The sequence below is a fragment of the Bradyrhizobium sp. CCBAU 25338 genome, from assembly GCF_028128965.1.
Taxonomy (GTDB): domain Bacteria; phylum Pseudomonadota; class Alphaproteobacteria; order Rhizobiales; family Xanthobacteraceae; genus Bradyrhizobium; species Bradyrhizobium liaoningense.
This window is the reverse complement of sequence record NZ_LFKY01000027.1, coordinates 1-57,671: the sequence shown is the minus strand read 5'-3', so window position 1 is coordinate 57,671 and position 57,671 is coordinate 1. Positions and strand designations below refer to the sequence as shown.

48 protein-coding genes and 1 pseudogene (1 of these 49 running past the window's edge) are annotated in these 57,671 nt (G+C 65.4%); 29 read left to right on the top strand and 20 right to left on the bottom strand.

Annotation, left to right across the window (positions count from 1 at the left end; genetic code table 11):
* On the bottom strand, positions 1–1,208 hold the 5' portion of the coding sequence (locus ACM42_RS09525) for an FAD-dependent oxidoreductase (protein WP_271527676.1). The gene continues 406 nt to the left of window position 1, outside the view; the window shows 1,208 of its 1,614 coding nt (coding positions 1–1,208); the start codon lies at positions 1,206–1,208; the stop codon falls past the left edge of the window.
* A gap of 110 nt (positions 1,209–1,318) precedes the next feature.
* Between ACM42_RS09525 and ACM42_RS09520 the strand changes: the two genes are divergently transcribed.
* The gene (locus tag ACM42_RS09520; protein ID WP_028178783.1) at positions 1,319–1,852 is read left to right on the top strand and encodes a MarR family winged helix-turn-helix transcriptional regulator; all 534 of its coding nucleotides are present in this window, start codon (positions 1,319–1,321) and stop codon (positions 1,850–1,852) included.
* Positions 1,853–1,903: 51 nt separating this feature from the next.
* Here the strand turns inward: ACM42_RS09520 and ACM42_RS09515 are convergent, their stop codons facing one another.
* Positions 1,904–2,710 carry an N-acyl homoserine lactonase family protein gene (locus ACM42_RS09515; protein ID WP_271527675.1) on the bottom strand — a complete coding sequence of 269 codons (807 nt, stop codon included), beginning with the start codon at positions 2,708–2,710 and terminating at the stop codon, positions 1,904–1,906.
* A gap of 366 nt (positions 2,711–3,076) precedes the next feature.
* Here ACM42_RS09515 and ACM42_RS09510 point away from each other — a divergent pair, with 366 nt between their 5' ends.
* From ACM42_RS09510 to ACM42_RS09495, 4 genes are all read left to right on the top strand, one after another.
* A complete protein-coding gene (locus ACM42_RS09510; RefSeq protein WP_271527674.1) occupies positions 3,077–4,609 on the top strand; it encodes a caspase family protein in 1,533 nt (510 codons plus the stop codon).
* A gap of 143 nt (positions 4,610–4,752) precedes the next feature.
* The gene (locus tag ACM42_RS09505; protein ID WP_271527673.1) at positions 4,753–5,424 is read left to right on the top strand and encodes an OmpA family protein; all 672 of its coding nucleotides are present in this window, start codon (positions 4,753–4,755) and stop codon (positions 5,422–5,424) included.
* Between the two features lie 155 nt (positions 5,425–5,579).
* Positions 5,580–6,509 (top strand): efflux RND transporter periplasmic adaptor subunit, encoded by a 930-nt coding sequence (locus tag ACM42_RS09500; protein ID WP_271527672.1) that lies wholly within the window; start codon positions 5,580–5,582, stop codon positions 6,507–6,509.
* Positions 6,509–9,658 (top strand): efflux RND transporter permease subunit, encoded by a 3,150-nt coding sequence (locus ACM42_RS09495; RefSeq protein WP_271527671.1) that lies wholly within the window; start codon positions 6,509–6,511, stop codon positions 9,656–9,658. The genes ACM42_RS09500 and ACM42_RS09495 overlap by 1 nt, the downstream gene beginning before the upstream one ends.
* A 196-nt stretch (positions 9,659–9,854) precedes the next feature.
* Here ACM42_RS09495 and ACM42_RS09490 read toward each other — a convergent pair whose 3' ends face one another.
* Positions 9,855–10,529, bottom strand: coding sequence for a Crp/Fnr family transcriptional regulator (locus tag ACM42_RS09490; RefSeq protein ID WP_271527670.1), 675 nt, complete (start codon positions 10,527–10,529; stop codon positions 9,855–9,857).
* Positions 10,530–10,763: 234 nt separating this feature from the next.
* Between ACM42_RS09490 and ACM42_RS09485 the strand changes: the two genes are divergently transcribed.
* The 11 genes from ACM42_RS09485 to ACM42_RS09435 all read left to right on the top strand — a co-directional run bounded on the left by ACM42_RS09485 (position 10,764) and on the right by ACM42_RS09435 (position 23,419).
* Entirely contained in the window at positions 10,764–12,818 is a 2,055-nt protein-coding gene (locus ACM42_RS09485) for an AsmA family protein (protein ID WP_271527669.1), read from the top strand.
* Between the two features lie 230 nt (positions 12,819–13,048).
* Positions 13,049–15,496, top strand: coding sequence for an adenylate/guanylate cyclase domain-containing protein (locus ACM42_RS09480; RefSeq protein WP_271527668.1), 2,448 nt, complete (start codon positions 13,049–13,051; stop codon positions 15,494–15,496).
* Positions 15,497–15,706: 210 nt separating this feature from the next.
* Positions 15,707–16,573 carry a hypothetical protein gene (locus ACM42_RS09475; protein ID WP_271527667.1) on the top strand — a complete coding sequence of 289 codons (867 nt, stop codon included), beginning with the start codon at positions 15,707–15,709 and terminating at the stop codon, positions 16,571–16,573.
* A gap of 127 nt (positions 16,574–16,700) precedes the next feature.
* A complete protein-coding gene (locus ACM42_RS09470) occupies positions 16,701–17,408 on the top strand; it encodes a GntR family transcriptional regulator (protein ID WP_271527666.1) in 708 nt (235 codons plus the stop codon).
* 46 nt (positions 17,409–17,454) lie between these two features.
* Positions 17,455–18,417 carry an ABC transporter substrate-binding protein gene (locus ACM42_RS09465; protein WP_271527665.1) on the top strand — a complete coding sequence of 321 codons (963 nt, stop codon included), beginning with the start codon at positions 17,455–17,457 and terminating at the stop codon, positions 18,415–18,417.
* Positions 18,418–18,423: 6 nt separating this feature from the next.
* Positions 18,424–19,179, top strand: a complete 756-nt coding sequence (locus ACM42_RS09460) for an ABC transporter permease (protein WP_028178795.1) — start codon at positions 18,424–18,426, stop codon at positions 19,177–19,179.
* Entirely contained in the window at positions 19,158–19,964 is an 807-nt protein-coding gene (locus ACM42_RS09455; protein ID WP_271527664.1) for an ABC transporter ATP-binding protein, read from the top strand. The genes ACM42_RS09460 and ACM42_RS09455 overlap by 22 nt, the downstream gene beginning before the upstream one ends.
* 7 nt (positions 19,965–19,971) lie before the next feature.
* A complete protein-coding gene (locus ACM42_RS09450) occupies positions 19,972–20,781 on the top strand; it encodes an ABC transporter permease (RefSeq protein WP_028178796.1) in 810 nt (269 codons plus the stop codon).
* 9 nt (positions 20,782–20,790) lie between these two features.
* Positions 20,791–21,450 carry a polysaccharide deacetylase family protein gene (locus ACM42_RS09445; RefSeq protein ID WP_271527663.1) on the top strand — a complete coding sequence of 220 codons (660 nt, stop codon included), beginning with the start codon at positions 20,791–20,793 and terminating at the stop codon, positions 21,448–21,450.
* Positions 21,451–21,453: 3 nt separating this feature from the next.
* Entirely contained in the window at positions 21,454–22,323 is an 870-nt protein-coding gene (locus ACM42_RS09440; protein ID WP_271527662.1) for a fumarylacetoacetate hydrolase family protein, read from the top strand.
* 52 nt (positions 22,324–22,375) lie between these two features.
* Positions 22,376–23,419: a uroporphyrinogen decarboxylase family protein gene (locus tag ACM42_RS09435; RefSeq protein WP_271527661.1), complete on the top strand. Its 1,044-nt coding sequence runs from the start codon at positions 22,376–22,378 to the stop codon at positions 23,417–23,419.
* Between the two features lie 131 nt (positions 23,420–23,550).
* Here the strand turns inward: ACM42_RS09435 and ACM42_RS09430 are convergent, their stop codons facing one another.
* Both ACM42_RS09430 and ACM42_RS09425 read right to left on the bottom strand, forming a co-directional pair.
* The gene (locus ACM42_RS09430) at positions 23,551–24,807 is read right to left on the bottom strand and encodes a Spy/CpxP family protein refolding chaperone (RefSeq protein WP_271527687.1); all 1,257 of its coding nucleotides are present in this window, start codon (positions 24,805–24,807) and stop codon (positions 23,551–23,553) included.
* A gap of 247 nt (positions 24,808–25,054) precedes the next feature.
* Positions 25,055–26,092, bottom strand: a complete 1,038-nt coding sequence (locus ACM42_RS09425) for a LysM peptidoglycan-binding domain-containing protein (protein WP_271527660.1) — start codon at positions 26,090–26,092, stop codon at positions 25,055–25,057.
* Positions 26,093–26,274: 182 nt separating this feature from the next.
* Between ACM42_RS09425 and ACM42_RS09420 the strand changes: the two genes are divergently transcribed.
* Both ACM42_RS09420 and ACM42_RS09415 read left to right on the top strand, forming a co-directional pair.
* Complete coding sequence (locus ACM42_RS09420; RefSeq protein WP_271527659.1) at positions 26,275–26,967, top strand: hypothetical protein; 693 nt, start codon at positions 26,275–26,277, stop codon at positions 26,965–26,967.
* 94 nt (positions 26,968–27,061) lie between these two features.
* On the top strand, positions 27,062–29,725 hold the full coding sequence (locus ACM42_RS09415; RefSeq protein WP_271527658.1) for a bifunctional diguanylate cyclase/phosphodiesterase: 2,664 nt from the start codon (positions 27,062–27,064) through the stop codon (positions 29,723–29,725).
* 335 nt (positions 29,726–30,060) lie between these two features.
* Here ACM42_RS09415 and ACM42_RS09410 read toward each other — a convergent pair whose 3' ends face one another.
* The gene (locus ACM42_RS09410; protein WP_271527657.1) at positions 30,061–31,107 is read right to left on the bottom strand and encodes a class I SAM-dependent methyltransferase; all 1,047 of its coding nucleotides are present in this window, start codon (positions 31,105–31,107) and stop codon (positions 30,061–30,063) included.
* Between the two features lie 136 nt (positions 31,108–31,243).
* Here ACM42_RS09410 and ACM42_RS09405 point away from each other — a divergent pair, with 136 nt between their 5' ends.
* Positions 31,244–32,290: a GlxA family transcriptional regulator gene (locus tag ACM42_RS09405; protein ID WP_271527656.1), complete on the top strand. Its 1,047-nt coding sequence runs from the start codon at positions 31,244–31,246 to the stop codon at positions 32,288–32,290.
* Between the two features lie 107 nt (positions 32,291–32,397).
* On the opposite strand, the gene ACM42_RS09400 is transcribed toward ACM42_RS09405, so the two are convergent.
* Positions 32,398–32,520, bottom strand: a complete 123-nt coding sequence (locus tag ACM42_RS09400; RefSeq protein WP_256439331.1) for a hypothetical protein — start codon at positions 32,518–32,520, stop codon at positions 32,398–32,400.
* A gap of 109 nt (positions 32,521–32,629) precedes the next feature.
* Positions 32,630–32,806, bottom strand: a complete 177-nt coding sequence (locus ACM42_RS09395; RefSeq protein ID WP_271527655.1) for a hypothetical protein — start codon at positions 32,804–32,806, stop codon at positions 32,630–32,632.
* Between the two features lie 246 nt (positions 32,807–33,052).
* On the opposite strand from ACM42_RS09395, the gene ACM42_RS09390 reads away from it, so the two are divergent.
* Positions 33,053–34,207, top strand: coding sequence for a lactonase family protein (locus ACM42_RS09390; protein WP_271527654.1), 1,155 nt, complete (start codon positions 33,053–33,055; stop codon positions 34,205–34,207).
* Positions 34,208–34,448: 241 nt separating this feature from the next.
* On the opposite strand, the gene ACM42_RS09385 is transcribed toward ACM42_RS09390, so the two are convergent.
* Positions 34,449–35,060, bottom strand: a complete 612-nt coding sequence (locus ACM42_RS09385; RefSeq protein ID WP_271527653.1) for a PAS domain-containing protein — start codon at positions 35,058–35,060, stop codon at positions 34,449–34,451.
* 289 nt (positions 35,061–35,349) lie between these two features.
* Here ACM42_RS09385 and ACM42_RS09380 point away from each other — a divergent pair, with 289 nt between their 5' ends.
* Entirely contained in the window at positions 35,350–36,240 is an 891-nt protein-coding gene (locus ACM42_RS09380) for an efflux RND transporter periplasmic adaptor subunit (protein WP_271527652.1), read from the top strand.
* 164 nt (positions 36,241–36,404) lie between these two features.
* Here ACM42_RS09380 and ACM42_RS09375 read toward each other — a convergent pair whose 3' ends face one another.
* Positions 36,405–37,253 carry a caspase family protein gene (locus ACM42_RS09375; RefSeq protein ID WP_271527651.1) on the bottom strand — a complete coding sequence of 283 codons (849 nt, stop codon included), beginning with the start codon at positions 37,251–37,253 and terminating at the stop codon, positions 36,405–36,407.
* Between the two features lie 421 nt (positions 37,254–37,674).
* On the opposite strand from ACM42_RS09375, the gene ACM42_RS09370 reads away from it, so the two are divergent.
* The 3 genes from ACM42_RS09370 to ACM42_RS09360 all read left to right on the top strand — a co-directional run bounded on the left by ACM42_RS09370 (position 37,675) and on the right by ACM42_RS09360 (position 41,561).
* Positions 37,675–39,402 carry a hypothetical protein gene (locus tag ACM42_RS09370; RefSeq protein WP_271527650.1) on the top strand — a complete coding sequence of 576 codons (1,728 nt, stop codon included), beginning with the start codon at positions 37,675–37,677 and terminating at the stop codon, positions 39,400–39,402.
* 146 nt (positions 39,403–39,548) lie between these two features.
* Positions 39,549–40,271: a thermonuclease family protein gene (locus ACM42_RS09365; RefSeq protein ID WP_271527649.1), complete on the top strand. Its 723-nt coding sequence runs from the start codon at positions 39,549–39,551 to the stop codon at positions 40,269–40,271.
* A gap of 102 nt (positions 40,272–40,373) precedes the next feature.
* Positions 40,374–41,561, top strand: a complete 1,188-nt coding sequence (locus tag ACM42_RS09360; RefSeq protein WP_271527648.1) for a pyridoxal-phosphate-dependent aminotransferase family protein — start codon at positions 40,374–40,376, stop codon at positions 41,559–41,561.
* A 178-nt stretch (positions 41,562–41,739) separates the two neighbouring features.
* Here the strand turns inward: ACM42_RS09360 and ACM42_RS09355 are convergent, their stop codons facing one another.
* Together ACM42_RS09355 and ACM42_RS09350 are read right to left on the bottom strand one after the other, a co-directional pair.
* Positions 41,740–42,846, bottom strand: a complete 1,107-nt coding sequence (locus ACM42_RS09355) for a hypothetical protein (protein WP_271527647.1) — start codon at positions 42,844–42,846, stop codon at positions 41,740–41,742.
* Entirely contained in the window at positions 42,846–44,282 is a 1,437-nt protein-coding gene (locus tag ACM42_RS09350; protein ID WP_271527646.1) for an MBOAT family O-acyltransferase, read from the bottom strand. Before ACM42_RS09350 ends, ACM42_RS09355 begins: the two co-directional genes overlap by 1 nt.
* Positions 44,283–44,531: 249 nt before the next feature.
* On the opposite strand from ACM42_RS09350, the gene ACM42_RS09345 reads away from it, so the two are divergent.
* The gene (locus ACM42_RS09345; RefSeq protein WP_271527645.1) at positions 44,532–46,652 is read left to right on the top strand and encodes a S9 family peptidase; all 2,121 of its coding nucleotides are present in this window, start codon (positions 44,532–44,534) and stop codon (positions 46,650–46,652) included.
* Positions 46,653–46,848: 196 nt separating this feature from the next.
* Here ACM42_RS09345 and ACM42_RS09340 read toward each other — a convergent pair whose 3' ends face one another.
* Both ACM42_RS09340 and araD read right to left on the bottom strand, forming a co-directional pair.
* Positions 46,849–47,568 (bottom strand): ribonuclease activity regulator RraA, encoded by a 720-nt coding sequence (locus tag ACM42_RS09340; RefSeq protein ID WP_271527644.1) that lies wholly within the window; start codon positions 47,566–47,568, stop codon positions 46,849–46,851.
* 134 nt (positions 47,569–47,702) lie between these two features.
* Complete coding sequence (araD, locus tag ACM42_RS09335) at positions 47,703–49,442, bottom strand: L-arabinonate dehydratase (RefSeq protein WP_271527643.1); 1,740 nt, start codon at positions 49,440–49,442, stop codon at positions 47,703–47,705.
* A gap of 267 nt (positions 49,443–49,709) precedes the next feature.
* Between araD and ACM42_RS09330 the strand changes: the two are divergent.
* Both ACM42_RS09330 and ACM42_RS09325 read left to right on the top strand, forming a co-directional pair.
* Positions 49,710–49,808, top strand: a pseudogene (locus ACM42_RS09330) (response regulator); the annotation flags it as partial.
* A 73-nt stretch (positions 49,809–49,881) separates the two neighbouring features.
* Positions 49,882–53,400 (top strand): PAS domain S-box protein, encoded by a 3,519-nt coding sequence (locus tag ACM42_RS09325; protein ID WP_271527642.1) that lies wholly within the window; start codon positions 49,882–49,884, stop codon positions 53,398–53,400.
* A gap of 97 nt (positions 53,401–53,497) precedes the next feature.
* Here the strand turns inward: ACM42_RS09325 and ACM42_RS09320 are convergent, their stop codons facing one another.
* Positions 53,498–54,133: a response regulator transcription factor gene (locus ACM42_RS09320; protein WP_028181008.1), complete on the bottom strand. Its 636-nt coding sequence runs from the start codon at positions 54,131–54,133 to the stop codon at positions 53,498–53,500.
* A 149-nt stretch (positions 54,134–54,282) separates the two neighbouring features.
* On the opposite strand from ACM42_RS09320, the gene ACM42_RS09315 reads away from it, so the two are divergent.
* Positions 54,283–54,585 (top strand): hypothetical protein, encoded by a 303-nt coding sequence (locus tag ACM42_RS09315; protein WP_271527641.1) that lies wholly within the window; start codon positions 54,283–54,285, stop codon positions 54,583–54,585.
* Between the two features lie 155 nt (positions 54,586–54,740).
* Here the strand turns inward: ACM42_RS09315 and ACM42_RS09310 are convergent, their stop codons facing one another.
* The 5 genes from ACM42_RS09310 to ACM42_RS09290 form a co-directional block, all read right to left on the bottom strand.
* Positions 54,741–55,244, bottom strand: coding sequence for a response regulator (locus tag ACM42_RS09310; protein ID WP_271527640.1), 504 nt, complete (start codon positions 55,242–55,244; stop codon positions 54,741–54,743).
* A 141-nt stretch (positions 55,245–55,385) separates the two neighbouring features.
* Complete coding sequence (locus tag ACM42_RS09305; protein ID WP_028181011.1) at positions 55,386–55,703, bottom strand: hypothetical protein; 318 nt, start codon at positions 55,701–55,703, stop codon at positions 55,386–55,388.
* Between the two features lies 1 nt (position 55,704).
* Entirely contained in the window at positions 55,705–56,586 is an 882-nt protein-coding gene (locus ACM42_RS09300) for a CheR family methyltransferase (protein WP_271527639.1), read from the bottom strand.
* Positions 56,587–56,646: 60 nt separating this feature from the next.
* Positions 56,647–57,033, bottom strand: coding sequence for a response regulator (locus ACM42_RS09295; protein WP_028181013.1), 387 nt, complete (start codon positions 57,031–57,033; stop codon positions 56,647–56,649).
* Positions 57,034–57,065: 32 nt separating this feature from the next.
* Positions 57,066–57,527 (bottom strand): chemotaxis protein CheW, encoded by a 462-nt coding sequence (locus ACM42_RS09290; RefSeq protein WP_271527686.1) that lies wholly within the window; start codon positions 57,525–57,527, stop codon positions 57,066–57,068.
* Between ACM42_RS09290 and ACM42_RS09285 the strand changes: the two genes are divergently transcribed.
* A partial coding sequence (locus ACM42_RS09285) for a hypothetical protein (RefSeq protein ID WP_271527688.1) occupies positions 57,427–57,671 on the top strand: 245 nt, incomplete at its 3' end. The two genes, ACM42_RS09290 and ACM42_RS09285, sit on opposite strands and share 101 nt — an antisense overlap.

Below are 57,671 nucleotides of genomic sequence, written 5' to 3'. Positions count from 1 at the left end.
CCGCCATTGACCATGCGCTTGCCGAACTCCGTCTCCTTCGCCAGCGACAGCACCGCCTTGCGCAGCCGTGCCTCCTGATGTGAGTTCGGCGCCATGAAATCGGTCGAGCGGGTCGATTCGCGGATGTTCTCGTCGGCGGCTGCGCTACGCTCAATGTGATAGCTCTCGAGCAGGCTCGCGGGCGAGGTCCCGCGCAGCACCCGGTTGAGCTTCCAGGATAGGTTTTCGGCGTCTTCCAGCCCGGAATTGGCGCCGCGTGCGCCGAAGGGCGAGACCTGATGCGCGGAATCGCCGGCAAAGACCACGCGGCCATGGATGAAGCGGTCCATCCGCCGGCACTGGAATTTGTAGAGCGAGATCCACTCGAACGCGAACTTGTCGTGGCCGAGCATACGCGCGATCCGCGGCCGCACGTTCTCGGGCTTCTTCTCGACGACGGGATCAGCGTAGCGGTTGAGCTGGAGGTCGATGCGCCAGACATCGTCGGGCTGCCGGTGCAGCAGCGCCGAACGCCCGGCATGGAACGGCGGATCGAACCAGAACCAGCGCTCGGTCGGGAATTCCGCAGTCATCTTGACGTCGGCAATGAGGAACTGATCCTCGAATACCTGTCCGGCGAACTCTGCGCCGACCATCTGCCGCAGCGAGGAGCGCGCGCCGTCGCAGGCGATGACATATTGGGCGAGCACGCGGTACGCGCCCTCGGGCGTCTCGATCGTCAACGCGACGGAACCGTTGCGTTGCTCGAGCGCCGTCACCTTGTTGCGCCAGCGCAGGTCGATCTCAGGCAGATCGTCGATGCGATCGACCAGATAGGCCTCGGCGTAATATTGCTGGAGATTGATGAAGGCCGGCCGCTTGTGGCCGTCCTCCGGCAGAAGATTGAATTGGTAAAGTTGGGATTCGCCGTGGAAGATGCGGCCGACGCTCCACACCACGCCCTTGTCGACCATGCGGTCGCCGACGCCGAGCCGGTCCCAATATTCCAGCGAGCGCTTCGAGAAGCAGATCGCGCGGGAGCCCTCGCCGATGCGGTCGGCATCATCCAGAAGGACGACACGCTGGCCGCGCTGAGCAAGATCGATCGCGAGCGACAGCCCAACAGGGCCCGCACCGACCACCACGACCGCGTGCTCGGCCGGGCTCTGGCCGGAACGATCCTGATCGGGGTGGCGTCGATAGCCGAACTGGGATTTGGCCTGTGCCATGCACTAACCTCGGCTCTGGTCAGGAGAGGACTGATCTGCTAGATAGTCTCACGTGCAACTATTTTGGACCGGAGCCGGCCGGCCGTCAACTGGAATTCGGAGCGCTTTCCTTGGCAAGGACATCCAGCGACATCGCGCTGAAGGCGCGCGAGACTTCGGCGCGGCCAAAGCCACGGCTCGACCTGTTCAAGTTCGTGCCGTTCCGCCTCAACCGGCTCGCAGCGGAAGTCAGCTCCGCGCTTTCGGTCGAATATCAGGAACGGCATGGCCTCGACATTCCGGCCTGGCGCGTGATCGCCACGCTCGGCTTCCGCAACGATGCCTGCAGCGCGCAGTACATCGCGCAATGCACCCGCACGCACAAATCCACCATCAGCCGCGCGGTGACCACGCTGCTCAACGACGATCTGATTGAACGGGTCGAGAACGAGGCCGACCGCCGCGAATTCCGGCTGCAACTGACGAGGAAAGGCCGAGCGCTCTACGAAGAGCTCTTCCCGCAATTGCTGCGGCGGGAAGACGAGATCCTCGCTTGCCTTTCCGCGCAGGAGCGCAGGCAACTCTCGGCCCTGCTCGGCAAGATCGAGCAGAGCCTCGATCTGATCCAGACCAGCGAAGAGGCCGACGCCAAGCAGGCGTATTAGCCCCTCCGTCATTGCAGGCTCGCGCTGCGCGCGCCCCGGAATGACAACTTCCTATTTCGCGAAAGATCGCGTCGGCGGCAAATGCAGCGCCCAGGCGTCGACCTTCTCGCTGGCGCGCGGATAGATCTCCGTCACGATCGGATCATGTCCGGGAATGAACCTGTCGGGATGGCCGGCAAGGCGCTCGATCGTCTCCCAGCCCTGCGCCATGTCGCCGACATTGTAGACGATCGGGAACGGGCTCCTGCGCTGCAGATTGGCATAGTAATGCGCAGCATCGGATGCCAGCACCACCGGGCCGCGCGCGGTTGCGACCCTGACCACCTGCAAGCCGTCGGAATGGCCGCCGACGCGATGCACGGTTACGCCCGGAGCAACCTCGCCGTCACCCGAATAGAAGCTGACGCGCTCGCCATAGACGTGGCGCACCATCTGCGTGACGTGCTCGACCGAGAACGGATGTCGCAACAGGCCGTTGCACATGCAGCGGCCGGTCGCGTAAGCCATCTCGCGCTCCTGGAGATGGAAGCGCGCATTCGGGAAGCGGTCGAGATTGCCGGCATGGTCGTAATGCAGATGCGTCACGATGACGTCGCGAATCGCAGATGCGGTGATGCCGAAACGCTCCAGCGCATCGACCGGGTTGAGCGTCAGCTTGCGCGCCCGCGCGCTCGCCTCCTCGGCATTGAAGCCGGTGTCGACCAGAATGTCGCGGCCGTGCCCTCGGATCAGCCAGACGAAATAGTCGAGGTCCTGCGCCGCACTGTCATGTGGATCGGGTAGCAGGAAGTTCATGCTGGGGGTGCGCGGCGACATCGTCGCGTAGCGCAGGGCGTAGATTTCGTAGACGTTTCCCATGGTCTTGCTTTTCTGAGTCGGATCTTTTGGGACGATCGAGCACACCAAGCCATCGTCGGCAGGAAAGGTCAAACGGGGCGTTGCGTCGGGAGCCGGCCCTGCAATGTGAGACCAATCACATTTTTCGTCGCCATGGTTGCCCTAACATGCTGCCGATAGGATCGAACCAGGCCGCGCCGAGTACCGTCATGACAGCCCGTCTATCCCCTCGCGGCACGCCCATACGTTGCGGTCAATCGCTACGATAATGCCGAATCTCCAAGCGGTTGACGCCCCCCGTCCCCGGTTTGATAATGCAAGAAGCGTAAGTTAAGGTCGCCGCGGCGCAAGCTGGAACGGCGCCTTTTTGGCTGGACCGCGCTGATTATGAAAATTCGCTTCTTTTTTCTTCTGCCCTTGCTCGTCTCGCTTGTCCCGACTGCCCCATCCTTTGCGGCCGGCGACCGTTTTGCGCTGGTCATCGGCAACGCCAAATATCCGGATGCGGATGCTCCGCTGAAGGAACCGATCAACGACGCGCGCGACGTGGCCGATGAGCTCAAGCGGGACGGCTTCTCGGTCGAGATCGGCGAGAACCTGACCGGCGACGCGATGCGCCGCGCCTTCGACAAGCTCTACGGCAAGATCAAGCCGGGATCGGTGGCGCTGGTGTTCTTCAGCGGTTTCGGCATCCAGTCGGCGCGCCAAAGCTACTTGCTGCCGGTCGATGCGCAGATCTGGACGGAGTCCGACGTGCGCCGCGATGGTTTCAGCCTCGAGACCGTGCTCGGCGAGCTCAACAGCCGCGGCGCCGGCGTCAAGATCGCGCTGATCGATGCGTCCAGGCGCAATCCGTTCGAGCGCCGGTTCCGCAGCTTCTCGGCCGGCCTGACCCCGGTCATCGCGCCCAACGGCACGCTGGTGATGTATTCGGCGGCGCTGGCCTCGGTGGTCTCGGACGCCGGTGGCGACCACAGCCTGTTCGTCCAGGAGCTGTTGAAGGAGATCCGCGTTCCCGACCTGATGGCCGAAGAGACGCTGAACCGTACCAAGATGGGCGTCACCCGTGCCTCTCGCGGCGAGCAGGTGCCGTGGATTTCCTCGTCATTGGCCGAAGATTTCTCGTTCATTCCGGGCGCCGGCGGATCGCGTCCCGCAACGACGCCGCCGCCCGCGCCTCCCGCTGCGCCGGCCGTCATCGCCAACAACCCGCCGCCGGCACCACCCGCCCCGCCGACACCGCCTCCGCCGCCGAAGCCGGCCGACACTGCTGCGGCACCCACACCCCCTCCTGCGCCCGCACCGGCCCCGTCGCCGAAGCCGCAGATCGAGGCTGCCCTGCCGCCACCACCGCCGCCGGTGAAACCGATCGATCCCGGTCCTGCGCCGAGCACGGACAGCGGGCCGAGCGCCGCCGTCCTGGCTGACGATCCCACCATCAAGAGCCTGACCGCCAAGATCGCCGCCAATCCGGACGACGTGAACGCGCTGTACCGGCGCGGCCAGGTCTATGCCAGCAAGGGCGCCTACAACCTCGCGATCAAGGATTTCGACGACACCATCCGGATCAATTCGAAGGACGTCGAGGCGCTGAACAACCGCTGCTGGACCCGCACCGTGGTCGGTGACCTCCAGGGCGCGCTGAAGGATTGCAACGAGGCACTGCGGCTTCGGCCGAACTTCGTCGATGCACTGGACAGCCGGGGACTCGTGAACCTCAAGTCGGGAGCGGTGAAGAATGCCATCGCCGATTTCGACGCGGCCCTGAAGATCAACCCGCGCCTCACTTCATCGCTCTATGGACGGGGCCTTGCCAAGCAACGCAATGGCTCCGCCCAGGAAGGGGCGCTGGATATCGCCAATGCCAAGGCGATGGATCCGAACATCGTTCAGGAATTCGCAAGCTACGGAGTGCGTTGATATTTTTTTGAATTGAGGCAGTCGAAGCCTCGAACCTTGAACGGGCCAAGAAAGACTAATGGGCGGATGCCGCAAGAGGCCTTTTCTGGGCTTGTTGCTGGAATTTGGAAGCACGCGAGCCGGCTGAGCAGGAGGGACTGGCTATGAGATTGGCTGCAAAAGGACTTACCGCGATCCTGTCCATCATCATCGTCGGCGCCGCTCTGTCATTGCCGCGCTCAGCCGCGTACGCGGGCGATGACGGCAACAGCAAGAATGTGACCGAGGACGAGATCGTCCGCGCGCTCGCGCCGCCGGCCAAGAAGCCCCTGACCCGCGGCCTCTCGATTGGCCCGCAGACCGAATCCGCGCCGAACGCGGCGGAGACCAAGCTGATTCAGTCCGTGCGCGGCCGCTCGACACGCTCGCTGTCGTCGACCGAGCGCGAGGAAATCGCTTCAGTCGTCAAGGACAAGCCGAACATCGATCTCGAAATCACGTTCGACTACAACTCCGCCAACATCAGCGCCAAGTCGATGCCATCGGTGCAGGCACTCGGTCGGGCGCTGACCAGTCCCGACCTGAAGGGCTCGACCTTCGTGGTCGCCGGCCACACCGACGCTGCCGGCGGCGAAGCCTACAACCAGGACCTGTCGGAGCGTCGCGCCGATTCGATCAAGCGCTACCTCGTCGAGAAATACAACATCTCCGCGACCGATCTCGTCACCGTCGGCTACGGCAAGAGCAAGCTCAAGAATCCGAGCCAACCGCTGGCAGAGGTCAACCGCCGCGTGCAGGTCGTCAACATGGAAAACAAGACTACCGCGTCGAAGTGAGCCGGACGTAATCCTTTACAGTGAAAAGTCGTGATGTGGTGTAAGGTCTCGCTTCCAAAGCGCGTCCCGCAACCTTGCGGGACGCTTTATTTCAGGGAAACGCTCTGTCTGGGCCTCGCGCGGACGGCCGTGAGCCAGGCCAGGATGATCCGGCGATGAATCTGACCGAATATCTCAAGCCGGCCGGAACCGTGCTGTTCGTCGCCGTGCTCGGCGTCGGCTATTATCTGTTCGAGCATCGGCATCGCCCGGAAGCGAAGGAGACGCCGGGCGAGGCGCTCGTCATCGTGACGAAGTCGACCAACGCCTGCTTCTCCGACCTGGTGCGGGTGACGGGCTTCTTCGTGCCGCGCCGCGAGGCGGTGGTCGTTGCCGACCAGGAAGGCTCGAGAGTCACCGACCTCTTGGTCACCGAGGGCGCCGTTGTCGCCGACAACCAGGAGCTGGCGCGCCTGACTGCGCCGCCGCAGATCCCGGGCCAGCCGCAGCGACCCGGCCAACAAGGCCCGATCTCGTTGAGAGCACCTGCGCCGGGGCTCGTCACCGAGGTCCGCACCATCGTCGGCGCGCCGGCCTCGCCGCAAGCCGGTCCGATGTTCCGCATCGCCGTCAACAACGAGATCGAGCTCGACGCCCAGGTGCCGGCGGTGCACATGTCCAAGCTCAGTTCCGGCGCGACCGTGCGCATCAGCCGCGACGACGCGCCCGATTTGATCGGACGCGTCCGGCTGGTCGCGCCCGAAATCGACCGCACGACCCAGCTCGGGCGCGTCCGCATCAGCGTTACCAACAATCCATCACTCAAGGTCGGCGTGTTCGCCCGCGCCTCGATCGACGCCAAGCGCAGCTGCGGCGTCTCGATCCCCAAGACGGCGATCGATCATCTCATGGTGCAGGTCGTCAAAGGCAACATTGTCGAGACGCGCAAGGTGCGGGTCGGACTGTCGTCCGACAGCGCGACGGAAATCCTGGAAGGGCTCGAGGTCGGCGAAATCGTCGTGGCCGACGCCGGCTCTTCGCTCCATGATGGCGACCAGATCAAGACCATGTTCGCCGATGAACTCGATCGCACGCGGGTACGCTGATGGCTCTCAATATCTCGGCATGGTCGATTCGTCATCCGCTGCCGTCCGTCGTCTTTTCAATCATCCTCCTGGTTCTCGGCTGGACCTCCTTCACCAAGCTTGCAGTGACGCGGCTGCCCTCGGCCGACATCCCCGTGATCTCGGTTGCGGTCTCGCAGTTTGGCGCAGCGCCAGCCGAGCTCGAATCCCAGGTCACCAAGACGGTTGAAGACGCGGTCTCCGGCGTCGAGGGCGTCAGGCACATCACCTCCTCGATCACCGACGGCCTGTCGGTCACCACGATCCAGTTCGCGCTCGAGACCAACACCGACCGCGCGCTCAACGACGTCAAGGACGCGGTGACGCGCGTGCGCTCCAACCTGCCGCAGAACGTCACCGAGCCGCTGATCCAGCGCGTCGACGTCATCGGCCTGCCGATCGTCACCTATGCCGCGATCTCGCCCGGCAAGACGCCGGAGCAGCTCTCCTATTTCGTCGACGACGTGGTCAAGCGCGCGCTTCAGGGCGTGCGCGGCGTCGCGCAGGTCGAGCGCATCGGCGGTGTCGAGCGCGAGATCCTGGTCTCGCTCGATCCCGATCGCTTGCAGGCAATGGGCCTGACTGCCGTCAATGTCAGCCAGAGCCTGCGCGGCACCAATGTCGACGTCGCCGGCGGGCGCGCCGAGATCGGCAAGAACGACCAGGCGATCCGCACGCTCGCAGGCGCCAAGACGCTGGGCGATCTCGCCGGCACCATGATCCCGCTGTTCGGCGGCGGCGAGGTCCGGCTCGACGATCTCGGCACCGTCACCGACACCATCGCCGACCGCCGCACCTTCGCCCGCTTCAATGGCGAGCCGGTGGTCGCGCTCGGCATCAAGCGTTCCAAGGGCGCCAGCGACGTGAAGGTCGCCGAAGCCGTGCAGAAACGCATCGACGCGCTGAAAGCCGCCTATCCCGAGGTCGACCTGAAGCTGATCGACACCTCGGTCGAGTACACCAAGGGCAATTACCACGCGGCGATCTCGACCCTGTTCGAAGGCGCCATCCTCGCCGTCGTCATCGTGCTCCTGTTCCTGCGCGACCTGCGCGCGACCATCATCGCCGCGATCTCGCTGCCGCTGTCGATCTTCCCGGCGTTCTGGGCGATGGACCTGCTCGGCTTTTCGCTGAACCTCGTCAGCTTCCTCGCCATCACGCTGTCGACCGGCATTCTCGTCGACGATGCCATCGTCGAGATCGAGAACATCGTCCGGCACATGAACATGGGCAAGTCGCCCTACCGTGCCGCGTTGGAGGCCGCCGACGAGATCGGCCTCGCGGTCATCGCGATCTCGCTGACCATCATCGCGATCTTCGCACCGGCGAGCTTCATGTCGGGCATTGCCGGACAGTTCTTCAAGCAGTTCGGCATCACCGTCTCGGTGCAGGTGTTCTTCTCGCTGCTCGCGGCCCGCTTCGTCACCCCGGTTCTGGCAGCCTACTTCCTCAAGCACCATACGCATGTGGAACCGCCGCCCGGCCGGATATTGCGGTCCTATCATCGGATCGTGGCCTGGTCGGTGAAGCACCATTTCATCACGGTGCTGATCGGCCTCGGCGTCTTCGCCGCCTCGATCTGGAGCATCACGCTGCTGCCGCAGGGCTTTCTGCCGGCGCAGGACAGCGCCCGCTCGCTGCTCGCCCTCGAGCTGCCGCCGGGCACCCAGCTCGCCTACACCGAAAAGGTCACCGAGGACATCGTCGCGCGCCTGCGCAAGCGGCCCGAGGTCAAGAGCATCTTCGTCGACGGCGGGCGCGTCCCGCCGGGGACGCAGGAAGTCCGGCGCGCCGCCCTGATCATCAACTACACGCCCAAGAACAGCCGCGACATCACCCAGCGCGAGCTTGAATTCTCGATCAGCCAGGAGCTGGAGAACGTTCCTGATATCCGCTTCTGGTTCCTGGACGAGAACGGCCTGCGCGCGATCTCGCTGGTGGTGACCGGTGTCGACCCCAACATCGTCAACAACGTCGCGAGCGAGCTTGCGACGCAGATGAAACGCATCCCCACCATCGCCAATGTGATCTCGGAGACCTCGCTGGAGCGTCCCGAGCTGCGTATCGAACCGCGCGCCGATCTCGCCGCACGGCTCGGCGTGTCCACCGAAAGCCTGTCGCAGACCATCCGTGTCGCCACCATCGGTGACGTTGGCCCTGCGCTCGCCAAGTTCGACGTCGGCGATCGCCTGGTACCGATCCGGGTGCAGCTCGAGGATGCCGCGCGCGGCAATCTGAAGACGCTCGAACAGTTGCGCGTGCCGCTCGGCGAGCGCGGCGAGAAGGGCGGCGTGCCGCTCTCGGTCATCGCCGATGTCAAGCTAGATCAGGGTCCGACCAGCATCAACCGCTACGACCGCGAGCGGCAGGCAACCGTCGCGGCCGACCTCGTCGGCTCCGCCGCGCTCGGCGATGCCACCAAGAAGATCTACGACCTTCCGGTCATGAAGACCCTGCCGAAGGGCGTGAAGGTCTCGCCCTCCGGCGACGCCGAAAGCCTGAACGAATTGTCGGACGGCTTCGCGACCGCCATTACGGCGGGACTGATGATGGTCTACGCCGTGCTGGTGCTGCTGTTCGGCACCTTCCTGCAGCCGATCACCATCCTGTTCTCGCTGCCGCTCTCGATCGGCGGCGCCATCGCCGCCCTGCTCGTCACCGGCAAGCAGCTCACCACGCCGGTGTGGATCGGCATCCTGATGCTGATGGGTATCGTCACCAAGAACGCGATCATGCTGGTGGAATTCGCGATCGAAGCCATTCGCGCCGGCAAGCCGCGCGAGGAGGCCATGATCGACGCCGGCATGAAGCGCGCCCGGCCGATCGTCATGACCACGATCGCGATGGCCGCCGGCATGATACCGAGCGCGCTCGCAGTCGGCGCCGGCGGCGAGTTCCGCTCGCCGATGGCGCTCGCGGTGATCGGCGGCCTGATCTTCTCGACCATCCTGTCGCTGGTGTTCGTGCCCGCGATGTTCATGGTGATGGACGATTTCGGCGCCCTGATCTGGCGCTTCGCCAAGCGGCTGATCGTGCACAGCGAGGATGCGGAGACGGACGATCATCACGGAGCGGCACCAGCGGAGGCGCCCCGCGTACCGAAGAATATCGTGCACCCGGCGGCTGAGTAGGATCGCGCGACTCGAGCGACGACGTCGCCTGTTGGGTGCGATGATGAGTGCGCCGCGAGCACTGGACGTTGTCGCATCGCTCGCAAACCTCCGGGAGCACCGGCTGGCGCGGGGAAGCGTCGGCACGATTATCGAAGAACGCGACGACGGGCGACCCTACGCCGTCGCGCGATCAGGGTGCCGGAAGCCGCCTCCCCTACTCGTTCCGCGCGATCGCGGTCAGCTTGTTCATGTTCCGCAGCAATATCCGGCCGCGCTGGAGATCGAGGATCGCCTCCTTGCGCCAGGCCTGAAGCTGGCGATTGACGCTCTCGCGGGCGGCGCCGACGAAGACGCCGAGCTGCTCCTGCGAGATGTGGACCTCGGAGCCGAAATCGGCGGCGAGCGCGCAGAGCCGCCGGGCCAGGCGAACCGGCAGCGGCTGCAGCATGGATTCCTCCATGCGCTCGCTCTGCCAGCGGATGCGCTGGCACAGCAGTGCGATGATCTTGATCGCGACCTTTGGCTCGCGCTCGAGGAAACCGAGGAAATCTTCGCGCCGCAGCACGAACAATTCGCTGGTCTCTCCCGCGGTGGCGTCCGCCGTGCGGCTCTGGCCGTCCAGCACCGCGACCTCGCCGAATAGGTCGCCCGGCCCCATGAAATTCAGCGTCAGCCGGCTGCCGTCGGAGGCGCCGGTTTCGATGCGGACCTGGCCGCGGCGCACGCCGAACAGCGCGTCCCCGGGATCGCCCTTCTGGAACAGCACCTCGCCATTCCCCAAATGCTGGGTGTGACAGAGATTGGACAGCCGCTGGAGCTCGTCTGCGCCGAGATCGGCGAACATCGGGTTCATCTTCAGGATGACCGCAAATTCGGCCTGCTTGCTCATTTCAATGTCCTTGTGAACGTCCTGGTCACTGTTCCTGTCAAATCGCTTGAAACCATCAACTTCAGGATCGCGTAAAACCGCGCCGGAGAAGTGTGTCATAAGTCACATAACTTTGCAGCACCCCCCGACTATTTTTACGCGCTTGGAGCCGCTTCCCGTCCGGGGGTAAACTCAGGCGCAAAGGACGGGTCATCTGCGGATTCGACGCCGATCACCCGTCGTTGGAAAGTCGACATGAGAGCATTGAAATTCGCCGGCGGAGCTTTGGCCGCCGTCATCATCGTGATCGCGCTCCTGCTGATGGTGGGAATCCCCTCGGGCTTCCTGACCGCCACGATCGCCTCGCGCGTCGAGAGCGCGACCGGCTATCGCCTGTCGATCGACGGCACCACGAAGATCAGCCTGTGGCCGACGCTGAACGTCACCCTGAACGACCTCACGCTTGCCGACCCCAGGGATCGCAGCGGCATCACGCGCCTGACGGTCGACAGTGTGCAGGCCGACATGTCGCTCGCAAGCATATGGTCCGGCCGCCCTGAGATCGGCGAGCTCGTCGTCACCCATCCCGTGCTCTACCAGCCGCTGCTGCGTGAGCGCCTGCCGAGTGCCGGCGCCCCGTCGAAGCCGCTCGCGCTCGATACCAATGGCGCCACCGTCGACCGCATCAAGGTGATCGACGGCGAAGTTGCATTCTCGCGCCTGCGCGATCGTGTCGAGGGCCGCATCAGCGCCATCAACGCCGACGCGACCGTCGACCGCGACCGCAAGGTCAATATCACCGGCACCGCGCGCGTTGGCGATCATCCGACCAAGTTCGACATCAAGGCAGCGCCGCCGGCGTCGCCGGCCGAGCGGCCGACGGTTCCCGTGGATTTCGCCATCGACATGCCTGACGTGCTGAAGTCCCAGCTCACCGGTCACGCCGAGATGCGGCTCAATGGCGATGTCGTGATGATCAACGGCGTGAATGGCAAGCTCGGCGACGGCGCATTCAACGGCTGGGCCTCGGTCGACATTGCGAGCAAGCCTCTGGTCAAGGTCGACCTCGATTTCCAGCGGCTCGCGATGCCGCTGGCGAAATCGCCGCAGGGCACGGCCGGGCAGCCCTGGAGCGATGCGCCGATCAACGTGTCCGGGCTCAACTATGTCGACGCGCAGTTGCGGATTTCCGCGAACGAAGCCTTGATCGGCGATGCGCGCATCGCGCCGCTGGCGCTCGACGCCAAGCTCGCCGGCGGCGTGCTGAAGGCCGGCACCTCCAATCTCGGCGCCTATGGCGGCCAGGTCTCGGGCGAGGTGATCCTGGATGCGACCAGCGGTGCGCCGAGCTTTGCCATGCATTCCGATCTCGGCGGCGTGCGCGCGCTGCCGCTGCTCCAGGGCCTTGCCGAATTCGACCGCATCGACGGCAAGCTGCAGGCCAAGCTCGCTCTGCGCAGCGCAGGAAACAGTCAGCGCGCGCTGATGGCGAACATGCAGGGGACCGCCTTCGTCAATTTCCAGGACGGCGCGATCCGCGGCATCAACGTCGCTCAGATGATCCGCTCGCTGACGACGGGCATGCTGTCCGGCTGGCAGGCAAATCAGGACCCCGGCCAGGAACAGAGCACGGACCTGTCGCAGCTCTCGGCCTCCTTCCGCATCGACAAGGGTCAGGCGGTGACGACCGATCTCAATCTGATCGGACCGCTGGTGCGCGTGACCGGCGCCGGCACCATCGCGCTCGACACCAAGATGATGGGCTTTCGCGTCGAGCCGAAGCTCGTGATGACGACCGAAGGCCAGGGCCGCACCTCCGAGCCGGTCGGCTTCGGTATCCCCGTGATGATCCAGGGCAGCTGGTCGCAGCCGCGGATCTATCCCGACATGGCCGGCATGCTGGACAATCCGGACGCCGCCTATGCCAAGCTGCGCGAGATGGGCAAGGGCCTGTTCGGCCCCGACGGCGCCGGGCTCGGCAACATTCTGGGCAGCCTCGGGCTGGGTGGCACCCCCGCGCCCGGCGGCGGCAATGTGCCCGGCAATGCCAATCCGCAAGCCCAGCAGCCGGGGCAGAACAATCTGCTCGGCGGCCCGCTGGGGGAGGCGATCGGCAATCTGATCCAGCAGGGGCTTTCCAGTGGCGCAGCAACCGGCACCGGCCCCGGCCGCAGCCGCAGCGTACCGGCAACGCCTTCCACGCCGGCACCGCAGGCCTCGCCTGCCGCCCCCGCTCTGGAGGACCCGCCGCTGGCGCAGCAGGACAGTCAGCCAATGAACGACGTGCTGCGGCAGCTCTTCAATCGCTGACCGAAGGACTGTTGTGCCGGACGTCACGGGCAGATCCTTGCATCGGCTTCGACCCCTGCGGCTTGCTCCGAGCGGGATGAGGCTGCGGCAATTCCCCTCTTCCATCGGCCCGGAAGTCCGCAGGGAGTAACCACACCGGCCGGTCCGCCGGACCCGCCACGGCCCCATGGCCCAAATTGTGGTAGAACGGCCCGCAGCGCCGGCGTCGATGGCGGCGCGAGAGGATCGGGATGGCAGGAGCGAACGACAAGACACGATCTCTGCGCGGGGGCCTGTTCGCCAAATACGTCGTCTCCCTCGTCGGCCTCGTCGTGTTCGTCCTCGCCGTCAACGGGGCGATGGAGACCTGGATCTCCTACCGCGCCACCCGGACACAGCTGACCGACGGGATGGAGGACAAGGCCCAGGCAGCCGCCCGGCGGATCGAGCAGTCGATCTCCGAGCTCGATCGCCAGATCAGCTGGGTGACGCGGGCGAGCCAGGACACGCTGGAGAAGCGCCGCGCCGACTACGCCCAGCTGCTGCACCAGGTCTCCGACGTCAACCAGCTGTACCAGCTCAACGGCGATGGCCGCGAGGTGCTGCGCGTCTCCCGGCAGTCGACCACGACCGGCGGCAATGCCGACCTCTCCCGCGACATACGTTTCACCGACGCCGTCGCCCGCGGCGTCAGCTATGCGCCGGCCTGGTTCGCCGACCGGACGCCGCTGATGTCGATCTCGGTGGCGCATTCCGGCTTCAACGCCGGCGTCACCGTGGCCGAGATCGATCTCAGCTTCCTCTCCGACTTCCTGTCGGACGCCCAGGTCGGCAAGGCGGCCTTTGCCTATGTCGTCGATCCACGCGGCCGCGTGCTGGCGACGTCCTCGAAGGGGCCCGAAATCGGCAAGGACCTCTCCAGGCTGCCGCAGGTTGCGGCCGCGATCGCGCCCGGCCACGAGCCCGACACGTCCGGCACCGACTTCAACGGCCATGCGGTGATGAGCGCCGCGAGCATCGTGCCGAAGCTCGGCTGGAGCGTGCTGTTCGAGCAGCCGACGACGCAGGCCTTGATGCCGATCCGCGACCAGCTGGTGCGCATCGCGCTGCTGATCGGCATGGGCCTGATGGTCGCGATCCTGGCCGGTACGCTGCTGGCGCGCCGCATGATCATCCCGATCACGGCGCTGCGCGACGGCGCGCACAAGCTCGGCGAAGGCGATTTCAGCCACCGTATCGACGTGCACACCTCCGACGAGCTGGAGGACCTCGCCGGGCAGTTCAACCGCATGGCCGACCAGATCCAGGAGACCTATTCGAACCTGGAGACCAAGGTCGAGGAGCGCACCCGCGACCTCGCGCAGTCGATCCACGAGCTCAAGGTGCTGGAGGAGGTCGGCCGCGCGGTGGCCTCCTCGCTCGATCTCAACGCCGTGCTTGCGACCATCGCGGCCCGTGCGATCGAGATCACCCATGCCGACGCGGTGCTGATCTACGGCTTCGACGCCGAGGCGAGCCGCTTCAACCTGGTCGAGGCCAACGGCATCGACAAATCCGCCGATGGCGCGCATGTCACCATCGCGCAGGGCGAGAACATCCTGAGCGATGCCGCCGACAGCGGCGAGCCGATCGCGCTTGCCGAGCTCGGCGAGACCGCGGAGCAGCCGCTGCGCGAGGTCGCGCTCGCTGCCGGCTTCAACTCGGTGCTGGTGGTGCCGCTGATCGACCAGCAGGGCACGCTGGGCTCGCTGGTGGTGCTGCGGCGCGCCGGCGGCGAGTTCGCCGGCAGCGTCATCGGCCTGATGCGCACCTTTGCCAACCAGGCCGTGCTGGCGATGCGCAATGCGCGGCTGTTCAGCGAGGTCGACCACAAGAGCCACGCGCTGGAGGCGGCGAACAAAACCGTGCGCGCCCAGGCCGACAAGCTGCGCGAGCAGACCGAGCAGCTCAAGGACTGGAACAAGTCGCTGGAGGCGCGCGTCAGGACCCAGCTCGGCGAGATCGAGCGCATCCGCAAGCTCGAGCGTTTCCTGGCGCCGCAGGTGGCGCAGCTGATCGCCTCCTCCGACAGTCCCGAGGGGCTGCTCACCAGCCAGCGCCGCGAGGTCACGGTCGTGTTCTGCGACCTGCGCGGCTTCACCGCGTTCACGGAAGCGACCGAGCCGGAAGAGGCGATGAACGTGCTGCGCGAATATCACGCAGCGCTCGGCCAGCTGATCTTCAAGTACGAGGGCACGCTCGACAAATATGCCGGCGACGGCGTGATGATCCTTTTCAACGCGCCGATCCAGTTCGAGGACCACACCAGGCGCGCGGTGAAGATGGCGGTGGAGATGCGCGACACCATCGGCCCCTTGACCGAGCGCTGGCGCAACCGCGGGCACAGCCTCGGCTTCGGCATCGGCATTGCGCTCGGCTATGCCACGCTCGGCCAGGTCGGCTTCGAGCAGCGGCTGGAATATGCCGCGATCGGCAGCGTCACCAACCTCGCCTCCCGCCTCTGCGGCGAAGCCAGGCCCAACCAGATCGTGGTGAGCCGCCGCGTCTACGGCATGGTCGAGCCCTGGGTCGAGGCACGCGCCCTCGACGATCTCCAGCTCAAGGGCTTCAATCACCCCGTGCTGGCAATGGAGATTTTGAGCTGGCGCGAGGAGGTGGAGAACGCGGTGGATGCCGCGGCGGTGCGCATGCGAGGCTAGCCGCAAACAAAAAGTGCGAAAACAACCCCATGCACAGTAGACGGGGGTTGGAAAATCAATGGGTTAGCGGGGCCTTCACGCGGGTGCCGAAGCGTTTGACACGTCGCGCGAAACACCGCCGGGATGGTAGCATCCCCCGAACCACATCGGTCCTCCCCGCGACCAACCCTCGCCTCAACGGCGAGGCTGAATCCGGATGGGAGACGACCCGTGGCATTTGCCCTGCCTTCGCACGCTTATGATTTGCAGATGCTGGACCGGCCCGCCGACCGCGCGCGCGATCATGGCTGGGTCTATGGGGTGCCGCCGGGAATTACGAGCGAAGAGTGGCCGCTCGATCCCGTCACGGGCTATCCGCTGATGCACGGTTTCACGCTGCTGCTGCCGGAGGATTATCGCGTGCATGGCGAGGACATCGTCGCGGTGTCGTTCTTTGCCACGGCACCCGATCACAATGACGGCGGCGCGCCCGATGATCCCGAAGTCCGCGAAGCGGTGATGGCGCGCGCCTCGCATCCACGCCTGTCGCGCATGACCGACATCCTCGACTACGAATATGCCGCGCTGCTGCTGACGCGGGCCGAATACGAGGGTGCGTTCGCGACGCCGCCGGCACCGCTGACTCTGGCGACGGCCGAGCGGCCGCGCTGGCTCGACGTCGGCGGCGCGAGCGCCTTCTTCGAGGCTGCGCCGCCTTACGCGAGGAAGATGTTCGCCACTCCGCCGCGCGCGGATCTCAGCGAGAATCGCGCGATCGCGCTGACGCCGCGCGCGAACGACCCCAATGCCGGCAAGGGACCGCAGGACGAGCACGTTCGCGAAAATCCGCCGACCGGTTATCAGCCTTACTACTATTATGTCGGCGGCAGGCCGGGCCGCGACAATTTCCGCCTGCATGACTGGACCAGGGACCACGCCCACAATCATCTCGGTGGCACCATGCGGCCCTGCCAGGCCGTGCCGGAGATGAGCCCGTTCTACGTCGAGTTCGAGGAATATCTCGGCGGCTGCAATTTCGGCGGCGGCAACGCGCAGCTCGACTTCAGGGATATGAAGTTCGACTGGGCGTGCGGGTGATCACGCCGAGCGTGCCGCTGCTCCTCATGCTCAACCAGGAGACGCCAGAAAAATCGATTTTCGATTTTCTGTTGACCGCGAGGGGCCGCCTTGCAATCATCCCGCGATGGGTCCGCTTCAGTTCGATATGTCCGGAAACCCCGGGGATGGTCCGCGCAGCCTGACGTCGGCGCTGCATGAGCGGTTGCGCGCCGATATCCTGGCGACGCGGCTGCTGCCGGGTCAGAAGCTGCATATCGCCGGCCTCGCCAAGCAGTTTTCGGTGAGCCTTGCGGCGGTGCGCGAGGCTCTGTCCCGCCTCGTCGCCGACGGCCTGGTGCAGGCCTCGGACCAGCGCGGCTTCCGCGTGAGCCCGGTGTCGCTCGCCGATCTCGCCGATGTGACACAGACCCGGATCGACATCGAGGGTCTCGCGCTGCGTCGTTCGATCGAGCGGGGCGATGACGCTTGGCTCGCGTCGGTGAAGTCGACCTGGGCGGATCTGAAAGCCGTCCCCTATCACTACCCCGATGATCCGACCGTGCATTACGAGGAATGGGTGATCCGTCACCGCATTTTCCATCGCGCGCTGGTCAACGCCTGCGGCTCGCCATGGCTGCTCGGCTTCCGCGACGTGCTGCACGAGCAGAGCGAGAGATATCGGCGTCTGTCGATCCGACGCGAGCTCGGCGGCAAGCCGCGCGACGTCGAGGCCGAGCACGAGGCGATCGTCGCTGCCGTGATGAAACGCGACGCGGATGCGGCAGTTCGCGCCTTGTCGAAGCATTTCGGCATCACCAAGGAATTCGTCGAGCTCGCCGCCTCGCGCATTGCGGAGGTGAGCCGCACGACCTGACGATCCCTAGAAATTCGACACAAAAAAGAGAGACCGGGAGGAAACAATGAAGATCAATCGCCGTCACGCGTTCATGTCGCTCGTCGCCGCCGCAATTTTCGCCGGCCCCGCGAGCGCCGCCGACACCATTCGCGTCGGCCTGCCCACGAAAACATACTGGCCGACGACGATCGCCGAGACCGCCGTGCGGCAAAAGCTGCTCGAGAAGGAAGGCATCAAGGCCGAACTGACCATCTATCGCAGCGGCGCGGAGACGTTCGAAGGCATGGCCGCAGGCGCGGCCGACATCATCCTCGATCCGCCATCGCTGGTCTCCGCCGGCCGCAAGAAGGGCGTGATGTCGCGTATCGTCGCCAATGCCGCGATGGGCAATTTCGGCTGGCAGCTGATGGTGCCGACCAAATCGACGCTCGACGTCAAGGACCTCAACGGCAAGAAGGTGGCGATCACCGCGGCCGGCTCGGGCTCGGACCTGCTTGCGCTGTGGACCATCCAGGACAAGAAGATCGACTTCACGCGCGTCCCCGTCGGCGGCGGCGGCCTGGTGCCGAACCTTTTGGCCGGCAATGTCGAGGCCGCCGTGGTCTATTCGCCGCTGAGCTTCCAGATCTCGAAATCAGGCGAAGCCAGGACCATCCTGGATTACGCGACCGCGGTTCCGCCCAACCTCACCGCGGGCTGGATCGTGCTCGACAAGTTCGCCGAGGCCAAGCCTCAGCTGGTGCAGAAGGCGGTGAACGCCCTCTACGGCGCGGTCGCGTTCATGCGCGCCAATCGCGACGTCACCGTCAAGCTGATCGCCGAACTCTACGAAATGCCGCCGGAGATCGCCGCTCTCGAATACGACAACACGATCATGAAGCTCGAGACCAGCGGCGACATGGGCGCGGCCAATGTGAGCGCGGCGGTGCAGCTCTCGCTCGACCTCGCCAAGCTCGGCGGGCTCAAGGACATCGTGCCGGTCGAGGACGTGATCTCGACCAAGTTCAAGCCCGTCCCGACCAAGTAGTCGGCGATGCAGAGCACGCTTGCCATCAACCTCGCGCGGATCGCGATCATCGTCGCGATCCTGGCGCTGTGGGAGGTGCTGTCGCGCACCGGCATCGTCAATCCGCGCCTGCTGCCGTCGGCGTCCGACACGTTCGTGACGCTCGGCGATCTCCTGCAGCGCGCGGCCGTGCAGAAGGACCTTATGGTGACCGCGACCGAGGTGCTGGCCGCGTTCGCGCTGGCCGTGCCGTTCGGCGCGGTGATCGGCTTTCTGGTGGCGGAGAACCGCTACTTCGCCGATGTCGCCAAGCCGCTGCTGTTCTTCGCCTTCAGCATCCCGAAATCGATCTTCCTGCCGATGTTCATCCTCGTGTTCGGCGTCGGCTTTGCCCAGAAGGTCGGCTTCGGCTTCTTCTCCACGATCTTCATCGTGATCATGTCGACCACCACGGCGGTGGAGTCGGTCAAGGTCGAGCATCTGACGGTGGCGCGCTCCTACGGCGCCACGCCGATGCAGACGGCGTTCCGCGTCTACCTGCCGAGCATGCTGCCGGTGCTGCTGGAAGCGCTCAGGATCTCCATGATCTTCAACCTCACCGGCGTGATCCTCGCCGAGATGTACGCCTCGCGCGACGGCATCGGACACCAGATCGCGACCTGGGGCGAGAATTTCCAGATGAAGCAGCTCCTCGCCGGCGTCGTGATGGTCGCCGCGATCGCCATGACCTTCAACGAACTTGTCAGATGGGTGGAAACGCGATGCAGCCATTGGCGAACGTGACCCCGCTCAAGCCCGCCGCGCGCGCCGGCGCGATCGAGGTGAAGAATGTCGGCCAGGTGTTCAAGACCCGGTCGCAGGACGTCGTCGCGCTGGAGGACGTCTCGCTCGAGATCAAGCCCGGCCGCTTCGTCGTGCTGGTCGGCCCTAGCGGCTGCGGCAAGTCGACCCTTCTGATGATGATGGCGGGGCTGCGCCAGCAGACCGCGGGCACCATCACGATCAGCGGCGCGCCGATCCTGCAGCCCGACCCCGACAGGGTCGGCGTGGTGTTCCAGGAGGCGAGCCTGTTTCCGTGGCTGACGGCGGAGGACAATGTCGAGTTTCCGCTGGCGTTGCGGGGTGTCCCCAAGGCCGAGCGGCGAGCCAAGGCGCAGGATGCGCTCAAGCTGGTCGGGCTCGAAGGCTTCGGCAAACGTCATCCGCACGAGCTGTCAGGCGGCATGAAGCAGCGCGTCTCGATCGCGCGCGGGCTGGTGCAGGACCCGCCGGTGCTGCTGATGGACGAGCCGTTCGCAGCGCTCGACGAACAGACGCGCATGACCATGGGCGACGAGCTGCTGCGCATCTGGGCCGCGACCGGCAAGACGGTCGTTTTCGTGACGCACAGCCTGACCGAAGCCGTCTATCTCGCCGACGAGGTGATCGTCATGTCGGCACGGCCCGGCCGCATCGTGGACCATCTCCAGGTCCAGCTGCCGCGGCCGCGCACCTACGAGATGCTGAGCGGCGATGCCTTCGGGAGCTTGCGGGACCGCATCTGGCGGCACATCCGCAAATCGGCGTGAGGCGGAGATGAGTGCCAGGATAAGCGCGAAGACGCTGCGACATCTGATCGTGATCGGCCTGATCGCGCTGTGGGAGCTGTTGCCGCGCGCCGGGCTGATCCCGGAACTGTTCCTGCCGTCGCTGTCGTCCACGTTGATCGCGGGATGGACCGACGCGGGCGAATACGGTCATGCGCTTGCTGTCACCCTCTACGAGGTCGTGGTCTCCATGGCGTTCGCCTGCGGAGGCGGCATCCTGCTCGGCGCCATCGTCGGCAGCCTGCCGCGTCCGCGCGTGCTGATCATGCCGATGGTGTCGAGCCTCTATGCGGTGCCGCTCGTGATCCTCTATCCCGTCTTCACCGTGTGGCTCGGCATCGGCTCCGAATCCAAGATCGCATTCGCCTCGATCTACGGCTTCCTGCCGACGATGCTCGCCACTGCCGCCGGCATCCAGACCATCGATCCGCAACTCCTGCTCGCAGCCCGCAGCATGGGCGCGACCCTGAGCCAGCGGCTGGTCCGCGTCATCATCCCGGCGGCAATCCCGACGGTGCTGTCGGGTCTGCGCGTCGGCGGTGCGCTGGTCATCGTCGGCGTCGTCGTCTCGGAGATGCTGATCTCCTCGGCGGGCATCGGCTACCTGATCTCGCGCTACCGGACAATCCTCGACAGCCCGCACGTGTTCGCAGGCGTGCTCCTCGTGCTGTTTCTTGCGATCGGCTTCAACGCCGTGATCCGGTGGATCGAGCGCAAGGCGGCGATCTGGCAGACCGGCACCCGCGCCGGTCAGGCCAACGACGACATCGCCTCTGGCGCGATGCAGCCGGCGACCTGAGGTACTCGCGTGTACGACTTGACCCTGACGTTCGACAACGGTCCCGACCCTGACGTGACGCCACGCGTGCTCGACATTCTCGGCGAACGCGGGATCAAGACCACCTTCTTCGTCATCGGCGAGAAGCTCGCCGATCCCGAGCGGCGCCGCCTTGCGGAGCGTGCACACCGCGAAGGGCACTGGATCGGCAATCACACCTTTACGCATAGCATTCCGCTCGGCGAGCAATCGGGGCGCGATACCGCAGAGAGCGAGATCGGACGCACGCAAGTCGCGATTGGCGATCTCGCACATCCGCAGCGCTGGTTCCGGCCGTTCGGTGGCGGCGGCAATCTGGACAAGCGGCTGCTCAAGCCGTCCGTCGTCGACCATCTCGCGCGCAAAAAACACAGCTGCGTGCTCTGGAATTCCATTCCGCGCGACTGGGACGACCCCGAGGGCTGGACCGAGCGCGCCCTCGACCAGTGCAGCCGGCAACCCTGGACGCTGATGGTGCTGCACGATCTGCCGACCAGCGCCATGGACCACCTGGAGCAATTCCTCGACCGCGCCGAGGTCGCCGGCGCGCGCCTCCGCCAGGATTTCCCGCCGCAATGCGTTCCGATTCGCAGCGGCGAGATCGCGCTTCCGATCAACGACTATGTTTCCTCCATCGAAGAGAGTGTTTGACCAATGAAAGTCGCAAGCTTCACGATATCAGGCACGGCGAGCTATGGCATCGTCACCGACAAAGGCGTCATCGATGCCGGCAAGCGCCTGAAGGCATATCCGACCTTGAAGGCGCTGCTTGCGAAGGGGGCGCTCGACGAGTTGAGGAAACTTGCCGGCGAGAAGCCCGACTACGCGTTGCAGGACGTCGCGCTGCTGCCGACCATTCCCGATCCCGACAAGATCTTCTGCATCGGCGTCAACTACGCCACCCATCTGGCCGAGAGCGGCCATCCGACGCCGGCGCATCCGATGATCTTCACCCGCTTCGCCAACAGCCAGGTCGGCCACGGCCAGCCGATGATCCGGCCGCTGGAATCCGAACGTTTCGACTATGAAGGCGAGATGGCCGTCATCATCGGCAAGGCCGGCCGGCGCATCTCGCGTGAGGCTGCGCTCAGCCATGTCGCCGGCTATGCCTGCTACAATGACGGCAGCATCCGCGACTGGCAGCGGCACACCTCGCAATTCGCGCCGGGCAAGAATTTTGCCGGCACCGGCGGCTTCGGGCCGTGGATGGTCACGACCGACGAGTTGACCGATATCGCAAAGCAGACGCTGATCACCCGGCTCAACGGCGTCGAAGTGCAGAAGGCTCCGATCTCCGATCTCGTCTTCGACGTGCCGGCCCTGATCGCCTATTGCTCGACCTTCACCGAGCTGGTGCCCGGTGACGTGATCGTCACCGGCACGACCGGCGGCGTCGGCGCCTATCGCACGCCACCGTTGTGGATGAAGGGCGGCGACGTCGTCGAAATCGAGATCTCCGGCATCGGCATCCTGCGCAATCCCGTCAAGGACGAGGGATCGGCCGCGGCAACGCGCGCGGCCTGAACTGGCGCGCTCAACAACGACAGGCCTCGACAATAAGAAGAAGGAGAACCCCATGCCCATGCCGACGCACATCCTGCCGACCACCGTGGTCGGCAGCTATCCGCAGCCTGAATGGCTGGTGAATCGCGCCATGCTGTCGAAGGTGGTGCCGCGCACACGCCTGCACGACATGTGGCGGTTGCCGCCGGAACACCTGGAAGAAGCCCAGGACGATGCCACCATCGTCGCGATCCGCGACATGGAGCGCGCCGGCATCGACATCGTGACCGACGGCGAAATCCGCCGCGAGAGTTACTCCAATCGCTTCGCCACCGCGCTCGACGGCATCGACGGGGACAATCCCGCGATGATCGTGGCGCGCACCGGCAACACCCAGACGCCGGTGCCGCGCGTCGTCGGCCCTGTGAGGCGCAAAGGCCCGGTCGAACTGCATGACATGCAGTTCCTGCGCAAGAACACGGAACGTGCGGCGAAGATCACCCTTCCCGGCCCGTTCACGATGAGCCAGCAGGCCAAGAACGAGTACTACAAGGACGAGGAAGAGCTCGCGATGGCTCTCGCCGAGGCCGTCAATGCCGAGGCGCTCGATCTGCAAAAGGCCGGCGCCGACGTGATCCAGCTCGACGAGCCCTGGGTGCGCAACAATCCGGAGCTCGCCAAGCGCTATGCCGTCAAGGCGATCAATCGCGCGCTGCAAGGGATCACGGTGCCCACCGTGGTGCATCTCTGCTTTGGCTATGCTGCGGTCGTGCCGGGCTCGAACAAGCCGGCCGGCTATTCCTTCCTGGCCGAGCTCGACGACACCACCGCCGACCAGATTTCGATCGAGGCGGCGCAGCCGAAGCTCGACCTCGGCGTGCTCAAGGACCTGTCGTCGAAGAAGATCATGCTCGGCGTGCTCGACCTCGCGGATCCCGCGATCGAGAGCGTCGATACCGTCGCCGAGCGCATCCGCAACGGGCTGAAATATGTCTCACCGGATCGTCTCGTACCGGCACCAGATTGCGGCATGAAATACATGCCGCGTGCGACTGCGTTCGGGAAGCTGAAGGCCATGTGCGACGCAGCGGCGAAGGTTCGGCGGGAGGTCGGCTAAAGCGCGATGCGATGAGGATGAATCGTCATCGCGCTTTAGATTGTTGTTTCAACATGATCTTTTCGGAAAACCGCTGCGCACTTTTCCGGATCATGCTTGGCAGCTCTCGCGCGAGCGTCTCCGCGTCGCCCTCACGCCCCCCGCTTCGGCCCGATCGCCTCGAACCCGGCCTTCTGCTCGTCGCTCAAATCCGCCTCGAAATCGTCGAGCGCATCGGTGACATCGCCCACGGCTTGCAGCATCGTCTGCAGCCGCGCCTTCACGGCCGGGAGACGGGTTTGCGGTGTCGCAGCGGGCTCTGTCGGGCAGGCGCTGAGCGTCTGCATGCTGCGCAGGGTGGTGTCCTGGAGCACCTCGAGGCGGGCGCGGGCCACCTCGTCGAGGTGAAGCGTGGACGCAATGTCGTTTGCGGGCCATTGCTGCTGGACGAGCTGCTCGTATTGGCGCTGCGCCTTTTCGTCATAGCGGGGATCGTAGTCGGGGTGGCAGGCGGCGACTGCCTGCGCGTCCTTGCGCTGAACCGCGGCAAGCGCGGCGCGACGCTCGTTGGCAAGGGCATCGAGCCTGGCCTTCTGGTCGTCATTGAGGAGACCGACGAATTTCGCCAGCGGCGCTTCGATCGTCTCCGTTGCCTTGATCATGGCCTCGAGGCGCTCGCGCATCAGGCCGAGGCGCTCCGACGCATTCACGGGGACCTGCGCCGGGCAGGCGGTGCGGATGGTGTCGCGCGCCGCATTCCAGGCGGATGCGAGCTCGTCAAGCGCGGTGCGCTGCAACTCGTTCGGTGTCACGGCCGCGGCGATGCGGTCGACCCGGAGGCCGCCGGTGTCGCTGGCCTCGCAGAGCGTCTCCGCCGTCGGAACCCTTCGTCCGCGCCGGCTTTGCGGCGCGGTGTAGGCGGCGAGCTCCGTCGCCGCGTAGGGCGAGAAGATCGCGGCATAGATGTCGCCATAGCCGTAGAACGAGAGGCTGGTGGAGTCGCCGAACATGATCGCGGTGGTGAGATCGTCATGCGCGAATGGCCAGAACACCGGGCCGACCCAGCCGTAGCTGCCGTCGGGATGGCGCCACCAACCCTGCGGGCGTCGGCCGCCATGCCAGCCCGATAGCGCGGCCTGCGCCGTGAGCGCAGCACGCAGGACGTAAGGATTGGATAGCTGGCCGCGCTCGGCCCCGCGCGGATCTTGCGACCTCAGCGCAGCGGAGCGGTATCTGCTGCCGCGCACGGCCATGCGGGAGTGGCGCAGCCGCGACAGGCCGAGCATGTGGCCGACCGCGAAGCGTGCAACGCCAAGCGGACCGCCGCGCAATCCGAACTGCGCCTCCGCCTTATTGGGCAGCAACACTGCCGCAATCACGAGGGTCGCGCCGGCCAGTGCCAATCCCATGCGTCCCGACTTGATCGCTGACCTGACCACCTCGGCCTCCTCCCAGCGCCAAGCGCAATGCGTCGCAGCACAATGACGCGCAAGGGAACCGATTGTTCCGGAGAGACACAGGGCACAGCGTCGCGGGCGACCGCTCACCCTGCCCGTAGACAGGCAATTGTATCCGAGAAGCGGATTGCCTGCGGCCCAACGTTCAAGACGCCCGATTGGGCAGGGGTTGGGCGGGGGAAGAGGACCGAGCGTGCCCTCACTCCGCCTTTTGCGGCATCACGAAAGTCTGGCCGGGATAGATCAGATTGGGGTTGTTGATCTTGTCGCGGTTGGCCTTGAAGATCACCGCGTAACGGGCGCCGTCACCGTAGGCGAGCCGGCTCAGAGCCCACAGACTGTCGCCACGGGCAATGACCCGGCTGCCGCCGGACTGCGCCGGCGCAGTGGTGAGCACGTCCGCCGGCGAGGCCGATGCGACCGTGTTGGCCGCCGGCGCACGCGCCAGCACCTTGGGCTTCGGCGCGCCGATCAGCCTCGGCCGGGCCGCCTGCCTGTCAGGCACTGAAGCCAGGCGCGGCGAGGCCGATGGCAGGGCGGCCACGACATCCGGCTTGTCGTCGGGCTTCTCGGCCTGCTTCGGCTCCTGTCCTGCATCTTGCCTCGCGGCCGGTGCGGGCCGCGGCGCCGCCGCGGCGATGGTCACCGGCATGGTCCGGCCGGACTCGGTCACCGTGCCGTCCGGTGCCTTGGCCCGGAGCGTCAATTCATAGGAACCGGAGGGAAGCTGCGGCGGGGTCATGACGAACTGGCCCGAGGCGTCCGCGACGACGCTATCGAGCGGCCTGCCGTCGCGCAGCAGCTCGACCCTTGCCCCCGGCGTGGCGCGGCCCGCGATCACCGCCGCCTCGCCGTGATCGTCGACGCGGGCGACGTCGAAACGAGGGCCGCTATCCGCAACCGCCGGCGGCGGCTTGACCGGCGCGAGATCGGCGAGCGCGGCCGTGACCTGGTTCTGCGTCTCGGCCAGCGCGCCCGCCTTCGGCTCGGGGGCCGGGACCGGCGGCGAGCCGCCGGCGAGCTTTGGCTGTTCCGGCTTGAGCTCGACCTTGGCCTCCGCTTTGGGTTCGGCCTTGGCCTCAGCTTTGGGTTCGGGCTTGGCCCCCGGCCTGGCGGCGACGGTGGTCTCCGTCCCGGACGGCAACAGGCGGCGCAGCTCGGTCGGGCCGATCACCAGTGCGGTGCCGGCCAGCGCGAGCAGACAGAGGGCAATGAGGGCCTTGGACGCGGTAATCATCTGAAAAGGACCTTGGGTGGCAAATCAGCCGAGGCCGGCAAAGTGCGCCGATTTGGCTGCGGCAGCAAGACGGTCGATGGGATGATAAGCCTCCGTCCCAGCGCCCGGGATGAACCGGCGTCACCCCGCCGGCGTCCAATCGTCCGAGGCCGCAGCGCGGCATTTCTTCAAGGAATTTTCTCGTGGCCGTATTTCGCCGTCCCGCCCGATGGCTGGCGCTGGTCCTGACGATGGCCGCTTCACCCTCACGTGCTGCCTCCGGCCCGCCGCCCGGCTTCACCCTCTCCGACAACACGGATCTCGCCTTCACCTCGCCCGACGGCGCCACCAGGATCGAGCAGTACGTGAAGGAGAGCGAGGATTCCGACGTCAGGTGGCAGGCCTGGGCTCGGCACGGCGAAGAGATGACCGAGCTGAAACCGGAGCAGACCTATCCGGCGGGCTTCCGTTTCACCGACGACTCGCGATGGCTGGTGCGGGTGCAGAAGACCGGCTCCGGCGAGCAGGACCTCTATCTCTACCATGTCGGGAAGGGAGCCGTCGTGAGTGCGACCAGGAAGTCGCTCAGCGATCTCGCCTGGGCCTATTTCCACAGCCGGTCCGACACGAAGAGGATGAAGCTCGACTACCACATCTCGGCCAATCTCGTGAAAGGCGCGGAGGATGGCTATCGCTGGCTCGGCGTCCGCTGGCCCAACAGCCGCTATCTCGTGATCTCGCTGTCGGGCGAGATGGACAAGCATCCGAAGAGCGTTGCCGTGAAGGGCCTCGCCGACTGGCGCTGCCGCTATGATCTCAAGACCGGCACTTTCGATGTGCCGTCGATATTCGCCAAGGCAAATGCGGAAGCGCTGCGATGGGAGATCAAGCGGTGAGCGCCAGCTGGCCTCCGATTTATGTTTTCCTAACCTTTAATGGTAACGGGGTCTTGTCGGTTTTGCTGCATCTTGCATCCCACGGGAGGGCTGGATGGGCGCATCGATCCGATGGACCGCGCGAATGCGCGCGTTGCTCCGCCGTTGGCGCGGGGCGCCGCTGACGTGGCTGATCATCGGCGGCTTCGTGCTGATGGCCGCAACCGCCATCGGCACCGCGCTCACCGTCGACCGCTTCCGGCAGAATGCGATCGAGAGCGGCCGCGACAGCCTGGAAAACTCCGTCCGCATGCTGGCCCGGCATTTCGACCACGAGTTCGAGGACTTTGCGGTGCTGCAGAAGAGCATCATCGCCGAGCTCGAGAGCCACGGCATCGAATCCGCTGAAATCTTCCGCAGCGAGATGGGCACGCTCGCCGTGCACGAGGTGCTGCGCGCCAAGGCCAGCGGCTGGTCCGACGTTGCTGGCGCCAATCTGTTCGATTCCAGGGGCCTGCTGATCAACTCGTCGCGGCAATGGCCGGTCGCCGACATCTCGGTCGCCGACCGCGGCTATTTCAACCGGCTCAAGAACGATCCCGCCTCGCAGGAAGAGGTGGAAGTCGTGCCCGGCCGGCTCGGCAGCGGACCGGCAATCGTGTTCGCGCGGCGCGTCTCCGGCCCGCACGGCGAATTCCTCGGGCTGGTCTCGCGTGCGATCGCGCCCGAACAGCTCGAATCCTTCTTCGCCTCGACCGGGCTCGGCGAGGAATCCTCGATCGCGATGCACCACCAGAACGGCCAGCTGCTCGCGCGCATTCCGCATGCGGATGCGATGATCGGGCAGAATTTCCGCAAGGGCACGCCGGAGCAGATGGCGGTGTTCGAGCGCACCTTCGTCACCACCCAGCTCGCAAGCCCGATCGACGGCAAGGACCGCATCGTCGCCTCGCGCCTGCTCGCGGGCGAGCCGCTGGTGGTGGTGGCAACCAGGTCGCTGGATGCGACGCTGGCGACCTGGCGCTCGCAGACGAAATTCTTCGTCACCATTGCGGTGCTGTCGATGGGCCTGCTGGTGCTCACGCTCTATCTGATCTTCCGCCAGATGACGAACCGGCTCTCGCTCGAGAAGCAACGGCTCGACACCGCGATGAACACGATGACGCAGGGGCTCCTGATGTTCGACCAGGACGAGCGCCTGATCGTCTGCAACCGGCGCTACGTCGAGATGTACGGGTTGTCGGCCGAGGTGGTGAAGCCCGGCGCCCGTTTCCGCGACGTGATCCGGCACCGCCGCGACACCGGCTCGTTCGAGGGCGACGTCGAGGCTTATTGCGACGGCATCCTGAGCAATGTCGGCCGGACCCAGAGCACCGTCGTCGAGACCGCCGACGGCCGCCTGATCGAGATCAAGAGCCAGCCCGCCGCCGCCGGCGGCTGGCTCGCCACCCATGACGACGTCACCGAGCGCATCCGCGCCGACGAGCGCATCGCCCATATGGCGCACTACGACGCGCTGACCGACCTTCCCAACCGCGTGCTGCTGCGCGGGCATCTGGAGCGCCGCATCGCCGAGCTCGACCAGGGCAAGCCGTTCGCGATCCTCTACATCGACGTCGACGAGTTCAAGGGCGTCAACGATTCGCTGGGCCACGAGGTCGGCGACGAATTGCTGCGCCAGGTGGCGAACCGCCTGCGCGCCTGCGTGAGCGGCAACGACATGGTCGCGCGGCTCGGCGGCGACGAGTTCGCCATCGTCAAGGCCGGAACGAACGACGCGGCCGAACTGACGGCGCTGGCGGAAACGATCCTCGGGGCGCTGCGCGCGCCGGTGAGCTGCAAGGGCCAGGACATCCCGACCGATGCCAGCATCGGCATCGCCATCGCGCCCGACCACGGCGACAATCTCGACGATCTGCTCAAGCGCGCCGATCTGGCGATGTATGCGGCGAAGTCGGAAGGGCGTCGCACCTTCCGCCTCTTTGCGCCCGAATACGACGCCAAGGCACGGCAGCGCCGGCAGCTCGAGCTCGATCTGCGTCACGCGCTCGTGCGTGGCGAATTCGAGGTGCACTATCAGCCGCTGGTCGACCTCGCGGCCAATGTGGTCACCGGTTGCGAGGCGCTGCTGCGCTGGCGCCACCCCGAGCGCGGCTTGGTCTCGCCCGCGGACTTCATTCCCGTTGCGGAAGACACCGGCCTGATCGGCGAGATCGGCGAATGGGTGCTGAAGCAAGCCTGCCTCGAAGCCGCCTCATGGCCCGGCCAGATTCACATCGCGGTCAACGTCTCCCCGGTCCAGTTCCGCTCGCGGACGCTGGCGCTCAAGGTCGCGGCCGCGCTCGCTGAGTCGGGGCTCGCACCGGGACGGCTCGAGCTCGAGATCACCGAGACCGTGCTTATCCGCGACGACGAGGAGGCACTGACGATCCTGCAGCAGCTGCGCGAGCTCGGCGTGCGCATCGCGCTCGACGATTTCGGCACCGGCTATTCCTCGCTGAGCTATCTGCACCGCTTCCCGTTCGACAAGATCAAGATCGACCGCAGCTTCATCAGCGACATCGGCGAGCCCGAGGACTCATCGCCGATCGTGCAGGCGGTGGTGCACATGGCCGCCGCCCGCCGCATGGCGACGACGGCCGAAGGCGTCGAGACCGAGGCCCAGCGCGAGGTGCTGCGTCAGCTCGGATGCAGCCAGATGCAAGGCTGGCTGTTCAGCCCGGCCGTGCCCGCGGCGAAGCTGAAGCAGCTGCTGGCGGCGCAGGCGGTTGCGGCCTAAAGCGCGATGCGATGAGGATGAATCGGCACCGCGCTTTAGGTTGTTGTTTAAGCATGATCCTTTCGGAAAACCGCTGCGCACTTTTCCGGATCATGCTTTGGCACGCCGGCATCATTCACGCCCCCGCGGTGACCGTCCGGAACGCGCGCCATCCGCGGCGGCCGAGCGCAGCCAGCCGCCTCCAGGACGGCCGGGACAGGCCGGCGGCCAGCGAAGCGCGGGCGAGAAGGAGGTGGGAGATGATCTCAATCACGGCCGTTCTCGTCTCGCGTCCGCAGCGGGCGGCTGGACCGCGATCGCGCTGGTGCGCCTCGCGCAAAGGACGTGCGCGGCCGTCATGGCCGCGCCTCCAGGATCATGTTGAAGGGCGAGGCGGCAGGCTTGCCGATCTGCGCGAAGCCGCCTTGCCGCAACACCTGCGCGATGCGCTTTTCACCGGCCTGCGCCCCCAGCCCCAGACCGACGTCCTGGCTCAGCGACGTCGGAAGGCAGATGTGGGTGGAGCCGGCGTAATAGACCCGCCCGACCGGATTGAGATTGTCGGCCAGGCTGTCGCCCGCCGCCGGCTCGACCAGCATCAGGGTGCCGTCCTGCTTGAGCGCGGCACGAACGTGGCGGGCGGCGCCAACGGGGTCGCCCATGTCGTGCAGCGCATCGAACATCGTCACGAGATCGAAGCCCGATCCCGCGAAATCCTGGGCCTTTGCGACCTCGTACCGCAGATTGCGCGCACCGGAGCTCTCGGTCCGTGCGCAGTCGATCGAGGCCTCGTCGTAGTCGATGCCGATGAAGTCCGAATTCGGGAATGCTTCGGCCATGAGCCGGGTCGAATAGCCATGGCCGCAACCGACGTCTGCGACCTTGGCACCTCGCTCCAGCTTCTCGACGACGCCGTCGAGCGCAGGCAGCCATTCGGCGATCAGATGCGCGCGATAACCGGGCCGGAAGAAGCGGTCGACGCCGCAGGACATGCAATTGCAATGATCGCTCCAGCGCAGGCCCTTGCCGGTCTTGAACGCCTCGGCCAATCGCGGCTCGTCGTGATAGACTGCCGGCAGCAGGCTGAAGCCGCCAACCATCGCGACTGGACTGTTTTCATCCGCGAATACGGCCTTCTGCTCCGGTGTCATGCTGAACGTGTCGTTCGTCGCGTCGTAGCTCACGAAGCCGGAAGCCGCCTGTGCGGACAGCCATTCGCGAACGTAGCGTTCGTGAGTCCCCGTTCGGTCGGCCAGTTGGGCTGACGTCATCGGGCTTTCGGCCAGCGCGCGGAATAGTCCCAGTCGGTCGCCGAGGACGACGAGCGCCGCATTCGACGCAGCACCGAGTTCGTTGACGACCAATCCAAGCAGCTGCTCGAGCTTCCTCTCATCCAAGTTCATGTCTGGCTCCTCAGGGCGCGGAGATGCGCCGCCGAGGTGCGACATAGGGTGTCTGGACTCGCGGATGGAGAGGCAGAATAGTCAGTTTCGAGCCAATCGAGCCAGAGGCTGCAGAATGTCACGTGGACGTGTACGCGTGAGTATTCCCGTGTTCGCCGAATGCGATCCGTCGATCATCTACGGCGTATTCGACACGCTGTGGGGCGCGGGACGGATGTGGGACGGCGTCAAGGGTGGCACGCCGGAAGGCCTGTTCGAACCGCGGCTGGTGGGCGCCGAACCTGGCCCGATCACGCTGATCACCGGGGTCAGCATCCTGCCGCAGGACGTGGTCGATCACGTTGAATCGACCGACATCGTGTTCGTACCGAACGTGATCGTTACGGCAGAGACGGGCACCGCCGTGCTCGATCGCCGGCTCATCGCATGGATCAGGCGGATGCACGAAGCGGGCGCACAGCTGTACGGATCCTGCGGTGGATCCCTCGTGCTCGCCGAAGCCGGCCTGCTCGACGGATACGAGGCTACCACGCACTGGGTTTACGAGCCGGTGTTTCGAAAGCATTTCCCCAAGGTCAAGCTCCGCATGGAGCGCGTCCTGGTGCAGAACGGGCCCGGCCACAATCTCGTCTGCGGGGGCGGTGCATCATCCTGGCAGGATCTCGCGCTGCTGATCGTCGCGAAATACGGCGGTACGGAAGAGGCAATTCGCATCTCGAAGCTCTTTCTCTACCAGTGGCATCGCGAAGGACAATTGCCGTTCGCCTCGATGGTGCAGAACGTGGATCACGGCGACGGCGTGATCAGAAGGTGCCAGGACTACATCGCGCAGAACTACCAGCGGCAGGACCTCATTGCGGAGCTGGTGCATCACTCCGGATTGCCGAAGCGCTCATTCGATCGCCGCTTCCGGGCAGCGACCGGCTATTCGCCGCTCGCTTATGTGCAGACGCTGCGCATCGAGGAAGCCAAGCAACTGCTTGAGACGACGGAAACGGCCATCGAGGACATCTGCCGCGAGGTCGGCTACGAGGACGTGGCGTCCTTTCGTCGGTTGTTTCGAAAGCAGGCCGGCGTGTCACCGAAGGATTACCGGCGCAAGTTTCAGCTTCCCGACTACGTGACGGGATCGCGGCCCCAGACCTCCGGCACATCGGTCAGGCCGCGGCGGGCTGCTGGCTGACGGCAAAAGGGATCACGGTGGCGGCAGGCAGTCCTGGCGGGCTGCTCTCCGCATTCGTCCGCTCAGGGTCTCGCCGAAACAGGATCAAACCCGCGACCCCGGCAAGCTCACATCGATCGTCGGGCCGCCCGCACTTCGGCGAATTCGGCGTCGGGGTGGCTGACAATGGTGGCGACCATGATGCCGCTGATGATCAGCGACCAGGCGGTGTTCCAATAGATCCAAAACACAGGCCAGCCTCCGTTTCCATCTCTCGCCCGCCGCGCGAGGCTAACGGCGTGGCGATGCCGCCGTTCCCTGGCGCGGCGACCGTCCAACAGCATGCGGGCGGACGAGGCGCTATTTTGGTTTGGTCGGTGGCGGCGCGCGATCGGTTTGGCCGGTGTGGCGCTTTGCCACGACGTCCTCGTCGCGCTCGCCCTCGCGCGGGCGTGGTGGAGGCTTGGGCTGGCCGGCTTGACCGCCATGCTTGCCGCCCATGTCGGGCTTACCTTCGAGATCGTTTTCACGAGACATGGCGGTTCAATGCGTTCGCACGGCATTGGTTCGCAGCGGCATCGGCTCTTTTCGACCTGTGAACGGGCTCATGGGGCGTCGCTTTGCAATGCACTGGCCGCACGGCGGCGGTGTGTTGGCTAACCCGGCGCCACCGATACGAATTCGGCATCGATCGATCCCGATTGGGATTTGGTGCGGCGGCGCGCCTGCCGCTATCCTCGCCGGCAAAACGACAATGCCGCGATCCGGCTTTAGGAGGAGCCCATGTCGAAACCGAGGCCGAGACCGCGCCGAGGATCCGCATCCAGAGCATCACGCGCTGCGATCGCCACCACCCTGTTCGCTTCCCTCATTCTCGTTTCCGGAGCCCGTGCCTCTATGGCCGAGACCTTCGCCTATGTCGGCAACGCCGACAGCAACGACATCAGCGTGTTCGAGATGACCGAGAGCGGCGAGATGACGCTCGTGCAGACGGCCCCTTTCAAAGGCGTCGAGAAGCCCGGCTCCTCGACGCCGCTCGCGATCACGCCCGACCACCGCGTGCTGATCGCCGGAATCCGCTCGCAGCCATACCTCGCGGTGAGCTTTGCGATCGATCCCAAGACGGGCCGGCTCAGCCATCTCGGCAACGGACCGCTTGCTGACAGCATGGCCAACATCGCCATCGACCGCAGCGGCAAGTTCCTGTTCAGCGCCTCCTATGGCGGCAGCAAGGTCGCGCTGAATCCGATTCTTGCAGACGGCGTCGTCGGCGAGCCCAAGCAGGTGATTCCGACCGGGCTGAACGCCCACGCCTTCCTGCCCTCGCCCGACAACCGCTTCGTGTTCGCGACCAATCTCGGCTCCGACCAGGTCCTGAGCTTCGCGTTCGACGCCGCGACCGGTACGCTCACGCCGGGCGATCCGCCGGCGCACAAAGTGCCGGAAAAATCGGGGCCGCGGCACTTCGTGTTTCATCCGGGCGGCAAGTTCGTCTATCTCCTGCACGAGCTGAACGGCGACGTCGCGGTATTCACCTATGACGCCAGGAGCGGCGCGTGGGACGAGATCCAGCGCACCACCACGCTGCCGGAAGGGTTCAATGCCACATCGTCCGACAAAAAGCCTTGGGCCGCCGACATCCACATCACACCGGACGGCCGCTTCCTCTACGCCTCCGAGCGCACCACCAGCGCGCTCACCGCCTACAAGGTCGATGGATCAAGCGGCAAGCTGACCACGGTCGGCAGCGTCCCGACGGAGAAGCAGCCGCGCGCCTTCCACATCGATCCCTCCGGGCGCTACCTCGCGGCTGTCGGCGAACTCTCGGACGGCATGACGGTCTATGCCATCGACCAGAGCAGCGGCGCGCTGGCCAGGCTGAAATCCTACCCCACTGGCAAGAAGCCGAACTGGGTCGAGTTTCTGAGCCTGCCGTGAGGGGCCCGCCGACCTACGTAAACATCCGTAATTTCGCAAGGTCCGGCTTGGCGGCATATCTCCGGCCATGGATCGACAGATTGTCTTCAAATGCCCTCAGACTGGCTTGAACGTGCAGCATCGGCTTACCGATGAGCCCTCCGATCGCACACACGTGTCCGTGTCATGCCCGGCCTGCACGCGGCTGCATCTGATCGAGCGGGCCACCGGCAAGCTGCTGGGTGATCGACGCGGCTGACGGTTAACGCGGTGCCGTACCCTGCGCCGTGACGTCTTCGACGTGGTGCAGCAGGAAGACCAGATGGCCCGCCGTGTCATGGATCGGCGAGTTGATCGGCTGCCAATGACGCTCCACGAAGGTGCCTCCGGGATCCCGGATGTCGTAGCGCTGGATCGCCATGGCATGGGCTCGTCCCGTCTCGCCGACGATCCGTAAGCTGCTGTAGAGATTGCTGACGCCATCGGCGAGCGGATCGTCGGGATTGTCGGGAAATATCTCGAACAGGGACCGGCCGACGACGTCGGCCCGGCTGATGAAGGTCGCCACCGCATAGGCGTCGTTGATATCGACGATCGACAGGCCCGGCCCGGGGTCCAGCAGCATATAGGGATGCGGCGAGCTATCGAACTCAGGCTGGAATTGCCGCCGGATCGTTGCGGCGTCGATGTGCTGCCGCCGGCGCTGTTCGAGCGGCGTCGTATCGGCACCCGACGCAGCCGAGTTCAGCAACGCCAACTGGCGCTTCGCCGATGCCAGCAGCGCGCGCACCGTACTCTGGACCGTCGGGTCGCTCGTCTCATTGAGCAGCCGCTCGAAATGGACGATATTCTGCTCGCATACGAACTGCTGCATCCCGTCTCGACCACGAGTTGTACGGCAGCGACGCCGCATCGTTCCTGATCCGAATTTCATACAGGTGGCTGCGACAGTTGAGAAGACCGTGATCGGCCGCACCCGGAAGCCCGGACGGTCGCGGCGACCGGGCCCCAGAGGCGCGAACCTGTTCTCCAATCCCGCGACTAATCAAAGACTTGCCGCGACTGCCTGCGGCGCGGCATCCTGTTTTGGGACGACGCGGCCATAGTGCGCGGGCGGCGGCCATCTGCTATCGATTGGAGACATAGACCCTGTGGAATTTCCGATGCGTCATTTGCCCCGTGCCGTTGGTCGAAACCTGTGTCCCGCAGCCGTCGCCGGCCTGCTCGTCTTCAACCCCTGTCCGGCCGGAGCCGCCGATGACGACGCGCCCAAGGGGCCGGCGGTCACGGTGCTGAAGGTCGCGAAATCCTGCTTCTCCGACATCGTCGAGGCGACCGGCACGATCGTCGCGCGGGAGCAAACCTCGGTGCGGCCCGAGCGTCCCGGCCTGAAGGTCACGGACGTGCTGGCGGAAGCGGGCGATACCACCACCGCCGGCCAGGTGCTGGCACGGCTGGCGCTACCCGAAGGCGGCACGCTTCAGGTCACCGCACCGGTGGCGGGCGTGATCGCGACCTCGACTGCGCAGATCGGAAACTTCGCCTCGGCCAAGGGCGAGGCGCTGTTCACGATCGTGGCGCGCAGCGAATACGATCTCGTCGGCCTCGTGGCCACCACCGATGTGCGCAAGCTCGCGGTCAATCAGCCGGCGACGGTGTGGATCGCAGGCGCCGACGACATCGGCGGCAAGGTGCGCCGCATCGGCGCGACCGTCGAGCCGAACATCCAGCAGGGGATGGTCTATATCGGCATCTCTTCGCAGAAGCGTCTGCTCCTGAACGCGAGCGGGCGCGCGCTGATCAAGACCGGACAGAGCTGTAACGTCGCGGTGCCGCTGACCGCCGTGCAGTATTCATCCGCGGGCACCGTGGTGCAGGTGATCCGCCGCAACCGCGTCGAGACCAAGCGTGTCGAGGTCGGCTTGATGTCGGGCGGCAACATCGAGGTCCGCGACGGCCTCAACGAAGGCGATGTCGTCGTCGCCCGCGCCGGCGCACTGCTGCGCGAAGGCGACCCGGTGCGCCCGGTGATGGCCGCGGAAGCGGCGAAGTAACGTTGCTCGTGTCCCGGACGTGCTGCAGCGTGCAACGCTGCTGCGCAGAGGGGACCCATCTCGTCGCAATGCGACAGCCTAAAAAGATAGGCCCCGGCTCAGCGGCGCATCATTGCATGATGCGCCGCGTCCGGGGCACGAGACTTCGTAGGACCTGAGGAAAACTAGCCGCCGGCTTCGCCGAACTGGACGTCTTCGAGCAGCGAGGAGGAAACGGTCGGGACCTGGTCGCCTTCGCTGGCGCGGGAGATGGCGAGACGGGTCTTGTTGAAGACGCTCTCGGCGCTGCCCTGCTTGCTGAGGTTGTTGAGGAACTCGCTGACCAGCACGCTATGCTCGCCCTTGCCGTCGTCGACGACCTTGCCGGGCGAGGCTGAGGTGAGGATCAGCGCATTGTCCGACGCACTGATCGGCGCGAGGCCGTGGCTGTAGGAGCGGAAGCGGCGCTCGTAAGGGTTACGGCGGGAGGCATCGACCACGACGAGCTTGGCCTTGGCGCCCTGCTCCTTCATCATCTCGAGCACGCCTTCGATGGAGACGCCATGGCGGCGGACGTCGCTTTCCTTCCAGATCACGGCATCGACCGGCAGCATGTAGCTCTCGCGGCCGGCCTGCACGCCGAAGCCGCCGAAGAATAGCATGACGACGCTGTCGTGCTTGATCCGGGACTTCAGGCGGTTGACGGCGCGGACCATGTCGTCCTTGGTCGCGTCTTCCACCATGTCGACGTCAAAGCCGTTCTTGCGCAGCGACGAGGACAGCGCACGGGCGTCGTTGATCGACTGCGTCAGCGGCGCGCTGGCGTCGGGATAGTGTCCGTTGCCGATGACCAGCGCCAGGCGCGAGGTCTGGCCGATCGAACCGGTGATCTGGTCGGTCGAGACGGCCTTGGCGGCGTCGATCGCGCGCATGTTGAGAGCAGCATGGGCGCCGATCACCAGCGACACCGTGCCGATGAGGGCTGCGGCGAGGGCGATCGTGCGTCTGGAAAGGTCGAGCTGCTTTACATTCATCTCGGTTCGTTTCCTGTGCCAAAGACCAGCCACGCGCGCGCACACTGTTTGAGTAGCGCGATAGCGTCTTTAGGTTTGAGGGATTGGCCGGGGGAGTGCCCCCGAATTGCGCGCAATTTGCGGCGCCGCACCAAACAATCCCTTAACCGCATATAGGCGCTCGGGCAATAGATTGCTCGAAATTTGATATAAGTATCTGAATACGTTGGTTAATTCTCCGAGCCAGATTGCTCCATTTTCGACTCCCCCGTAGCATTCCGGAGGCCGATCATGCAGGCCTCGTGCCGACTTTTTCTGTGACGTCTATCACATTTGTTTTTCCTGCGAATCCGGGTAGCCTTTTCAAAGACTTGCAGGGGGTGGTGTGCGGACGGCTGCGCGCTCGCCGGCCCCGGACAAGCCCCCCGCGACCAGGTACTTCATGAGCTTTCATTATTTTGCCGGCGCCGCCTGCCGGGCGCTGACGGCGCGGAAGGACGGCCCCTCGCTTTACGACGTCTGCGATCCCGTATTGTCTGAGGCGGCCAGCGGCGATCTGCATCTGGCCAAATTCTACAAGACCGCGCTCGGCAATCCCGCGCTGCGGATGCTGCTCCGCCGCGCCGGCCTGCCCGAGCTGCGCGACGAGGCCAGGCTGACCCGGCTGCGCGAGGCACTCGTCCACGCCCGCGACGAGGTCGAGCCCGACTGGGCGGCGGTCGGGCGGCCGATCGCCGATCTCGTCGACAGCATCGCGCTCGACCATCCCAAGCCGCCGCCGGCGCCGTTCACCGCCGCCCTGCCGCAGAGCGCGCAGATCGACGGCGCGATCCGCGACTGCGCGCAGCATCTGCTCGGCTCGTACCGCCGAAACGGCTTCCTGCCGACCTATGCCGCCTTCAACCTGATCGGCGATCCCGACTTCCGCGGACGCGAGCTGATCATGGCGCTCACGGGGCTGAACGCGCGCGGCTACAAGAACTCCTCGCTGCTGTTCAACCTCGCCCGCGTCTTCATCGCGCGCTCGCCCGCGCGCGCCGTGGTCAATCCGCCCTGGAAGGGCATTGCCGAGCCGATGTGGGAGCCGGTGCAGATCCGCCATCGCTCGGCCTATTACGATGCGTTCTTCGTCGAGGCGCTGCTGAGCTACGTCGAGACCGGGCTCGCCTCGGTCACCGACAAGATCGCGGCGGAGCGCGCGATCGCCGACATGGTCGATTTCTGCGTCAACATCAGCCGCGAGGAGGTCGAGGGCATCGACGGCGCGCGCTTCAACGTCGTCACCGCGCTCGCGCCGGCGCCGCATCCGCGCTTCTCCCGCTTCTTCGCGCAGATCAAGCAGGATCTCGGCTTCGGCATCTACGTGCCGGATTGCGACACCACGGCGTGCTCGATCTCCGCGGCAACGCAGGCCGGCTGCACCGATCCCATCATCGACCAGCCATTGCTGGATTTCTACGCCGGCTACCAGGTGCGCGCCGGCGTCAACGCGCCGCGCGTGACCGTGCCGATCAACGACAATATCGACTATGAGGGTGGGGTTGCGACCTGGATCGACAATCTCGCCGGCGAGCGCCCTTACGGCAACGATCTCGATCCGACGCTCAATCTCGACATTCTCGAGGTCAGCTTTCGCAACCTGGCGCGCTGGAAGATTCTGGAGACGCCGGCGCGGCTCGCCACGGTGCATCGCATCATCGGCTTCCAGAAGCGGCTGGCGGCCAGCGGCGCCTTCGCCAATCCGCGCTCGCACATCTATTACCTGCCGGAGCTCTACAGCGCCTATTTCGGCCGCTGCTATGCCGCCTTCCTGGCATTGCCGCTGGCGGCGCAGGCCGCGATCGATCCCGAAGGCGATTTCGATTTCATCCGCCACCGCGTGCTGTCCTACGTCAAGGGCGAGCTGATGGCGGCCGAGATGAACGTGTTCGACGCCGCGCTCGCGCTGATCGCGCTCGGCCATCTCGGCGCCGACCCGCGCGCCTTTGCGCCGGCTTTGAACGTCATCATCGCAAGCCTGGGCGAAGGCGGCCGCCGCGGCCCCTTCCGCGCCTATGAATGGAACAAGATGAAGACACCGACGCGGATTCTGGTCGGCGGTCCCGAGGTGACCTCGGCGTTCGTGCTGATGGGGCTGGCCGTGGCGAGAAGGGCGATGGCGCGGGGGTGATGTTTCATCTTACCCTCCAGGGGAGGGTAAGAGAGAGCCACAATGACAGGAAGTTGAAAGCTCAGTCGTCAGGCACATGCTGGCCCGGAGGCCAAAAGCCGACCACAATTGCGGGCTCTATCGATAATCATCACACGCGGACCGGCATGTTGCGAAAATTCCTGATTGCGCTGTCACTGTTCGCCCCGTCGCTCGCCCAGGCTGCCGACATCACCGGCATCGCAAAAGTGCGTGCGGGCGACGCCGTCGTGATCGGGAACACGCGGATCCGGCTCGGCGGCATCGACGCGCCTGCGGTCGACCAGCTGTGCCTCAACACCAAGACCGAGCGCTGGACCTGCGGCGTTGCCGCCCGCGACGAGCTTGCCAAATACGCCGACGGCAAAAGCTGGGCCTGCCACACGAGGTCGATCGACCGGCGCGGCCGCACCGTCGCGCGCTGCGAGGTCGGCGGCGAGGACATCCAGAAATGGCTGGTGCGCAACGGCTGGGCACTGGCCTACACCCGCATGTCCCACGACTATGAGGCGGATGAGAAGGCCGCGCGCGAGGCCAAGGTCGGGATGTGGCAGGGCGCCTTCATCGCGCCCTGGGACTGGCGCGTGCGCAACAAGAAGACGGCCATCCTCGGCGCCACCAAGCCGCCCGACGGCGCGCATGCGGTGCTGCTCGCCTCGGCCTCGGGGCCGGTCGCCCCCTCGCCGGACTGCACCATCAAGGGCAATGTGAACAGCACCGGCGAGTGCATCTATCACCAGCCGACCAGCCGCTGGTACACCCAGATCAAGATGAAGATCAGCAAGGGCACTCGCTGGTTCTGCTCGGTGGAGGAAGCCGAAGCGGCCGGTTGCCGGGAGACGAAGCGATAACCCAGCCCTGCATTTTACGTGCTTTTCTCGAGACCCGGCGGCGCGTAAAAGCATGAATCAGCGACCTATCAGCCTGTTCTCAAGCAACAAGGACCAACAGCAATGACCGTTCGCGCGGGCCGGGAATTTCTGGCCATCCCCGGGCCCACCACGATGCCCGACGAGGTGCTGCGGGCGATGCATCGTCCGGCGATCGACATCTACTCCAAGGAGATGCTCGATCTGACCGAGAGCCTGCTCAGCGACATCTCGAAGCTGTTTGCGACCAAGGGCAAGTCCTACATCTACATCGCCAACGGTCACGGCGCCTGGGAAGCGGCACTGAGCAACGTGCTGTCGCGCGGCGACAAGGTGCTGGTGCTGGAGAGTGGGCGCTTTGCGATCGGCTGGGGCAATGCGGCGGCGCTGATGGGCGCCGAGGTCGAGGTGCTCAAGGGCGACTGGCGCCGCGCGGTGCGGCCGCACGAGGTCGAGGAGCGCCTGCGCCGCGACAAGGAGCACACGATCAAGGCGGTCGTCGTGGTCCAGGTCGACACCGCCTCGGGCGTACAGAACGACATCGAGGCGATCGGCAAGGCGATTAAGGCGAGCGGTCATCCCGCGCTGTACATGGTCGACACCGTCGCCTCGCTCGGCTGCATGCCGTTCGAGATGGACAAATGGGGCATCGACGTCGCGATGTCCGGCTCGCAGAAGGGCCTGATGACGCCGCCCGGCCTTGGCTTCGTCGCCGCCAATGCGCGCGCGCTCGAGGTGCACAAGAAGGCGAACATGTCGACGCCCTATTGGAGCTGGAGCGAGCGCGAAGGCACCGAGAATTATCGCAAATACGCCGGCACCGCGCCGGTGCATCTGTTGTTCGCGCTGCGCCAGGCGATCGACCTGTTGCATGAGGAAGGGCTGGAGAACGCCTTCCGCCGCCATAGCCTGCTCGCCGAAGCCGCGCGCCGTGCGGTCGCCGTCTGGTCGGAAGGCCAGGTGCTCGGCTTCAACGTGGCCGAAGCGAGCGAGCGGTCCAACACCGTAACCACCGTGACCATGAGCAACGGCCACGATCCCGCGGTGCTGCAACGCTATTGCAAGGAAAAGTGCGGCGTCGTGCTCGGCACCGGCATCGGCGACCTCTCGGGACAGGCCTTCCGCATCGCCCATATGGGCCATGTGAATGCGCCGATGCTGCTCGGCACGCTCGGGGTGATCGAGATCGGCCTGAACGCGCTGAAGATCCCGCATGGCAAGGGCGGGCTGGAGGCGGCGGTCGCGTATCTCGGCGAAGAGGTGGCGGCGTAGGCGGAGCCAAACACTCCGCCGTCGTCCCTGCGAACGCAGGGACCCATACCTCGTGATCTATCGTTGCCCCGCATTGGCCGTACCGCAGAAAGGCCCGATCACTGCGTGTCTTCGCCAAACTCCTTCCTGGGGTTATGGGTCCCTGCGTTCGCAGGGACGACAGGTGAGTTTGCGGCAGTCACTTCGGCACTCGATAAGCCTCAACCTGAGCCTTGAGCTCATTCAACGATGCGAGCGGCGCCTTCGGATCGACCCGGTATTCCCCACTCGCCAGCCACTTCAGCACCTTCGCATCGACCACCGGCGAATGGTGGATGACGTCGCTGTAATTGTTGAGATCGTGCGTGACCGCCTTGATCGCGCGGAAATCATGCAGGCGCACGTTCGGCAGCTGCGTCAGGCGGCGCGCGACGTGCGCCGTCAGATCGGTGACGATCTTCAACGTTTCGGGCGAGGCATCGCGCATGGCGACGAATTGCAGGATCGAATAGGGCGGGAAGTAGATGTCGAAGGTCACGTCGGGATGTCGCGTGATCAGGCCGACGGCGTCGTGCTCGAAATGCCGGACCATCGCGTCGTAACCATAGCCCTCGCCGAGGAAGCGGCTGCGAAGGGGATCGGTGATGTAGGCGAAGGCGGCAAGCGTCCTGGTCGCGTTGTAGCCGCGCGCGACATCGAAATCCCGCGGCAGCGCGTAGATGTCATCGACGTCGGACAGCGCGAACTTGACCGGGAGAAACGGCGCCGCCCGGGTCAGCGGCTCCCGCAGCGGCGGCATCGACCGCGCCAGCGCGAACAGGGATTCCTTCGCCATCGCCGCGCTGAACAGATAGGACGCGATGCCTCTGGCCGTTCCGCGATAGAGGTCGACGGAGAGATAGGGATCTGCCTCGATGTCGGCGGCATCGACGAAGATGAAGTCGTCCATCTCCCAGATCACCCGTCCTGCGCCGCGATCGATCGCCTGCGCCAGCACGAAGGCCTGCTGGCGCGAGTTGGAGCCGGTCATCGCCAGCTTGAGCGAATGGACGCCGAGCGCGCGATCGATCTCGCTCTGACGGAAATGGATCGCGAGCGATGTGCCCATGAAGGCGGTGTCGAACGACTGGCTGCGGATCAGCCCGGCATTCTGCACGCGGGTGTCGTCGGAATAGAAGGCCGCCATGAGACGCGAAGGGCGAAACAGTTGCAGGGGATCGACGACGAAGGTCAGCGCAGCCGCGGCCAGCGCGCACACGACGCTCGCGAGGAGAAGACGTCTCACATTGGCAAACGGTGCGCGCATCAGAACCGGAAATAGATGAATTCGCTGTGGCTCTGGATGCCCAAAATGCCGAACGCGAGCACCAGCGATGCGCCATAGAGGAACAACGGTCGCATCCGCCCTGCCAGCAAGGCCTCGCCGACCCTGCGGTTGCCGTGATCGTAGCCCATGATCGCCTGGGTGTTCGGGGTCAGCCACACCAGCGCCGCGTAGACCGACACCAGCACCAGCGCCGCAATCTCCTCGCGGCCAAGGACGATGTCGGCGGGATCGGCCATGGCGCGGAGGAGCCGTAGCGCCCATGCGACGCTCTCGGCGCGGAAGAACACCCAGGCGACGACGACGGCAAGAAACGTCAGAACCGCTCCGACGATGCGGGCCGGGCGCGCCAGCGACGACGGGATATCCGGCACCAGCGCGTTGAAGGCATGGTTGAGACAGAGATAGGCGCCGTGCAGCATGCCCCACACCACGAACGTCCAGGCCGCGCCGTGCCAGAGCCCGCCGAGCAGCATCGTGATCATCAGGTTCGCATAGCGCAGCACGCGACCTCTGCGGTTGCCGCCGAGCGGGATGTAGAGATAGTCGCGCAGGAACTGCGACAGCGTCATGTGCCAGCGCCGCCAGAACTCGACAATGCTGGCCGCCTTGTAGGGCGAGTTGAAATTGACCGGCAGGAAGATGCCGAACATCAGCGAGATGCCGATCGCCATGTCGGAATAGCCGGAGAAGTCGAAATAGAGCTGGAAGGTGTAGGCGAGCGCGCCAAGCCAGGCCTGGTCGAAGCTCGGCGAGCGCGCCTCGAAGGCGAGCGCGACCAGCGGCTGGATGCCGTCGGCAAGGCAGGTCTTCTTGAACAGGCCGATGGCGAAGATGATGATTCCGCACAGGATCAGATGCGCGTCCGGGTGCTTCGATTCCTCTCGCTCGAACTGCGGGATCATGTCCTTGTGGTGGAGGATCGGTCCCGCAATCAGATGCGGGAAATAGGTCACGAACAGCGTGTAATGCGGCAGCGCATAGGCCGCGACCTGGCCGCGATAGGCATCGACCAGGAACGCGATCTGGGTGAAGGTGTAGAAGGAGATGCCGACCGGCAGCAGAACGTGAACCGCAACGTGCGTGCCGAGCAGCGCGTTGATGTTCTCAGCAGCAAAGCCGGCATATTTGAAGATGCCGAGCACGAGGAGATCGCCGACGACGCCAAAAACGAGCGCTGCCCGGCGCCGTGACGGGGTGAGCTCCGCCACGATGAGGAGATGGCCGACGCCGTAGTTGAACGCAATCGATACCAGCAACAGGGCCACGAACTGCCAGCTGCCGATGGCGTAGAAGGCCAGCGAGGCCAGCGCCAGCCAGATCACCGGGGCGAGATTGCTGCGCCGGCCGAGCCGGAAATAGCCGGCCAGCACAACCGGCAGGAACAGCAGGATGAATGGATAGGAATTGAACAGCATCTGGCTGGACCGGCGGCGGGGATATCGTCCCTAAAGCATACAAGGGGCCGGTCAACAACCCGGCAGGCTCGACGCACCGGCGCTGGCAATTCGAGCCCTCGTCGCCATATGATGCGCGAACTGCCGCCCTATCGCCGTCATTACCGGGCTTGCCCCGGCAATCCATCGCTCACGAAATTTCTCTGATGGATGCGCGGGCCAAGCCCGCGCATGACGAGTGAGGTTCCGGTGAAACGCAACGAGGATCGAGTGACACAAGCCAAGACGCCTTCAGCCAAGACGCCTTTCCAGCCGCCCGTCGCGCCGCGCCGGCCGCATTCCTTCACGCGGCACGGCATCACAGTGACCGACGACTATGCCTGGCTGAAGGACGAGAAATGGCAGGAGGTGCTGCGTAACCCTGCGGTGCTCGGCCCCGATATCCGCAAATATCTGGACGAAGAGAACGCCTACACCGAGAGCCTGCTCGGCCACACAGCTAGCCTGCAGAAGACGCTGGTGCGCGAGATGCGCGGGCGGATCAAGGAGGACGATTCGAGCGTGCCGTCGCCCGACGGTCCCTTCGCCTATTTCCGCCGGTTTCGCGAGGGCGGGCAGCACGAGCTGTTCGGCCGCATGCCGCGCGATGGCGGCGAGGGCCAGATCGTGCTCGACGGCGACGCGCTCGCCAGGGACCATAAATATTTCAAGTTCGGCGGCAGCCGGCACTCCCACGATCACAAGCTGCAGGCCTGGAGCGCGGACACCAAGGGCTCCGAGTATTTTTCCGTCCGCGTGCGCGACTGGGCGACCGGGGCTGATCTCGACGACCTCGTCGAGGAGACCGATGGCGGCGTGGTCTGGGCCGCGGACTGCAAGAGCTTCTTCTATGTGAAGCTCGACGACAATCACCGTCCGATGCAGGTGTGGCGACACAAGCTCGGCACCAAGCAGGCGGACGACACGCTCGTCTATGAAGAGCAGGATGCCGGCTGGTTCACCCATCTGCATGAGAGCACCAGCGGCCGCTTCTGCGTGATCGCCGGCGGCGACCACGAGACGTCGGAGCAGCGGCTGATCGATCTCGCCAATCCCGAGGCGCCGCCGCGCCTGGTCGCGGCGCGCGAGGAGGGCGTGCAATATTCACTCGCCGACCGCGGCGACGAGCTCTTCATTCTCACAAATGCCGACGACGCCATCGACTTCAAGATCGTCACCGCGCCGCTTGGCCAGCCCGAGGGCAAGAACTGGCGCGACCTGATCCCGTATCGCCCGGGCATCTACATCATCGACCTCGATCTCTATGCCGGCCATCTGGTCCGGCTCGAGCGCACCAACGCGCTGCCGTCGATCGTGATCCGCGATCTCGCCTCGAACGAGGAGCACGCCATCGCCTTCGACGAGGCCGCCTATTCGCTCGATACGATGGGCTCCTACGAGTTCGAGACGACGACTCTGCGCTTTGCCTATTCCTCGATGACAACGCCGTCGGAAGTCTACGACTACGACATGGCGAAGCGCACGCGCACCCTGCGCAAGCGCCAGGAGATTCCGTCCGGCCACGATGCCGCCAATTACGTCACCACGCGCATCATGGCGAAGGCGCATGACGGCGCCGAGGTGCCGGTCTCGATCCTGCATCGCCGCGGGCTGAAGCTGGACGGCTCGGCGCCGCTGCTGCTCTACGGCTACGGCTCCTATGGCATGGCGATGCCGGCCTCGTTCAACGCCAACCGCCTGTCGCTGGTCGATCGCGGTTTCGTCTACGCCATCGCCCATATCCGCGGCGGCGCCGACAAGGGCTGGGGCTGGTATCTCGACGGCAAGCGCGAGAAGAAGACGAATTCGTTCGACGATTTCGCCGCCAGCGCCCGGGCGCTGATCGATGCGAAATACACCAGCGCAAAGCGCATCGTCGGCCATGGCGGCTCGGCCGGCGGCATGCTGATGGGCGCGGTCGCCAATCGCGCCGGCGAATTGTTCGCAGGCATCGTTGCCGAAGTGCCGTTCGTCGACGTGCTCAACACCATGCTCGACGACACGCTGCCGCTGACGCCGCCGGAATGGCCGGAATGGGGCAACCCGATCGAGAGCGAGAAGGATTTTCGCACCATCCTGTCCTACTCGCCTTACGACAACGTCGCGGCGAAGGACTATCCGGCGATCCTGGCGATGGGCGGCCTGACCGATCCGCGCGTCACCTATTGGGAGCCCGCCAAATGGATCGCGCGCCTGCGCGCCACCATGACGGGTGGCGGCCCGGTCCTGCTCCGCACCAACATGGGCGCCGGCCACGGCGGCGCCTCAGGACGATTCGACCGGCTTGACGAGGTCGCGATCGTCTATGCATTCGCGCTGTGGGCAGCCGGAATGGCGGAGGCCGGGGTGTAGCGACACCCACGGCTGTCGTCCCTGCGAAGGCAGGGACCCATACCGCGTGATTTATCGAGGGAGTGCGAAAGCAGTACCGGCGAAGAACTGTTACTGCTGGTCATCGCCAAACCACGCCCTGGGGCTATGGGTCCCGGATCTGCGCTTCGCTTGTCCGGGACGACATCGGAGAATGTCGTGCATTCTCCGGGCCGCATTACCTTCCGTTCTTCTTCCGCCATTCCGCGAAATCGATCAGCGTCTGCGGGTCCGTGGCGGGATAGAGACCGAAGATACCGCGGCCCTTGCCGACTTCCTCGGTGACGAAGTCCTCGAACGCGGTCATTTCGAAGGTTTCGCTCGCGATCTCGTCAGCGAGATGCGCCGGGATCACGATGACACCGTCGGCATCGCCCAGGATGACGTCGCCGGGGAACACCGGAGCATCACCGCAGCCGATCGGGACGTTGATCTCGATCGCCTGGTGCAGCGTGAGGTTGGTCGGCGCCGAGGGGCGGTGATGGAAGGCGGGGAAGCCGAGTTTTGCAATTTCAGCGGAATCGCGAAAGCCGCCGTCGGTGACGACGCCGGCGACGCCACGTTTCATCAATCGCGTCACCAGGATCGCGCCTGCCGATGCCGCGCGCGCGTCCTTGCGGCTGTCCATCACCAGCACAGCGCCCGGCGGGCAATCTTCCACGGCCTTGCGCTGCGGATGCGAACGGTCCTTGAAGACGTCGATCGTGTTGAGATCCTCGCGCGCCGGCATGTAGCGCAGCGTGAAGGCTTCGCCAACCATGGTCGGCTGATCGGGACTTAAGGGATGCACATCCTGGATCATCTGGATGCGCAGGCCGCGCTTGAACAAGGCGGTGGCGACCGTGGCGGTGGAGACGGATTTGAGCTTGTTGCGGGTGGCTTCTGAAAGTTTGGACATCGGCTGAGCTCTCTCGTTAGTTCGTCATTCCGGGGCGCGCCACTTAGCGCGAACCCGGAATCCATCGAGCCGCACGTACTGCCGCACAATGGATTCCGGGCTCGCCGCTTTGCGGCGCCCCGGAATGACAGGTGTCAGTAAATCGACGGCTCGCCGATCGGCGCGCCGAAATCGGTCTCGAGGAAATCGAAGTCGCAGCCGTCATTGGCCTGCTTGATGTGCCTGGTGAACATCCAGCCATAGCCGCGCTCGAAGCGGGGCTCGGGCTGCTTCCAGGCGGCGCGGCGCTTGTCGAGTTCGGCCTCGGGGACGTCGAGATTGATCGTGCGCGCGGCGACGTCGAGCGTGATGCGGTCGCCGTTCCGCACCAGCGCCAGCGGACCGCCAATATAGGATTCCGGCGAAACGTGCAGGATGCAGGCGCCGTAGCTGGTGCCGCTCATGCGCGCATCCGAGATGCGCACCATGTCGCGCACGCCCTGCTTCACGAGCTTGGTCGGAATCGGCAGCATGCCCCATTCCGGCATGCCCGGCCCGCCTTGCGGCCCCGCATTGCGCAGGATCAGGATGTGATCCTCGGTGACATCAAGGTTGGGATCGTCGACCGCCTTCTTCATCGAGGGATAGTCGTCGAACACCAGCGCAGGCCCGGTGTGCCTGAGGAAGCGCGGCGCGCAGGCGCTCGGCTTGATGACGCAGCCGTCGGGCGCGAGATTGCCCTTGAGCACGGCGAGCGCGCCTTCCTTGTAGATGGGATTGTCGATGGAGCGGATCACGTCGGCATTGTGGACCTCGGCACCCTCGATGTTCTCGCCCAGCGTCTTGCCGGTGACGGTGATGCAGTCGAGATGCAGATGCGGCTTGATCTGGCTCATCAGCGCCGGCAGGCCGCCGGCATAGAAGAAGTCCTCCATCAGATAGGTATCGCCGCTTGGACGGACATTGGCGATGACGGGCACCTTGCGGCTCGCGGTCTCGAAATCGTCCAGGCCAATGTCCTGGCCGGCGCGGCGGGCCTGAGCGATGAGGTGGATGATCGCATTGGTGGAGCAGCCCATCGCCATGGCGACCGCGATCGCGTTCTCGAAGGCTTTGCGGGTCTGGATCAGCTTCGGCGTCAGGTCCTCCCACACCATCTCGACGATGCGGCGTCCGCATTCGGAGGCCATGCGGATGTGATTGGCATCCGCGGCGGGAATCGAGGACGCGCCGGGCAGCGTCATGCCGATCGCCTCGGCAATCGCGGTCATGGTCGAGGCCGTGCCCATGGTCATGCAAGTGCCGTAGCTGCGGGCGATGCCGGCTTCGATGTCGAGCCAGTCCTTGTCGGAGATCTTGCCGGCGCGGCGCTCGTCCCAATATTTCCAGCCGTCCGAGCCCGAGCCGAGCGTCTTGCCCTTCCAGTTGCCGCGCAGCATGGGACCTGCCGGCAAATAGATCGCCGGGATGTTCATCGAGGTGGCGCCCAGCAGCAGCGCCGGCGTGGTCTTGTCGCAACCGCCCATCAGCACCACACCGTCGACGGGATGGCTGCGCAGCAATTCCTCGGCGTCCATCGCCAGCAGGTTGCGGTAGAGCATGGTGGTCGGCTTCAGCAGCGATTCCGACAGCGACAGCGCCGGCAGCTCCAGCGGCAGGCCGCCAGCCATCAGGATACCGCGCTTGGCGTCGTCGACACGCGACTTGAAGTGCATGTGACAGGGCTGCGCGTCCGACCAGGTGTTGAGGATCGCGATGATCGGGCGATCCTTCCACTCCTCGGGGGCATAGCCCATCTGCATGGCGCGGGAGCGGTGGCCGAACGAGCGCAGATCGTCGGGCGCGAACCAGCGCGCGCTGCGAAGCTGGTCGGGCGACTTCTTCTTGTTGGTCATTTTATTCCTTGTCCGTCCGAAGGATTCGCCCTGCTCTTCTCACAGGCCCTCCATACCCGGCAAGGCGCTGGGCGGGCTGAAGGCGAACCTCTGCTATGCACCCGGGCGGGCATACGGACGGTGTGGCGCAATAAATCGGCCGACCGCAGGCCGGAGGGGCTCCGAAGTGCTTGCCGGCAGACGACAATCCGCGCAACAATTTCATGTTTTTGATGGCTTTGATTCTGGTCGCCGGGGGTTTCCCCACCGACCCGGAGGATTGCAAGCGTGGCCAACATCCTGATCGTGGGGGACGATCCGGCCGTACAGATCACCATCCGGCTGCTGGAACGGGCTGGTCATCACGTGACGGTCGCCGGCGATGGCTGCAGATGACCAGGACACCTCCTCTGCTCCGGGCCGGAACAGGCGCGATACGGCAAGCCCGGCGACCCCCCCCATGAGACTGGCAACGACGCTGGCAACGCGGCTGGCCATCGGGATGATCCTGCTGGTGGCGGTGACCGTGGCCGCAGTCGGATGGCTGGGCTATCGCAACACCACGCAGGCCGTCATTCCACGGGTCCTGGAGCGGGTTGAAGCCCAGTCACGCCTGCTCGCGACCAATCTCGAATCCTACGTTGCCGGCGTGCGCGGCGATATGGTCGGCTACCGCGCCGCAGCGGCAATCAATGGCCTCATCCGGGCTCACACCGGTGGAGGAACCGACCCCATCGATGGCGTCTCGGAGCAAACCTGGCGCGAGCGTATCGCAACGCGGCTCGCGGCCGAGATCGACGCCAAGCCCATCTATGGGCAGTTCCGGATCATCGGTGTCGACAACGACCAGCGCGAACTGGTCCGCGTCGACCGCTCCGGACCGGGCGGAACGGCACGGATCGCCCCGGACGGCGAACTGGAGCGGAAGGGCGACCGAACCTACTTCAAGGAAACCATGCGGCTCGGGCCCGGCGAGATTTACGTGTCCCCCATCGATCTCGCGACCCGCCACGGGGGAACCACGGCCGCTCACGCTCCGACTTTGCGGGTCGCGATGCCTTTGTTTGCATCCGACGGCAAGCCGTTCGGCCTTATCGTCGCCAATGTCGACATGCGTCCGGCACTCGAGCGCGTCCGCTCCACCGTGACCTCGGGAGGGGAGATCTACGTCGTGAATTCGCGCGGCGATTATCTCATCCATCCCGATCGCACGCGGGAATTCGGCGCATTGCACGACCGTGCCAACGACTGGCGCAAGGACTTTCCATATTTCGCCGCCTTGGCCGGCACGCTTGAAGTATCCACGCGGCTCATACCGGATGGATCCGGCCGGCCGAGCGGCGCGGCCATCGCGCCGGCGCTGCTCGCGGGCCAGGAATGGGTCGCAATCATCGAGACGATTCCGGCGCCTGTGTTCGGCCTCGTGCCAGGGGCCATCCAGAGAACCTCCTTGCTCGTCGGTGTGCTGGCCGTGCTCGCAGCGGCCTCACTCGCGGTGCTGCTGGCGCGTTCGTTGACACGCCCGATCGGGCGCCTCACTGCGGCGGTGCAGGCCATCGGCAGCGGACGTCCAGCGGAGATTCCCGTCGATGCTGGCGGTGAGACCGGCGTGCTGGCGCGGGCCTTTGCCCGGATGGTCGAGGAGACGCGTGCGAAAACGGCCGCTCTCGAGCGCGAGATCGAGGAGCATCGCCGCACCGAGGCTGCGCGAAGCCATCACGCGGCGCGCGAGAGGCTGTTCAGCGCCGCGGTGGAATCATCCGACGATGCGATCGTGATGCAGACGCTCGATGCGGTCATCACGGGCTGGAATCCGGCCGCCGAACGTCTCTATGGCTATTCGGCGGAGGAGGCGATCGGCAAGCCCACGTCGATCATCGTCCCGCCCGACCGTCGCGCGCACGGCAAGGACTATTTGCAGCGGATCGCACGGGGCGAGCCGATCGAACGGTTCGAGACCGTACGCCTGCGCAAGGACGGCACGCCGGTCGAAATCTCGCTCAGCCTCTCGCCGATCAGGGGTCCATCCGGCGAGATCGTCGGCGTCTCCGGGAGCGCGAGCAGCCTGACCGAGGCGCGGCGCGCCGAGCGGGCGCTGCAGCACCAGCTCGAGGAGCGGCGACAGATCTTCGAGACGTCGCAGGACCTGATCATGATCATGGATGCGCGGGGCCATATCGCGCAGATCAGCCCGAGCAGCGAAGCCATTCTCGGCTACCGGCCGGACGAGATGATCGGCCGCAGCGGCGCCGATTTCATTCATCCCGATCATCTGGAGCAGTCGCGCGCCGAGATGCGCGCCTTGCGGCGCGGCGAGCGTCCAAAGCTCGCCGACACCCGCTGCTTCCACAAGAACGGCCACGGGGTCTGGCTGTCCTGGCTCGGTAACTGGTCCGAGCCGGCGCATCGATTTTTCTTCATCGGTCGCGACATGACAGAAGCACGGCTCGCGCAGGAGTCGCTGCGCGAGAGTGAACGGCTCGCCCGCAACATCGTCGAGACCTCGCTCGACGCCTTCGTCCAGACCGACGAGACCAGCAGCATCCTGAGCTGGAATTCGCAGGCCGAACAGCTCTTCGGCTGGCGCCGTGACGAGGTGCTCGGCAAGAGCACGATCGATCTGATCGTCGCCGAGAGCGAGCGTGAGAGGGTCAGGGCGGGACTGCGGCGTTTCCTCGAGGATGAGGACGGCAGGACGCTGAACCGCCGCCTCGAGCTCATGTGCCGCCGCCGCGACGGCAGGGAATTCAGGGCCGAGCTGAGCGTCACCGCCCTGAAGCGCCGCGAGGGCCTGTTGTTCAACGTGTTCTGCCGCGACCTCACCGACAAGATCGCCGCCGAGGAGCGCATCCGTCACGCCGAGAAAATGGAGGCTGTCGGCCAGCTTACCGGCGGCGTGGCGCATGACTTCAACAACATTCTGACCGTCATCACCGGGACGATCGAGATTCTCGCGGAGGCGGTCGCGAAGGAGCCGCAGCTCGCGGCCATCACCAAGATGATCGACGAGGCCGCCGCGCGCGGCGCCGATCTGACCCAGCACCTGCTCGCCTTCGCGCGCAAGCAGCCGCTCCAGCCGCGCGAGATCGACATCAACTCGCTGATCGTCGACACCGCGAAACTGTTGCGGCCGACGCTGGGCGAGCAGATCCAGATCGAATCGGTGTTCGAGGACGAGAATTGCGTCGCGATCGTCGATCCCAACCAGCTCACCACCGCGATCCTCAATCTCGCGCTCAATGCTCGCGACGCCATGCCCGGCGGCGGCAAGCTGATCCTGGAGACTGGCGCCGCCTATCTCGACGAGATCTATGCCAGCGCGAACGATGTGCCGCCGGGGCGCTACGTCCTGATCGCCGTGAGCGACACCGGCTCCGGCATCCCCGCGAACATGTTGACCAGGGTGTTCGACCCCTTCTTCACCTCGAAGGGACCGGGCAAGGGCACCGGACTCGGGCTTTCGATGGTCTACGGCTTCATCAAGCAGTCCGCAGGTCACATCAAGATCTACAGCGAGGAGGGCCACGGCACCACGATCAAGATGTACCTGCCGCCCGGCAAGACGGCGACAGCGGTCGGCGAGGGCGTGACGCCGGCGACGATCGAGGGCGGACACGAGACGATCCTCGTGGTCGAGGACGACCGTCTGGTGCGGGACTACGTGCTGGCGCAACTGCATTCGCTGGGTTACGTCACCTTGCAGGCTGCGAACGCCGCGGAGGCGCTCGCGATCGTCGCCAGCGGAAAGCCGTTCGACCTTCTGTTCACCGACGTCATCATGCCCGGCAAGATGAACGGACGGCAGCTCGCCGACGAGTTGATGAAGTCGCGCCCGGATCTCAAGGTGGTCTACACGTCAGGCTATACCGAGAACGCGATCATCCATCACGGCCGGCTGGATTCGGGTGTTCTGCTGCTGGCAAAGCCCTATCGCAAATCGGATCTTGCGCAGATCATCCGCAGGGCGCTGAGCGGGTGATGCCTGGGAGCCCCGTAGCCCGGATGCGCGAAGCGACATCCGGGACTCTGCGGCAGCGTTCCCGGGTATCGCTTCGCTCACCCGGGCTACAAACTCCCTACGATGCGCGCTGGGCCGCAGTCATCACGATGCGGATCAGATCGGCGGCATTGCGCGCGCCGAGCTTCTTCATGATGTTGGCGCGATGGTCCTCGATCGTGCGCGGGCTGATGCCGAGCGTTCGGCCGGCTTCCTTGTTGGATGCACCGGAGGCGAACTGCTCCAGCACCTCGCGCTCCCTGCGCGTCAACGGCTCGCGTCCGGGGAAATGCAGCGAGCCGAACTTCGGCGCTGCATTCTGCGCCTGCCTGCGTGCATAGGCGCCGATCGCCTCATCGAGCCGGCCGACGATCTCGCTGCCGCGGAACGGCTTCTCGATGAAGTCGAGGGCGCCGCTCTTGATCGCGCCGACCGCCATCGCGATGTCGCCCTGACCGGAGATCATGAAGATCGGCGCCGGATAGTCCTCGCCCTGCAACTCCTTCAGGATGTCGAGACCCGACTTTCCGGGAATATGCACGTCGAGCAGAATCGCAGCCGGTGTGCGGCTTCGCGCGACCGAGAGCAGTGCTGCACCGTCTGCAAAACAGATCACGTCATAGCCCGCTGCCTTCAACACCATCGACAAGGTGTCGCGAACGGCAGGGTCATCGTCCACCACGAAGATTTCACCGCGAGAGCTTTGTTCGGCCATGTGCCACATCCGGTTGGCATGAAGGACTCGCGTCCGCGCCAACCCTTATGGCGCTCGGCGCGGATTCGGCCCACCCGTATTTGTACGGGACATGGACTTAACGCACAAGTAGCGGCAAGGTGCCTAATTGCGGGACACGGAGATTATCCATGCTAAATTTCGCTGGCCCGGCCCCGCTTGTCGCGACGTCTGCAACTGACAGCCGTCAGTTGATCGCAGCCGATCTTCGCTCTCTGATCGTGCGCATCGACATCAGTCTGCGCCTGATCGACGCAGTCATGGCTGAGGAAGACGCGGCGGGGCACGTGAGCGCTATCGCGGGTTCCAATGAGATTTTCGTGCTCGACGACGTCACGCCCCGTTACGCCGCGGCGGGCGCCGCTCTCATTGCCTGCCGGGCGGGGCTCGACCACGCCCTGCAACAATTGTCGGAACCCGGCAATCAGGCCTGAGCCGCAATCAGCGCGGCGGAGCCGCCGCAGCCGCTTGCATGGCAGCTCAGCGCGTTAAAGCGCGATGCGATCAGGATGAATCGTCACCGCGCTTTAGGTTGTTGTTCAAGCATGATCTTTTCGGAAAGCCGCGGCGCACTTTTCCGGATCATGCTTTAGGCGCGATGCCGTTCCACGATCGCGTCGTTGGCGACACCACCCCAGGTGTGGATCGCAGGCAGGCCCATCGCGATCTTGCCGAGATTGGCGAGGCTGATGCGCAGTGCCGCGAGATCGAGCGGCTTCGGCAGGCTCTGCAACTCGATCCCGACGGAGCGGGCAAAGCTGCGGGCGGCGCTGCGGCGGCTGCCGTCCATGCCGCTGATGACGATCACGGAGCCCGCGAATTTCGCGCTCGCCATCTCGCGCAGCACGTCGATGCCGTCGCCATCCTCCAGCACGAGGTCGAGCGTCACGCAATCAAAGCGCGCGGCGCGGAGCTTCTCGATCGCGTCCGTCACGGATGGCGCCACGGTGACTTCGTGGCCGGCCTGCTTGGCGGCGACCGCGATCAGGCGGCGTTGCGTGGCGTCGTCGTCGACCACCAGGAGCTGAAGCGCACGCCGCTCGGCGACATCGGGGAGGTTTGACGAGACGGGGGAAAGAGAACTTCTGGGCATTTCCGAATCCTGAGATTGAGGCCCTCAATGGATACACGGCTCGCGCTTAGGCGATGTAAAGCTGCTGCGGCCAATTGATTCGAATGTGTTCAGCAAATGTGAAGCAAGGTGCCGGAAGGAATGGCGGCAGCTGCGGCCAGATCACGCCGCGGCGTCGTGGCCGCCGGCCGCACCGCGCTTCTTCCTGTTCTTGCCGCGCAAGAACTGGATGTCCATTTCGGCGCCGTTGACGCGGACCAGCTCGCAGCGGCGGTAGGCGAGGCCCGTTGACGACAGCAGCAGGAAGAACTCTTTCAGATTCAATCCCTGGATCGAGCCCTCCACCGTGAGGATGGCGTCGGTGTCGGAGATTGCGTTGAGCTTGCAGTCCCGCCGCCAGGTGCCGTCGATGGCCATGATGCAGACATCATAGCCGCGGCTGAACGTCACGCGCTCCGCGCCCTTGCCATCGTCGGCCATGTTATTGCCCCGCCATCGCCGCCGCCATGCGCGGCGCCGCTGCGGCGAGAACCGGCTTGGCTGCTGCCGCACGCGGATCGTTCGGCTTGTAGAGGCCGCGCCGCTCCGGAATCGGTCTGAACGTATCGGTCAGTCCGACCACGGTCTCGGCGGCGCCCAGCACCAGGAAGCCGTCCGGCTCGATCTGGCGCGCCAGCCGGTTGAAGATGTTGATCTTGGTGTCCTGGTCGAAATAGATCAGCACGTTGCGACAGAAGATGACGTCGAAGGTGCCGAGCTGGGCAAAGTCGTGCAGCAGGTTGAGCTGGCGATGCTGGATCATCGCCCGCAATTCGGGATTGATCTGCCAGGTCTCGCCGGTCTGCTTGAAATATTTGACCAGCATCTGGATCGGCAGGCCGCGCTGCACCTCGAACTGGCTGTAGACGCCGGCCCTCGCCTTCTCCAACACCTCTTGCGACAGATCGGTCGCGATGATCTCGACGCGCCAGCCGGTGAGGGCCGCGCCCATCTCCTTCAGGCACATCGCCAGCGAATAAGGCTCCTGCCCGGTCGAGCCGGCGGCGCACCAGATCCGCACGCTGCGGCGGTTGGCCCGCGCCTTGATGATCTCGGGCATGATGTGGTCGCGGAAATGATCGAACGGGACCTTGTCGCGGAAGAAGAAGGTCTCGTTGGTGGTCATCGCCTCGACCACATCGGTGATCAGCGTGCGCGAGCCGGCTTGCAGCTTCTGCACCAGTTCGGCGATGCCGGAGAGCCCCGCCTTGCGGGCGAGCGGCAGCAGGCGGCTCTCGATCAGATATTGCTTGTCTGCGGACAGGTCGAGACCGGAATTATCCTTTAGGAACTTACGCAGATACTCGTACTCGGTCGGGGTCACGGATGGCCTCTCGGAAGCTGTACTGGAACACTCTGGCCCAAACACTCGGGCCAGACACACTCAGACCATGGCTTGTCCGACCGGGATCAAACCAACTTCAGCGAACTTGTCGGCGATAATGTCTTTGTCGAAGGGCTTCATGATGTACTCGTTGGCGCCGCCGCTGAGCGCCTGCGCGATATGAGCCACGTTGTTCTCGGTGGTGCAGAACACCACCTTGGGCTGGTCGCCGCCGGGCAGGCGGCGCATGTGGCCCATGAACTCGAAGCCGTCCATGACGGGCATGTTCCAGTCGAGCAGCACCGCGTCGGGCAGCTGCCGCTGGCAGATCTCGAGCGCCTTCGCGCCGTCCTCGGCCTCGGTGACCTCGAATTCCAGACCTTCCAGGATCCGGCGCGCGATCTTGCGCACCACGCTGGAATCATCGACCACCAAACACGTCTTCATTTTGGTTCTCCGGCTTCGATGGTTTCGTTGGTTCAGGCCGCCATCATTTCGGGTGCGAGCTCGAGGACGCGATCGACGTCGAGGACGACCATGAGCTGGCCGTCGAGGCGGTGGACGCCGCCTGCGAGCTTGGCCATGCGGGGGTCGAGGTTGACGGGGTTCTCCTCCTTGCCGTCCTCGGGCAGGCGCAGCACCTCGCCGATCTGGTCGATCAGCAGGCCATAGGATTCGCCGCGCAGGTCGACGCCGACCGCCATCGGCACCTTGCCGTCCTCGGCCTTGGGCAGGCCGAGACGGGCGCGCATGTCGACCACGGTGACGATGCGGCCGCGCAGGTTCAGAACCCCTGCGATCTCGCGCGAGGACAGGGGAACGCGGGTGACGCGCTCGGGCATGAACACGTCCTGGACGCGGGAGATCGGCAGGCCGAACCCCCCCCCCCCCCCCCCCCCCCCCCCCCCCCCCCCCCCCCCCCCCAGCTGGCCGCCGATCATCGCGGTGACGTATTCGACCATGGCGCCTTCGCTTACTTGCGTCTTGCTGGTCATAGCGTATCTCCTGGTCCCGTTAGGCCGCGGCCCGGCTCAGCTCGGAAGCGCCGGCGGCGCCCGCGGTCTGCTCCTTCAGCGCCGCGATCA

Bases quoted from the DNA above. Each gene is read 5' to 3' on its own strand.
- ACM42_RS09515 (WP_271527675.1), bottom strand. From the start codon at position 2,710: ATGGGAAACGTCTACGAAATCTACGCCCTGCGCTACGCGACGATGTCG.
- ACM42_RS09510 (WP_271527674.1), top strand. From the start codon at position 3,077: ATGAAAATTCGCTTCTTTTTTCTTCTGCCCTTGCTCGTCTCGCTTGTC.
- ACM42_RS09505 (WP_271527673.1), top strand. From the start codon at position 4,753: ATGAGATTGGCTGCAAAAGGACTTACCGCGATCCTGTCCATCATCATC.
- ACM42_RS09500 (WP_271527672.1), top strand. From the start codon at position 5,580: ATGAATCTGACCGAATATCTCAAGCCGGCCGGAACCGTGCTGTTCGTC.
- ACM42_RS09495 (WP_271527671.1), top strand. From the start codon at position 6,509: ATGGCTCTCAATATCTCGGCATGGTCGATTCGTCATCCGCTGCCGTCC.
- ACM42_RS09490 (WP_271527670.1), bottom strand. From the start codon at position 10,529: ATGAGCAAGCAGGCCGAATTTGCGGTCATCCTGAAGATGAACCCGATG.
- ACM42_RS09485 (WP_271527669.1), top strand. From the start codon at position 10,764: ATGAGAGCATTGAAATTCGCCGGCGGAGCTTTGGCCGCCGTCATCATC.
- ACM42_RS09480 (WP_271527668.1), top strand. From the start codon at position 13,049: ATGGCAGGAGCGAACGACAAGACACGATCTCTGCGCGGGGGCCTGTTC.
- ACM42_RS09470 (WP_271527666.1), top strand. From the start codon at position 16,701: ATGTCCGGAAACCCCGGGGATGGTCCGCGCAGCCTGACGTCGGCGCTG.
- ACM42_RS09465 (WP_271527665.1), top strand. From the start codon at position 17,455: ATGAAGATCAATCGCCGTCACGCGTTCATGTCGCTCGTCGCCGCCGCA.
- ACM42_RS09460 (WP_028178795.1), top strand. From the start codon at position 18,424: ATGCAGAGCACGCTTGCCATCAACCTCGCGCGGATCGCGATCATCGTC.
- ACM42_RS09455 (WP_271527664.1), top strand. From the start codon at position 19,158: ATGCAGCCATTGGCGAACGTGACCCCGCTCAAGCCCGCCGCGCGCGCC.
- ACM42_RS09450 (WP_028178796.1), top strand. From the start codon at position 19,972: ATGAGTGCCAGGATAAGCGCGAAGACGCTGCGACATCTGATCGTGATC.
- ACM42_RS09440 (WP_271527662.1), top strand. From the start codon at position 21,454: ATGAAAGTCGCAAGCTTCACGATATCAGGCACGGCGAGCTATGGCATC.
- ACM42_RS09435 (WP_271527661.1), top strand. From the start codon at position 22,376: ATGCCCATGCCGACGCACATCCTGCCGACCACCGTGGTCGGCAGCTAT.
- ACM42_RS09430 (WP_271527687.1), bottom strand. From the start codon at position 24,807: ATGGGATTGGCACTGGCCGGCGCGACCCTCGTGATTGCGGCAGTGTTG.
- ACM42_RS09425 (WP_271527660.1), bottom strand. From the start codon at position 26,092: ATGATTACCGCGTCCAAGGCCCTCATTGCCCTCTGTCTGCTCGCGCTG.
- ACM42_RS09415 (WP_271527658.1), top strand. From the start codon at position 27,062: ATGGGCGCATCGATCCGATGGACCGCGCGAATGCGCGCGTTGCTCCGC.
- ACM42_RS09410 (WP_271527657.1), bottom strand. From the start codon at position 31,107: ATGAACTTGGATGAGAGGAAGCTCGAGCAGCTGCTTGGATTGGTCGTC.
- ACM42_RS09395 (WP_271527655.1), bottom strand. From the start codon at position 32,806: ATGTCTCGTGAAAACGATCTCGAAGGTAAGCCCGACATGGGCGGCAAG.
- ACM42_RS09390 (WP_271527654.1), top strand. From the start codon at position 33,053: ATGTCGAAACCGAGGCCGAGACCGCGCCGAGGATCCGCATCCAGAGCA.
- ACM42_RS09385 (WP_271527653.1), bottom strand. From the start codon at position 35,060: ATGCAGCAGTTCGTATGCGAGCAGAATATCGTCCATTTCGAGCGGCTG.
- ACM42_RS09380 (WP_271527652.1), top strand. From the start codon at position 35,350: ATGCGTCATTTGCCCCGTGCCGTTGGTCGAAACCTGTGTCCCGCAGCC.
- ACM42_RS09375 (WP_271527651.1), bottom strand. From the start codon at position 37,253: ATGAATGTAAAGCAGCTCGACCTTTCCAGACGCACGATCGCCCTCGCC.
- ACM42_RS09370 (WP_271527650.1), top strand. From the start codon at position 37,675: ATGAGCTTTCATTATTTTGCCGGCGCCGCCTGCCGGGCGCTGACGGCG.
- ACM42_RS09365 (WP_271527649.1), top strand. From the start codon at position 39,549: ATGTTGCGAAAATTCCTGATTGCGCTGTCACTGTTCGCCCCGTCGCTC.
- ACM42_RS09360 (WP_271527648.1), top strand. From the start codon at position 40,374: ATGACCGTTCGCGCGGGCCGGGAATTTCTGGCCATCCCCGGGCCCACC.
- ACM42_RS09355 (WP_271527647.1), bottom strand. From the start codon at position 42,846: ATGCGCGCACCGTTTGCCAATGTGAGACGTCTTCTCCTCGCGAGCGTC.
- ACM42_RS09350 (WP_271527646.1), bottom strand. From the start codon at position 44,282: ATGCTGTTCAATTCCTATCCATTCATCCTGCTGTTCCTGCCGGTTGTG.
- ACM42_RS09340 (WP_271527644.1), bottom strand. From the start codon at position 47,568: ATGTCCAAACTTTCAGAAGCCACCCGCAACAAGCTCAAATCCGTCTCC.
- araD (WP_271527643.1), bottom strand. From the start codon at position 49,442: ATGACCAACAAGAAGAAGTCGCCCGACCAGCTTCGCAGCGCGCGCTGG.
- ACM42_RS09325 (WP_271527642.1), top strand. From the start codon at position 49,882: ATGAGACTGGCAACGACGCTGGCAACGCGGCTGGCCATCGGGATGATC.
- ACM42_RS09320 (WP_028181008.1), bottom strand. From the start codon at position 54,133: ATGGCCGAACAAAGCTCTCGCGGTGAAATCTTCGTGGTGGACGATGAC.
- ACM42_RS09315 (WP_271527641.1), top strand. From the start codon at position 54,283: ATGCTAAATTTCGCTGGCCCGGCCCCGCTTGTCGCGACGTCTGCAACT.
- ACM42_RS09310 (WP_271527640.1), bottom strand. From the start codon at position 55,244: ATGCCCAGAAGTTCTCTTTCCCCCGTCTCGTCAAACCTCCCCGATGTC.
- ACM42_RS09305 (WP_028181011.1), bottom strand. From the start codon at position 55,703: ATGGCCGACGATGGCAAGGGCGCGGAGCGCGTGACGTTCAGCCGCGGC.
- ACM42_RS09295 (WP_028181013.1), bottom strand. From the start codon at position 57,033: ATGAAGACGTGTTTGGTGGTCGATGATTCCAGCGTGGTGCGCAAGATC.
- ACM42_RS09290 (WP_271527686.1), bottom strand. From the start codon at position 57,527: ATGATCGGCGGCCAGCTGGGGGGGGGGGGGGGGGGGGGGGGGGGGGGG.